Source organism: uncultured Parvibaculum sp. (genome assembly GCF_963975745.1).
Taxonomy (GTDB): Bacteria; Pseudomonadota; Alphaproteobacteria; order Parvibaculales; family Parvibaculaceae; genus Parvibaculum.
Genome location: NZ_CAXBIB010000005.1, coordinates 109369 through 166289, shown reverse-complemented (window position 1 = coordinate 166289; position 56921 = coordinate 109369). Strand labels below are relative to the sequence as shown.

At 65.7% G+C, this 56921-nt stretch carries 50 protein-coding genes and 2 pseudogenes (2 of these 52 only partly in view); 16 read left to right on the top strand and 36 right to left on the bottom strand.

What is annotated here, in order from left to right:
• The 13 genes from ybeY to AAC071_RS05995 all read right to left on the bottom strand — a co-directional run.
• Positions 1–297: the 5' portion of an rRNA maturation RNase YbeY gene (ybeY, locus tag AAC071_RS06055; RefSeq protein WP_339830970.1), read on the bottom strand. 168 nt of this gene lie to the left of the window's left edge; only the first 297 of its 465 coding nucleotides appear in the window; the start codon lies at positions 295–297; its stop codon lies off the left edge, out of view.
• A gap of 65 nt (positions 298–362) precedes the next feature.
• A complete protein-coding gene (locus AAC071_RS06050) occupies positions 363–1376 on the bottom strand; it encodes a PhoH family protein (protein ID WP_339830918.1) in 1014 nt (337 codons plus the stop codon).
• A 49-nt stretch (positions 1377–1425) separates the two neighbouring features.
• Positions 1426–2817: a tRNA (N6-isopentenyl adenosine(37)-C2)-methylthiotransferase MiaB gene (gene miaB, locus AAC071_RS06045; RefSeq protein WP_339830916.1), complete on the bottom strand. Its 1392-nt coding sequence runs from the start codon at positions 2815–2817 to the stop codon at positions 1426–1428.
• Positions 2818–2974: 157 nt separating this feature from the next.
• Positions 2975–3847: a lysophospholipid acyltransferase family protein gene (locus tag AAC071_RS06040; protein ID WP_339830915.1), complete on the bottom strand. Its 873-nt coding sequence runs from the start codon at positions 3845–3847 to the stop codon at positions 2975–2977.
• A 35-nt stretch (positions 3848–3882) separates the two neighbouring features.
• A complete protein-coding gene (locus AAC071_RS06035) occupies positions 3883–4362 on the bottom strand; it encodes a Fur family transcriptional regulator (RefSeq protein ID WP_339830968.1) in 480 nt (159 codons plus the stop codon).
• Positions 4363–4477: 115 nt separating this feature from the next.
• Positions 4478–4942: a GNAT family N-acetyltransferase gene (locus AAC071_RS06030; RefSeq protein ID WP_339830914.1), complete on the bottom strand. Its 465-nt coding sequence runs from the start codon at positions 4940–4942 to the stop codon at positions 4478–4480.
• Entirely contained in the window at positions 4939–5631 is a 693-nt protein-coding gene (gene tsaB / locus AAC071_RS06025; protein WP_339830912.1) for a tRNA (adenosine(37)-N6)-threonylcarbamoyltransferase complex dimerization subunit type 1 TsaB, read from the bottom strand. Before tsaB ends, AAC071_RS06030 begins: the two co-directional genes overlap by 4 nt.
• Positions 5632–5644: 13 nt before the next feature.
• The gene (locus tag AAC071_RS06020) at positions 5645–6235 is read right to left on the bottom strand and encodes a malonic semialdehyde reductase (protein WP_339830911.1); all 591 of its coding nucleotides are present in this window, start codon (positions 6233–6235) and stop codon (positions 5645–5647) included.
• Between the two features lie 109 nt (positions 6236–6344).
• Positions 6345–6899: a NifU family protein gene (locus AAC071_RS06015; protein WP_339830910.1), complete on the bottom strand. Its 555-nt coding sequence runs from the start codon at positions 6897–6899 to the stop codon at positions 6345–6347.
• A gap of 78 nt (positions 6900–6977) precedes the next feature.
• Positions 6978–7484 (bottom strand): universal stress protein, encoded by a 507-nt coding sequence (locus tag AAC071_RS06010; RefSeq protein ID WP_339830908.1) that lies wholly within the window; start codon positions 7482–7484, stop codon positions 6978–6980.
• 53 nt (positions 7485–7537) lie between these two features.
• Positions 7538–8608, bottom strand: a complete 1071-nt coding sequence (locus tag AAC071_RS06005; protein WP_339830906.1) for a DUF2333 family protein — start codon at positions 8606–8608, stop codon at positions 7538–7540.
• A gap of 84 nt (positions 8609–8692) precedes the next feature.
• Positions 8693–9700: a tryptophan--tRNA ligase gene (gene trpS / locus AAC071_RS06000; protein WP_339830904.1), complete on the bottom strand. Its 1008-nt coding sequence runs from the start codon at positions 9698–9700 to the stop codon at positions 8693–8695.
• A 283-nt stretch (positions 9701–9983) separates the two neighbouring features.
• The gene (locus tag AAC071_RS05995) at positions 9984–13016 is read right to left on the bottom strand and encodes an autotransporter domain-containing protein (protein ID WP_339830902.1); all 3033 of its coding nucleotides are present in this window, start codon (positions 13014–13016) and stop codon (positions 9984–9986) included.
• A 122-nt stretch (positions 13017–13138) separates the two neighbouring features.
• Between AAC071_RS05995 and AAC071_RS05990 the strand changes: the two genes are divergently transcribed.
• Positions 13139–14071, top strand: coding sequence for a LysR substrate-binding domain-containing protein (locus AAC071_RS05990; RefSeq protein WP_339830900.1), 933 nt, complete (start codon positions 13139–13141; stop codon positions 14069–14071).
• 29 nt (positions 14072–14100) lie between these two features.
• On the opposite strand, the gene AAC071_RS05985 is transcribed toward AAC071_RS05990, so the two are convergent.
• A complete protein-coding gene (locus AAC071_RS05985; RefSeq protein ID WP_339830898.1) occupies positions 14101–17595 on the bottom strand; it encodes an autotransporter domain-containing protein in 3495 nt (1164 codons plus the stop codon).
• 143 nt (positions 17596–17738) lie between these two features.
• Here AAC071_RS05985 and AAC071_RS05980 point away from each other — a divergent pair, with 143 nt between their 5' ends.
• Positions 17739–18368 carry a response regulator transcription factor gene (locus AAC071_RS05980; RefSeq protein ID WP_339830896.1) on the top strand — a complete coding sequence of 210 codons (630 nt, stop codon included), beginning with the start codon at positions 17739–17741 and terminating at the stop codon, positions 18366–18368.
• Between the two features lie 9 nt (positions 18369–18377).
• Here AAC071_RS05980 and AAC071_RS05975 read toward each other — a convergent pair whose 3' ends face one another.
• Together AAC071_RS05975 and murJ are read right to left on the bottom strand one after the other, a co-directional pair.
• The gene (locus AAC071_RS05975) at positions 18378–20156 is read right to left on the bottom strand and encodes a hybrid sensor histidine kinase/response regulator (protein ID WP_339830895.1); all 1779 of its coding nucleotides are present in this window, start codon (positions 20154–20156) and stop codon (positions 18378–18380) included.
• A gap of 77 nt (positions 20157–20233) precedes the next feature.
• A complete protein-coding gene (gene murJ / locus AAC071_RS05970; RefSeq protein ID WP_339830893.1) occupies positions 20234–21799 on the bottom strand; it encodes a murein biosynthesis integral membrane protein MurJ in 1566 nt (521 codons plus the stop codon).
• An 88-nt stretch (positions 21800–21887) separates the two neighbouring features.
• On the opposite strand from murJ, the gene AAC071_RS05965 reads away from it, so the two are divergent.
• Entirely contained in the window at positions 21888–22193 is a 306-nt protein-coding gene (locus AAC071_RS05965) for a type II toxin-antitoxin system Phd/YefM family antitoxin (protein WP_339830891.1), read from the top strand.
• Between the two features lie 131 nt (positions 22194–22324).
• Here the strand turns inward: AAC071_RS05965 and AAC071_RS05960 are convergent, their stop codons facing one another.
• Positions 22325–25120: a [protein-PII] uridylyltransferase gene (locus AAC071_RS05960; protein ID WP_339830889.1), complete on the bottom strand. Its 2796-nt coding sequence runs from the start codon at positions 25118–25120 to the stop codon at positions 22325–22327.
• 209 nt (positions 25121–25329) lie between these two features.
• Here AAC071_RS05960 and AAC071_RS05955 point away from each other — a divergent pair, with 209 nt between their 5' ends.
• From AAC071_RS05955 to AAC071_RS05945, 3 genes are all read left to right on the top strand, one after another.
• Positions 25330–25638, top strand: a complete 309-nt coding sequence (locus AAC071_RS05955) for a hypothetical protein (RefSeq protein ID WP_339830888.1) — start codon at positions 25330–25332, stop codon at positions 25636–25638.
• A gap of 90 nt (positions 25639–25728) precedes the next feature.
• Positions 25729–26016, top strand: coding sequence for a hypothetical protein (locus AAC071_RS05950; RefSeq protein WP_339830887.1), 288 nt, complete (start codon positions 25729–25731; stop codon positions 26014–26016).
• A 99-nt stretch (positions 26017–26115) separates the two neighbouring features.
• A complete protein-coding gene (locus AAC071_RS05945; protein WP_339830885.1) occupies positions 26116–26847 on the top strand; it encodes a methyltransferase domain-containing protein in 732 nt (243 codons plus the stop codon).
• A 130-nt stretch (positions 26848–26977) separates the two neighbouring features.
• Here the strand turns inward: AAC071_RS05945 and mutS are convergent, their stop codons facing one another.
• Complete coding sequence (gene mutS / locus AAC071_RS05940; protein WP_339830884.1) at positions 26978–29701, bottom strand: DNA mismatch repair protein MutS; 2724 nt, start codon at positions 29699–29701, stop codon at positions 26978–26980.
• A gap of 200 nt (positions 29702–29901) precedes the next feature.
• On the opposite strand from mutS, the gene AAC071_RS05935 reads away from it, so the two are divergent.
• Positions 29902–32166 carry an NADP-dependent malic enzyme gene (locus AAC071_RS05935; RefSeq protein WP_339830882.1) on the top strand — a complete coding sequence of 755 codons (2265 nt, stop codon included), beginning with the start codon at positions 29902–29904 and terminating at the stop codon, positions 32164–32166.
• Between the two features lie 109 nt (positions 32167–32275).
• On the opposite strand, the gene AAC071_RS05930 is transcribed toward AAC071_RS05935, so the two are convergent.
• The 4 genes and pseudogenes from AAC071_RS05930 to AAC071_RS05915 all read right to left on the bottom strand — a co-directional run.
• Complete coding sequence (locus tag AAC071_RS05930; RefSeq protein ID WP_339830880.1) at positions 32276–33181, bottom strand: GNAT family N-acyltransferase; 906 nt, start codon at positions 33179–33181, stop codon at positions 32276–32278.
• A gap of 198 nt (positions 33182–33379) precedes the next feature.
• Positions 33380–34807 (bottom strand): MFS transporter, encoded by a 1428-nt coding sequence (locus AAC071_RS05925; protein ID WP_339830878.1) that lies wholly within the window; start codon positions 34805–34807, stop codon positions 33380–33382.
• Positions 34808–34866: 59 nt separating this feature from the next.
• Positions 34867–37077: a response regulator gene (locus AAC071_RS05920; RefSeq protein WP_339830876.1), complete on the bottom strand. Its 2211-nt coding sequence runs from the start codon at positions 37075–37077 to the stop codon at positions 34867–34869.
• A gap of 117 nt (positions 37078–37194) precedes the next feature.
• Positions 37195–37827: pseudogene (locus tag AAC071_RS05915) on the bottom strand (ATP-binding protein); the annotation flags it as partial.
• Between the two features lie 94 nt (positions 37828–37921).
• Between AAC071_RS05915 and AAC071_RS05910 the strand changes: the two are divergent.
• Complete coding sequence (locus AAC071_RS05910) at positions 37922–38854, top strand: hypothetical protein (RefSeq protein WP_339830874.1); 933 nt, start codon at positions 37922–37924, stop codon at positions 38852–38854.
• Here AAC071_RS05910 and AAC071_RS05905 read toward each other — a convergent pair.
• Positions 38831–39058 (bottom strand): DUF6471 domain-containing protein, encoded by a 228-nt coding sequence (locus AAC071_RS05905; RefSeq protein WP_339830872.1) that lies wholly within the window; start codon positions 39056–39058, stop codon positions 38831–38833. The two genes, AAC071_RS05910 and AAC071_RS05905, sit on opposite strands and share 24 nt — an antisense overlap.
• A gap of 114 nt (positions 39059–39172) precedes the next feature.
• Between AAC071_RS05905 and AAC071_RS05900 the strand changes: the two genes are divergently transcribed.
• Together AAC071_RS05900 and AAC071_RS05895 are read left to right on the top strand one after the other, a co-directional pair.
• Positions 39173–40135, top strand: coding sequence for an IS1595 family transposase (locus AAC071_RS05900; RefSeq protein ID WP_339830871.1), 963 nt, complete (start codon positions 39173–39175; stop codon positions 40133–40135).
• Positions 40136–40548: 413 nt separating this feature from the next.
• A complete protein-coding gene (locus AAC071_RS05895) occupies positions 40549–40719 on the top strand; it encodes a DUF1508 domain-containing protein (RefSeq protein ID WP_339830869.1) in 171 nt (56 codons plus the stop codon).
• Between the two features lie 86 nt (positions 40720–40805).
• Here AAC071_RS05895 and AAC071_RS05890 read toward each other — a convergent pair whose 3' ends face one another.
• The 9 genes and pseudogenes from AAC071_RS05890 to rsmI all read right to left on the bottom strand — a co-directional run bounded on the left by AAC071_RS05890 (position 40806) and on the right by rsmI (position 47921).
• On the bottom strand, positions 40806–41258 hold the full coding sequence (locus AAC071_RS05890; RefSeq protein WP_339830867.1) for a hypothetical protein: 453 nt from the start codon (positions 41256–41258) through the stop codon (positions 40806–40808).
• Entirely contained in the window at positions 41243–41674 is a 432-nt protein-coding gene (locus AAC071_RS05885; protein WP_339830865.1) for a hypothetical protein, read from the bottom strand. The genes AAC071_RS05890 and AAC071_RS05885 overlap by 16 nt, the downstream gene beginning before the upstream one ends.
• Before the next feature lie 70 nt (positions 41675–41744).
• Positions 41745–42674: pseudogene (locus AAC071_RS05880) on the bottom strand (ATP-binding protein); the annotation flags it as partial.
• 78 nt (positions 42675–42752) lie between these two features.
• Entirely contained in the window at positions 42753–44045 is a 1293-nt protein-coding gene (locus AAC071_RS05875; RefSeq protein ID WP_339830863.1) for a dipeptidase, read from the bottom strand.
• A gap of 16 nt (positions 44046–44061) precedes the next feature.
• A complete protein-coding gene (gene gshB / locus AAC071_RS05870) occupies positions 44062–45006 on the bottom strand; it encodes a glutathione synthase (RefSeq protein WP_339830862.1) in 945 nt (314 codons plus the stop codon).
• A 100-nt stretch (positions 45007–45106) separates the two neighbouring features.
• A complete protein-coding gene (locus AAC071_RS05865) occupies positions 45107–45958 on the bottom strand; it encodes a transglutaminase-like domain-containing protein (protein ID WP_339830860.1) in 852 nt (283 codons plus the stop codon).
• Positions 45959–46014: 56 nt separating this feature from the next.
• Positions 46015–46587, bottom strand: a complete 573-nt coding sequence (locus tag AAC071_RS05860; RefSeq protein ID WP_339830858.1) for a BON domain-containing protein — start codon at positions 46585–46587, stop codon at positions 46015–46017.
• A gap of 64 nt (positions 46588–46651) precedes the next feature.
• Complete coding sequence (locus AAC071_RS05855) at positions 46652–47056, bottom strand: YraN family protein (protein WP_339830857.1); 405 nt, start codon at positions 47054–47056, stop codon at positions 46652–46654.
• The gene (gene rsmI / locus AAC071_RS05850) at positions 47043–47921 is read right to left on the bottom strand and encodes a 16S rRNA (cytidine(1402)-2'-O)-methyltransferase (protein ID WP_339830855.1); all 879 of its coding nucleotides are present in this window, start codon (positions 47919–47921) and stop codon (positions 47043–47045) included. The genes AAC071_RS05855 and rsmI overlap by 14 nt, the downstream gene beginning before the upstream one ends.
• A 138-nt stretch (positions 47922–48059) precedes the next feature.
• Here rsmI and AAC071_RS05845 point away from each other — a divergent pair, with 138 nt between their 5' ends.
• Positions 48060–49340 (top strand): penicillin-binding protein activator, encoded by a 1281-nt coding sequence (locus AAC071_RS05845; protein ID WP_339830853.1) that lies wholly within the window; start codon positions 48060–48062, stop codon positions 49338–49340.
• On the opposite strand, the gene hemW is transcribed toward AAC071_RS05845, so the two are convergent.
• Genes hemW through rph form a run of 3 tightly spaced genes read right to left on the bottom strand, consistent with a single transcriptional unit; the run spans position 49337 to position 51820 of the window.
• Entirely contained in the window at positions 49337–50521 is a 1185-nt protein-coding gene (gene hemW / locus AAC071_RS05840; protein WP_339830967.1) for a radical SAM family heme chaperone HemW, read from the bottom strand. The two genes, AAC071_RS05845 and hemW, sit on opposite strands and share 4 nt — an antisense overlap.
• Positions 50499–51107, bottom strand: a complete 609-nt coding sequence (gene rdgB / locus AAC071_RS05835; protein ID WP_339830851.1) for an RdgB/HAM1 family non-canonical purine NTP pyrophosphatase — start codon at positions 51105–51107, stop codon at positions 50499–50501. The genes hemW and rdgB overlap by 23 nt, the downstream gene beginning before the upstream one ends.
• Positions 51104–51820 carry a ribonuclease PH gene (rph, locus tag AAC071_RS05830; protein ID WP_339830849.1) on the bottom strand — a complete coding sequence of 239 codons (717 nt, stop codon included), beginning with the start codon at positions 51818–51820 and terminating at the stop codon, positions 51104–51106. Before rph ends, rdgB begins: the two co-directional genes overlap by 4 nt.
• 170 nt (positions 51821–51990) lie before the next feature.
• Between rph and hrcA the strand changes: the two genes are divergently transcribed.
• The 3 genes from hrcA (at position 51991) to AAC071_RS05815 (ending at position 54582) form a co-directional block, all read left to right on the top strand.
• Positions 51991–53046 carry a heat-inducible transcriptional repressor HrcA gene (gene hrcA, locus AAC071_RS05825; protein WP_339830847.1) on the top strand — a complete coding sequence of 352 codons (1056 nt, stop codon included), beginning with the start codon at positions 51991–51993 and terminating at the stop codon, positions 53044–53046.
• A gap of 105 nt (positions 53047–53151) precedes the next feature.
• A complete protein-coding gene (gene grpE, locus AAC071_RS05820) occupies positions 53152–53793 on the top strand; it encodes a nucleotide exchange factor GrpE (RefSeq protein WP_339830845.1) in 642 nt (213 codons plus the stop codon).
• A gap of 84 nt (positions 53794–53877) precedes the next feature.
• The gene (locus AAC071_RS05815; protein ID WP_339830844.1) at positions 53878–54582 is read left to right on the top strand and encodes an NnrU family protein; all 705 of its coding nucleotides are present in this window, start codon (positions 53878–53880) and stop codon (positions 54580–54582) included.
• Positions 54583–54588: 6 nt separating this feature from the next.
• Here the strand turns inward: AAC071_RS05815 and AAC071_RS05810 are convergent, their stop codons facing one another.
• Positions 54589–55215 carry an alpha-ketoglutarate-dependent dioxygenase AlkB gene (locus AAC071_RS05810; protein WP_339830843.1) on the bottom strand — a complete coding sequence of 209 codons (627 nt, stop codon included), beginning with the start codon at positions 55213–55215 and terminating at the stop codon, positions 54589–54591.
• Between the two features lie 113 nt (positions 55216–55328).
• Between AAC071_RS05810 and AAC071_RS05805 the strand changes: the two genes are divergently transcribed.
• Together AAC071_RS05805 and dnaK are read left to right on the top strand one after the other, a co-directional pair.
• Positions 55329–55871: a hypothetical protein gene (locus tag AAC071_RS05805; protein WP_339830841.1), complete on the top strand. Its 543-nt coding sequence runs from the start codon at positions 55329–55331 to the stop codon at positions 55869–55871.
• 385 nt (positions 55872–56256) lie between these two features.
• Positions 56257–56921, top strand: partial view of a molecular chaperone DnaK gene (gene dnaK, locus AAC071_RS05800; protein ID WP_339830839.1) — the beginning only. It continues 1264 nt past the right edge of the window; only the first 665 of its 1929 coding nucleotides appear in the window; it begins with the start codon at positions 56257–56259; its stop codon lies off the right edge, out of view.

The following is a 56921-nucleotide window of genomic DNA, read 5'->3' as shown; positions in this document are numbered from 1 at the left end:
CTTTCCCTGAGCTTCGGCCTCACGGACAATCGTGTCGCGCGCCAGCACGACATCGCCCAGAAGCGCGGCTTCCGCAGCCGGCATTTCGGCGGCCGGAAAGGAGAGCACATTGGTCGGTCCGCTCCTGCCCCGCCAGGCCTTGTTCAGATCGGCAATCTGCGCGTCGTCCGTCAGCACCACAGAGAGTTCGGCCGGCGCCCTTCCCCGCAGCGTGCCATAGGCCTGCGCCGCTGCCTGGCGGACGCATTCCTCGTCGGTCGCGCTCCAGTCACCGGCCTCGCGCAGAATGTCGATCATCAGGCCGGTGCCCGAATCCGGGTGCGCGACGGCATGGCCGGTATGACCCGATGCTCTGGCCACCGTCATTTGGACCCGTCGCCGATCAGGCCGCGGTCGCGGCTGTTATAGGCCTTGACGACGCGCGTCACCAGCGGATGGCGTACCACATCCGCATCGGTGAAATGCACGGTTGCAACGCCCTCGACCCCGTCCAGAACCTCGAGCGCATCCCTCAGACCCGATTTCGCACCAAGTGGCAGATCGACCTGGCTTGGATCGCCGGTAATCGCCATGCGGCTGTTCTCGCCGAGCCGTGTCAGAAACATCTTCATCTGGACCGGCGTACAGTTCTGGGCCTCGTCGAGAATGACGAAAGCGTTGGCCAGCGTGCGGCCGCGCATGAAGGCAAGCGGCGCCACTTCGATTTCGCCGGATTCGATGCCCTTCATCGCCTGCTCGCCGGGCAGGGTGTCGTAGAGCGCGTCGTAAAGCGGACGCAGATAGGGATCGATCTTCTCTTTCAGATCGCCCGGCAAAAAGCCGAGACGCTCGCCGGCCTCGACGGCCGGGCGCGACAGGATGATGCGATCGACGCGTTTCTGCAGCAGCATCGAGACCGCGACGGCAACAGCGAGATAGGTCTTGCCGGTGCCGGCCGGGCCGATGCCGAAAACGAGTTCATGGTTCATCAGCGCATCGATATAGGCACCCTGCGTCTGCGAACGCGGCCCGATGACGCGGCGCTTGGTCTGGATGCGGTGACCGCTTGTGCCGCCTTGCGGCTTCGCCAGGTCCGCGTCGGGTGCGGTTGCCATGCGGATCGCCCCGTCGACCTCGCCGGCATTGACTTCCTCGCCCGATTTCAAACGGGCATAGAGATCCTTGAACACGCGATCGGCCTGATTGCGCGCATGCGCGGTACCGGTAATGACCAGCTTGTTGCCGCGCGACGTCGCCAGCACGCCAAGACCCTGCTCGATCCGCGCCAGATGCCGGTCATTGGCGCCGAACAGTTCGGTCAACAGCCGGTTGTCGTCGAAGGCAATCACGAGGCTGTCGGCACTCTCCACCGTCTTGCTCCCATCCGCTGCACTCAACTGCACCCTGTCCTTTCACCGTATCGACCTTGCGACAGCGACGTTGCGGTCATGCCGGGACCGTTTCGTGCGCGCGGAGATGCCCGCGCAGGCTGTTGCGATAGCCCTCTTCGATCTCGACATCGACGAGCTTCCCGAAGAGATGGGCCGGCGCGTTCTCGATATGGACCGACTGAAGATAGGGGCTCCGCCCGACGAGCTGCGTTTCTTCCCGGCCGCGGCGGTCGAACAGCACCGGCATGATGCGGCCCGCACAGGATGCATTGAAGGCAAGCTGCTGTTCACCGAGAAGTGCCTGAAGGCGCTGCAGACGCTCGCTCTTCACCTCGTCGGAAAGCTGATCTTCCTCGCTTGCCGCCGGCGTGCCGGGACGGGCGCTGTACTTGAAGCTGTAGGCTTGCGCATAACCGACCGCCCGGACCAGCGACAGCGTTGCCTCAAAATCGCTTTCGGACTCGCCGGGAAAGCCGACGATGAAGTCCGACGACAATGCGATATCGGGACGGGCGGCGCGAATACGGTCGATCAGCCGCAAATAATCTTCCGCCGTATGGCGGCGATTCATCGCCGCAAGGATGCGATCCGAGCCCGATTGCACAGGCAGATGCAGATAGGGCATCAATGCCGGTACGTCGGCATGCGCTGCGATCAATTCGTCATCCATGTCGCGCGGATGACTTGTCGTGTAACGCAACCGCGCCAGCCCGTCGATCTCCGCAAGCGCGCGAACGAGACGGCCGAGGGTCGCCGGACGGCCATGCGCGTCCTCACCATGCCAGGCATTCACATTCTGACCGAGCAGCGTGATTTCGCGAACGCCGGCACCGACCAGGGCGCGCGCCTCGTCGACTATGCGGGCGAGGGGACGGGAAAACTCCGAACCGCGCGTATAGGGCACGACACAGAAGGTGCAGAACTTGTCACAACCCTCCTGAATGGTCAGGAATGCGGTTGCCCCGCGCGCCAGGGTCTTCTTGCGCTCGGGGGCCGGCAGGCTTTCGAACTTGTCGTCGGCGGGAAACTCGGTTTCGACGATCGCCGGTCCGCCATTGGCAAGGCGCGCGACATATTCGGGCAGGCGATGATAGGTCTGCGGTCCGACGATCAGATCGACCATGGGTGCGCGACGCCGCATCTCTTCGCCTTCGGCCTGGGCCACGCAGCCGGCGACGCCGATCAGCAGGCTTTCGCCGCGATCGGATTTTTCCTTTTTCAGCGCGCGCAGGCGGCCAAGCTCCGAATAGACCTTCTCGGCTGCCTTTTCGCGAATATGGCAGGTGTTCAGAAGGATGATGTCGGCGTCGTCGGGCGTGGCGGACTCGACATAGCCTTCAGGCGCCATGACGTCGACCATGCGCGCCGAGTCATAGACGTTCATCTGGCAGCCATAGGTCTTGACGAAGATTTTCTTGCGCGGCGCGCGGGGTTGCGCTTCGGTCATCGAAGCCTGACCCGGCGCGGCAGGACGGGGTGGCACTGTGTCATTGGGCAATATGTGCGCTCGTCTCCTTCGGACGCTCTCTCGTTTCGATCACACGGCCGGACGGCCGGGCTCAGGCGAACCCTATCATGGAATGGGCGGCGGCAGGGAGGGACATCTAGCCGCCCGCCCCGGCAAGTCGCCGGACCGCGCCCTCCGCGGCGGCAAGTGCGGCACCGTCGGCGGCGGGCTCGGCCAGACGCCCTGTCAGGGCCCGGGTCTGGCCCTCCCGGCAGCAGCTCTCGCAATAGGCGGCCAGCGCCTTGCGATTGCCGATTTCGCGGATCGTCACCGGCTTGTGGTATTCGACGACCACCTCGATGGGGCCGAGCGAAAAGGCCTCCCAGAGATGCGGGAACAGCTCCATGTCGCCGTACCAGGCAAAAAACGGCCGGAAATAGCGTCCCATCGGCAGTCCATGCAGGCGCACATAGGTGACCGACATCGGCTGGACGACAAGATCGGCCTCGCGATCCTCGTCGCCGTTAACGATAGTCAGCTGGGCCACGCTCATCAGCGCGCTCTTGAAGGTCAGCACGCGATTGCCGTCCGACGAGGTCCCTTCCGGGAACAGCACCAGCCGGTCGCCGGCCGCGATGCGGGCATGAATCTCGTTGCGCGAATGGACGGTACGGGTGCGCCGCTCGCGCTCGACAAATACCGTCCGCTGCAACCGGGCCAGGGTCCCGAAGAACGGCCAACCGGCCACTTCGCTCTTGGCAACAAAGGAGCAGGGCTCGAGCGAAGCGATGACCGGAATGTCGAGCCAGGAGGTGTGATTGGCGGCAATCAGGCAGGCACTGCCCTGATGCGGCACGCCGCGGCGGGTCACCCGGATGCCGATCATGCGGCAGAGAAAACGGTGATAGCGATTGGGCAGCGTGCTGGCATAGGACAGACCGAATTTCAGCCCGAGCCATTGCAGCGGCATCAACAGAATCGCCGAGGAAATGAAGCCTGCCAGAAGAATGGCGGCGCGAGCGGTTGCCATATGCGTCTCCCTGCCCGCTCAGCGACGGCGGCGCCTTACGCCTTGTTGCCCTTGCTGTCCGGTTTCCGGCCGCGGTTGAGCGGAACGCCATAGAGTTCGAGGCGATGATCGACCAGTTCGAAGCCAAGTTCGCGCGCAATGATCTGTTGCAGGCGCTCGATCTCGTCATTGTGGAATTCGATCACCGCGCCCGACTGAAGATCGATCAGATGATCGTGATGATCTTCCGTCACCTGCTCGTAGCGCGAGCGGCCGTCCCGGAAATCGTGGCGCTCCAGAATACCGGCCTCTTCGAAGAGGCGCACGGTACGGTAGACGGTCGCAATCGAAATCTTGCTGTCGACATCGGATGCGCGCCGATAGACCTCTTCGACATCGGGATGGTCGTGCGCAACCGAAAGCACGCGCGCGATAACGCGGCGCTGATCGGTCATGCGCATGCCTTTCTCGACGCAGAGATTCTCGATCCGGTCGGGATCGCTGGGCACATCTTCCGGGCGCAAGGCCGCGGTCATGGTTGTCTTGTCGCTCATTGGAAGCATCATAGGCCAACAGGCGCCTTGTTGTCATCTCCGTGCGGCAGACCGGCCGGCTCCGCCCGCCCGATATGACCCCTCAAAGATCAAGGATTTACGACGGTGCGGCGGCGGCCAGATCGAGCCGCAGAACGAGTGCCGCCACGCGTGCATCTGGCCGCGCATAATAGGCCGGACGCCGGCCGACTTCATCAAAGCCGAGGCGGCCGTAGAGAGCACGCGCCGCGTCATTGTCCTCGGCCACTTCGAGAAAGAGCGCCGTCGCGCCGCCCGCAAGCGCTGACGCGGCGACAGCCTCCATCAGGCGGCGGCCGAGACCCCGGCCGCGGGACGCCGGATCGACCGCCAATGTCAGGATCTCCGCCTCGCCCGCCGCGATCCGGGCAAGGACGAAACCCGCAAGCGGGTTTTCACCAACACCAAGCGCGAATGTGCCCGGCGCCGCAACCAGCCGGGTCAGCGCCGGTTCATCCCAGGCTTCGTCGAAACAACGCGCATGAAGCGCGGCCGCGGCGGTCATTTCGCCGGCGTCGAGGGTGCGGATCGCGGTCGCGTTCACGCTGCCGCGTCCGGATCGCGGCCGCCCGGCAGTTTCGCGTCGGGCGCGCGGATATAGAGCGGCGCCGGGGCGCGGCGGAACGCCTCGTGCCCTTCGGCTTCGAGACGGCGGCCAGCCAGCCACGCCACCGTCTCGGCACGGGGTTGAGCCGGCGCATCGGCAAGGCGCCGCACAAAGCCGTGCAGCGCCTCGTCGAGCAGCGTGGCGCCGGTTCCGACCAGCAGCAGCTTGCGGTGCGGCGGCAGGTGGCGCGATGCTTCCGCAACAGCCACCAGCATGGGTTCGGTCAAGGGCACAAGTGCCGCGTCGAAGGCCTGGAGATAGATTTCGCCGCGGCGCGCGTCGAAAGCCGCGACGATGGCCTCGTCCGGCTCGGCGGCCACGTCGCCCGCGACCGCCTCGAGCGTCGTGATGCCGACAAGCGGCAGCCCCTGCGCCAGCGCGATCCCGCGCGCCGCCGCAAGGCCGACGCGAAGCCCGGTAAAGGTGCCCGGCCCGATGGTCACGGCCAGCGCATCGAGATCGCCGAAACCCAGCGCGGATTCGGCCAGCACCGTCTCGATCATCGGCAGGAGTTCCTCGGCATGACCGCGCGCCCGCAATTCGAACGCCGAGGCAAGTACTCCCTCGCCGTCATGGATGGCGGCCGAAAGCGCGCCTTGCGCGGTGTCGAATGCGAGAACGATCAAGGGCGCTCCGTGGTCAGATGATCTTGCAGGCGTCGTCGAAGGGCAGACGCGGGCTGCGCGGAAAGAGCGCCGAGGGATCGCCATGGCCGAGATTGCAGAGGAAATTCGACTTGACCGTGGTACCGTTGAAAAATGCCTCGTCGACCTTCTTCATGTCGAAGCCCGACATCGGCCCGCAGTCGAGGCCGAGCGCACGCGCCGCAATCATGAAATAGGCGCCTTGCAGCGAACCATTGCGAAAGGCCGTCATTTCCGCCCATTCGGCCGACCAGTTGAACCAGGTCTTCGCATTCGGCTCGTGCGGAAACAATTCGGGCAGGCGTTCGTAAAACTCGACATCATAGCCGATGATGGCGGTAACGGGCGCCGCCATGGTCTTCTTCAGGTTGCCTTCCGAGAGTGCCGGTGCGAGCTTCTCCTTCGCTTCCTTCGATTTCACGAAGACGATGCGGGCGGGCGAACAATTGGCGCTGGTCGGGCCCCATTTCATCAGATCGTAAAGCTCTTTCAGCCTGGCGTCGGAAACGGGCTCGTCCTTCCACGCATTGTGGGTGCGCGCATTGCGGAAGATCGTGTCGAGCGCGTCGTCGCCGATCATGGTCATGGCCGTGGGTCCTCCGGATGAGATGACTGGGATGCGGCAGACACGATAGCGCGTTCGCCGGGACGCGCCAGCCCCGAAGCCGCGAAGTGACCACGCGTCAGGCGCGGTGTCAGACCTGGCGGACTTCGACGATCTCGGGGATGTAATGCTTCAACATGTTCTCGACGCCACGCTTCAGCGTTACCGTGGACGAGGGACAGCCTGCGCAGGCGCCCTGCATGTTGAGGAACACGATACCGTCCTCATATCCCTGAAAGGTGATGTCGCCACCGTCCTGCGCCACGGCGGGGCGGACACGGGTATCGAGAATTTCCTTGATCTCGCGGACGATCTCGCCGTTCTCGCCATTGCCATCCGCATGCGCACTTTCCTCTGCGGAGGCAAAGAGGATCGGCGCGCCGCCGGTGAAGTGTTCCATGATCGCGCCAAGCAATGCCGGCTTCAGATGCTGCCACTCGCCGCCCGATTTGGTGACGGTGATGAAATCCGAACCGAAGAAGACGCCGGCGACATTCTCGACCGCGAAAAGACGCATGGCGAGCGGCGAGCGTTCCGCCGCCTCGCGGGTCGGGAAATCGGCAGCGCGACCTTCGCCCAGAACCTCGCGGCCCGGAAGAAATTTCAAGGTCGCCGGATTCGGCGTCGCCTCGGTCTGGATAAACATGACAAGACCCTGTTGAGATCGTGGGTTTGCGGCGCATCGCCGCTCTCGGGCTATAGATGGACTGCCCGGTCCGCAGAATCAAGCCAGAGCGCGGATCGCCTCTTCGGTCAGGTTGCCTGGCACGACCGTCACCGGAATCGGAAAGGCCTTGTCGCTGGTTCCGGCAACCATCGTGACCAGCGGCCCCGGTCCCTCCTTGCCGGTGCCGGCGGCCAGCACCAGGATCGCGATGTCGCGATCCTCCTCGATCAGCTGCTTGACTTCCTCCAGCCGGCGGCCCTCGCGGATCACCAGTTCCGGGACGATGCCCGCATACTCGTTGACATGCGCGGCAAGACGATGAAGCAGTTCCTCGGCTTCGGCCCGTGCTTCCTCGCGCATGATGTTCTGGACGCCGAGCCATTGCTGCGAGGCCTCGCCGGGCTCGATCACAGCCAGCAGCGTGACGACGCCATTGGTATGCGTCGCGCGCAGGCTGGCGAAATGAATGGCGACTTCCGATTCCGGCGTGCCGTCGACGACGACGAGAAACTTGCGCCGCTTGGTGGTCGCCTTGCCGGTCCGGTCTGTCTTCTGATCGTTCATGGGCGCGATGCTGCCACCGCCGACGGCGCGGAGCAAGCGCCAGAACGAAGCCCCTATTTCAGCAGGATATTGCTGATCTCGCGCAGCTGCGTGCGCGCGCGCAACAGGTAGAAGCCCTGGGTTGCCAGGTGGTTCGGCTGAAACTGGGCGTCGGGTCTGCCGTTCATGATCACCAGCGGATCGAGAAGTGCTGCCTTGCGGAAGGTTGCGATCATCTCGTCCCAGGGCTTCTGCAGATTGCGCTCCTTGATGACCGGCGCGAAATCGCTGCCGAGCGCATTCAGGATCATGTAGTAGCCGTAGAGCTTGCCCTTGGTCGTGTAGAAGACATCGTCGGCGCCGGTATCGATCCAGCCGCCCGCATTCTCCGCGATGTGCCTGTCGATCATGGCCGATGACGAACCGATATCGGCCGCAAAACGGTCTATGGTCGCCAGCAGATTGTCGGAACGAATGTCGAAATTGGCGGTGCCGCGGGCAAGGCGGTTGTTGTAGCCGAGCAGATGCGCGCGCGCGTCGCGATATTGCGACTCGGAACTGGCGCGCGGCACCAGCGAAACGGTCGGGTTCCAGATCCAGACATTGCCCGGATATTGCAGAAGACCGGCGGCGCGCTGCAGATCGGGATCGGCCTCCGAGGATCCGCGCGAACGGCCAAGCTGATCGGTCAGTTCGAAACCGAAGCGCGCCAGCGCCGACATGATGCCCTGCTGATAGTTGGGCATGTTGTCGAGCAGCGTGCCCGGCATGAAGAAGGGATCGTTGGCAACCCAGCTGTGGCGATTGACCTCGCGATCGATCAGGGCCGCGGCCATCGCGACCGCCGCACTGCCTTCGGGCACGAAGTCGGCGGCATCGGGCACGAAGTCCGGATCGTCGTCGACCGCATGAACCCAGATCATGCCGATCGGATAGTAGAGCAGGATGAAAACCACGAGCGCGGCCGCCGTGCGGCGCAGAATGCCGCCCATGCCGGGCCGGTCGAGCGCGGCGGAGAGGCCGGCAAGCGAAGGGCCTTTTGTGCCGGACGCGGCTGCGGGCGACGCCGTGCCGTCGCCGCGCCGATACATCCAGCGGTGACGCAGCCTGTCCCACAGGGCGGCAAGGCGTTCGCGGAAGGGCATGGGCAAAGCTCCGTCGGGCACGGGTTGCGGGCGCGGTCCAGTCTAGATGGGGCCGGCGCCCCGCGGGATCAAGTTGTTCGGCCTCTAGATGAAACCGACGATCTCCTTGACGCGGTTCATGATCGGATCGGCGATGGCGCGGGCGCGCACCGCGCCGTCGGCCAGCACCTTGTCGATATAGGCCGGATCGGCCATCAGCCGCTTCATTTCATCGGTGATCGGCGACAGTTTCTCGACCGCGAGATCGGCCAGCGCCGGCTTGAAGACCGAGAATTGCGCGCCCGGAAAGCGTTCGAGCACCTCGGTCTTCGAGAGACCGGCCAGCGCCGCATAGATGCCGACCAGATTGTCGGCGCCGGCGCGGCCCTTGAGGCCTTCGACCGTTTCGGGCAGCGGATCGGGATCGGTCTGGGCCTTGCGAATCTTCTTCGCGATGTCGTCGGCGCTGTCGCGCATGGTGATGCGCGAGAGATCGGAGGGATCCGACTTCGACATTTTCTTCGTGCCGTCGCGCAAGCTCATCACCCGCGTCGCCGGACCCATGATCAACGGTTCGGGCAGCGGGAAGAAATCGGGCGCGGCGAAATCATTGTTGAATTTCTGCGCCGTGTCGCGGGCCAGTTCCAGATGCTGTTTCTGGTCTTCGCCGACCGGCACATGGGTGGCGCGATAGGCCAGAATGTCCGCTGCCATCAGCACCGGATAGGCATAAAGACCCACGCTCGCCTTCTCGCGATCCTTGCCGGCCTTGTCCTTGAACTGGGTCATGCGGTTGAGCCAGCCGATGCGGGCGACGCAGTTCAGGACCCAGGCGAGCTCGGCATGGGCCGAGACCTTCGACTGGTTGAAAATAATGTTCGTGGACGGATCGATGCCCGATGCGATATAGGCCGCAACAACCTCGCGCGTGTTCGCGGCCAGTTCCTGCGGTTCCTGCCAGACCGTGATCGCATGCATGTCGACCACGCAATAGATGCATTCATGCGTTTCCTGCAGCGGCACGAAATTGCGGATCGCGCCGAGATAATTGCCGAGATGCAGGTTGCCGGTGGGCTGCACGCCTGAAAAGACGCGGTTCTGGGGCTGTTCCATCAATCGAATCCGTGAGCTCCGCACACCCCTGAAGCGGGCGCGCGGGGGGTTTATGCGGCGGACGGGAAGTGAAGGCAATCCCCCCGACAGACAGCAGGGATTCACAGAAAACCCCCCCTCTGTCACGGAACTGTCACAAAACTGTCATAAAGGGCCCGGGCAGCGATTTGTCCCCGGGTTTATCCCCGGGCGCAGACCGGGGACAAGTCCGACTTGTCCCCGCTTCGGGGCAGCATGACTGCCCTAAATAAAGTAATCCCCGGTCTGGCGCGCCGCGCCTTGCTCAGAAGGCGATTCGCAGTTCCGCCCGCAGGCCATGGTCGCGGGCGTCGGAGGCGAGTTCGCCGGTGTAGCCGAAGGTGAAGGTCGTCTGCGCATCGAGCCTCGCGTCGATGGCGGCCTCGAGGGCCAGCGCGTTTCTGGCGATCGGCACACCCCGGACCGCGAAGGTGGTGGCCGGCGCCGAAGCGAAGGCCATGCGCGAGGCGGTATCGATGTCGCCGAAGGCGTGGCGCCAGGCGAGCGAACCCGAAAGCCCGAGATGACCCGCTTCGCGCCGCGCGCGCAGGCCGAGCGTCGAGACGCCGACGGTGTCGCTGGCGCCGGCAACCGTCAGTGCGGCAGCGCCGCCGGTTTCGGTGAAGCCGTCGGTCGCGGCATGGATGACGGCGAGGCCGGCAAAGGGCGTCAGCATGACGGGACCGGCATCGAGAGCGAGGCCGGCCTCAATGGCGGCCTCGAAAAGCGATGCGTCGTAATCCGCCGTCAGCCGGTTCGTCAGTCCACCGACGGTTGCGGTGCGCCCGGTCTCGACCGCGCCATGGCTCCAGGCGACGACGCCCTTCAGCGCGAGCGCGCCGCGCTTCGTGCCGGCATAGCCGGCGATGTGGAAATTCTCGCTGTCGCCCGACGACATACGCGCATCGACATCGAAACCCGAACGGCTGTAGCCGAGCGCGATGCCGGCGCGGCTTGCGGCGCCGAATTCGCGGTCGATGCCGGCAATGAAACCCGCCCCGTCGCGATCGACCGCGGCATGATTGCCGTCGCTGTCGGCCGAGCCCCAGGCACCGAAGACATGAGCCCAGACGCCGATGCCGAGCGGCGCAATGGCGCTGGCCGTCGCTGCGCCAGACGCTTTGCCCGGCAGCGCCGAACGCAGCCGCATCAGGACCGCTTCGCGAATCTGGCGCATGACATGGAAGGCGTTGAGCCGCGCCGTCGCATGGACCTCGCCCGAGAGCGCATCGAAAGCGGCACGCGCATCGGCTTCGGTCATCGGCACGATCGCGTCATAGAGCGGATTGCCCGCGCCGAGGGCATCAGCCGCGCCGGCCGTGTTGAACTGGTTCGGTGTGCGCGCCGCATCCTGGAAGGCCGCCGAGGAGAGGAGCGTCAGATAGACGTTCAGCGCGTCATAGGAGAGCGCGGCATCCAGAAAGGCAAAGCTGTCGGTGACGCCGCCGAAGGTGCCGGCGACGCCGCCATCGGCGGTCAGGATCGTGTAGACGGTGCCGGGCGTGTAGGTCGATCCGTCATCGGTGCCGTTTTCGGGCCGCACCGTCACCATGGCGGCGCTGTCGATGGTGGCGATGCCGGTTGCGTGGATCCGATCATTGTTGACGCCGGGCGTGTTGCCGCCATCATCGACCTCGACTTCGTAGGTCGCGCCGGCGGCAAAATCGAGATTGCCGACAACGCTCAGTGTGCCGATCGAATTGCCGGGCGCGATGGTGGCGCCATTGCCGAGCACGGTCTGGCCGACCGTGCCCGAACCGCCAAGCCGCGCATTGCCAACGCTCAACGCGCCGCCGAGCTGGCCGTTGACAATCAGCGTTCCGGCATCAACCGAAGTGGCGCCGGCAAAGGCGATGCTGTTGCCGGTGAAAGTCGTCGTGCCGGTGCCGAGATGGTTGAAATCGCCATTGCCCGTCATCACGCCGCTGTAGGTGTGGTCGTTCGAACGGTCGATTGCGAAGATGCCGTTGTTGAGGAGATCGCCTGAAAGCGCGCCCGTGGTGCCGCCATTGCCGGCCTGCAGCGTGCCGCCCGAGATTGTCGTGCCGCCGGTGTGGCCGGCCGACGCGGTCAACACGGTGACGCCGTTCTCGACCGTGACGGCGCCGGCGCCGGAAATGCCGGTGCCGAAAGCGAGGCCGAGGCCGGTGTGATTGAACACGAGTTCGCCGGTACCGGCGCCGAAGACGATGGAGGCGGCATCGAGCGTGCCGGCGGCCGCCGCCGCAGCGCCCGAGGCGGCACCGATATTGAGCGTGCCGGTCGACCCGCCGGCGCCGGCAACCGTCACCGTGCCGGCACCGCCATCGACCGTGACCGTTGCGCCATCGGCGACGGTCAACTCACCCGATCCGGCCTGACCGACCGCGAGATTGCCGCCGAGGGTCCATGCGGAACCCGCGCCCGCGACCGTGGCGGTGCCGGCCCCGGCCGCAAAGGTGCCGATGCTGCCGCCGGTGCTGGTGACGACGCCGCCCGCCGTGACATCGAGCGTGCCGATGCCGCTGCGGCCGACATGGAGGTCGCCATTGTTCGTCCAGAGCGAGCCGGCGCCATCGACGGTCGCGGCGCCGGTGCTGCCGGGGCCGAAGGCGATGAAGCCGCTGGAATTGCCGGCCGTGCCGCCATCGGCGATGGTGAGCGCGCCGTCGCCCTCCTCGCCGACATAGATGAAATTCACGCCCGTCCAGCTCGAGCCCGCGCCATCGATGTTGACGATGCCGGTGCTGCCGGCCACGAGACCGAGATAAGCAATGCCGCCACTCGCCGAACCACCATCGAGAATATCGACCGTGCCATGGCCGAAGACGCCGGCAATCAGATCGCCGGTGTTGGCGAGCGTTGCGCCGGTGCCATCGACGGTGAGGGTGCCGATGCCGGTGGCGGCCTGTCCGAGACGGGTCGAGAAGGAATTGACGGTGGCGCCGGCATCGACGGTCAGCGCGCCGGTGCCGGCATTGCCGATATGGATGATGCTGCCATTGGTCCAGGTGCCCGCACCGCTGACGGCGAGGGCGCCGCTATTGCCGACGGTCAGGCCGATTTCAGCTTCGTTCGATACCGCGCCCGGCGCGGCGATCGTCGCGGTTCCGGCATTGTCGATATTGACGGTGTCGCCGGCGCCCGGCACGCCCACGGGATCCCAGTTACCGCCGACAAACCAGTCGGCCGGACCGGGCACATCCCAATCGGCGGCGGCGGCGGGCGCTGCCGACCACAGCATCGGCAGGGAGGCCAGCGCGACAGCGGCCCGGCGCGATCGGCGGCGTGGCCGTGTGCAGACGGTTTTCGACGACATGCGGCGCCCCCCCAAGCTCCGTCGCGCCGGATTTCCAGCGCGCGCACCAAATCACGGGCTGGACGCTAAGTGGCCGCCTTCCTATTGCGAACTTCATATTCATCATGGAAGCTATTCGCGACATGAATATACGCAATCTCGACCTCAATCTGCTTCGGGTCTTCGACGCGGTCTATGCAGCACGCAATATCAGCCGCGCGGCCGAGCATCTGGGGCTCAGCCAGCCGGCGACCAGCCATGCGCTGAAGCGGCTGCGCGAACATCTGGGCGATCCGCTGTTCGTGCGCTCGGGCAGCGGGCTCGCGGCGACGACACGGGCCGAACAGCTGATCGGGCCGGTGCGCGAGGCGCTGGATGCGATCCGGGTGGCGGTCGAGGGGGTGCGCTTCGACCCGGCCTCGCTCCAACGCAAATTCCGCATCGTGATGCACGACCCGCTGGAGCCGGTGCTGATGCCGCCGCTGATCGCCAGGCTGATGCGCGAGGCGCCGGGTGCCTCGCTGGAGCTGCTGCCGATCTACGGCCTCGATGCGATGGACGAACTCAACAACCGGCGCATCGATCTCGCCTTTCCGCTTTATGTCGCCGAACATCCGCAAATATGCAGCGCCCAGTTCGGCACCATCGAATTCGTCTGCATCGCGCGGCACGGCCATCCCGAAATCGGCGCGACACTGGAACGGTCGGATTTCGACCGGCTGGGCCATGTCGTGCTGATCCCCTCGCTGCGGGCCAAGTCCGGGATCGAGGAAATCCTGGTTTCGCAGGGATGCCAGCGGCGGACCGTCGTCGAGGTTTCCAAATTGTGGTCGGTGCTGACGCTGGTGGCGGCGTCCGATCTGATCTCGATCGTGCCGCGCATGATGGCCATGTCGATGCAGGAGAAGCTCGGCCTCGACATCTTCCCCATGCCCTATGACATGCCGCGCGTCTCGCTCAGCATGTCGTGGCATATCAGCGACGAAGCCGATCCGGGACATGCCTGGCTGCGCCGCGTCATCGGCGAAACGATCGCGGCCGGGATGCCGGGGGACGCGACCTCCGACGCCGGGTGACAGCGGGGCGTCAGGCCGGCTATCGCTTCTCAGAACTCGAAACGGAGTTCCGCCCTGAGCCCGTGGTCGCGGGCATCAGACGCGTATTCGCCGGCATAGCCGAAGGTGAGGGTTGTGCGATCGGCCAGTCTGAGGTCGACAGCGGTTTCGAGGGCCAGCGTGTTCTCCGCGATCGGCGCGCCGCGCACGGTGAAGGGGTTGGCAGGCGCCGAGGCGAAGGCGGCGCGCGAGGCGGGTTCGACATCGCCGAAGGCATGGCGCCAGGCGAGCGACCCTGTCATGCCGACGCTGCCGGCCTGGCGGCGGGCCCGCAGGCCGAGGGTCGAGACGCCGGTGGTGTTGCCCTGCGCGGCGAAGGTCAGCGCGGCGGGACCGCCGGTCTCGGTGAAGCCTTCGGTTTCGACATGGATGGCGGCGAGACCGGCAAACGGCGTCAGTACGACGGGGCCGAGATCGAGATCGTACCCCGCGTCGATCGATGCCTGGAAGGTATGCGCGCCATAGCTGGCGGACAGATCGCTCGTGACGCCACCCACCACGACGTTTCGTTGCGCTTCGGTGTGGCCGTAGCTGTAGGACAGCGCGCCTTTGACATGCGCCTGTCCAAATTGCCTGCCGGCATAACCGGCGATGTGAAAATTGTCGCTGTCGCCCGAGGATGCGAGGCCGCGCACGTCGTAGGAGCCGCGGCTGTAACCGAAAGCGACGCCTGCCTGAAGACCATCGCCGATCTCGCGGTCGATGCCGCCGACGAATCCGTAACTGTTGCGGGCGAGCGCGGCGTTGTTGACATTGCCATCGGTCCGGCCCCACGACCCGAAGAGCTGACCCCAGACGGACGCGGCACCGGGAACCGCATCGCCCGCAGCCGGCGCACCGGCCAGCACCACGCCGCCGGTGCCGCCTGAACCGAAGTTGCCGCCGAAGAGATTGGCAAGCCGCGCAAGAATCTGCTGCCTGATCTGCTGCGCGCCGAGAAAGGCGGTCGCCGGCGAATTGGCGTGGGACTCACCCGACAGCGCCCGGAAGGCCGCGCGGGCCTGCGTATCCGTCATGCCCAGGATGACGTCGTAGAGCAGATTGCCGGCACCCAGCATCTGCAGCGCCTGGGCGACGCCCTTCTGGTTCGGGGTCTGCGCGACATCCTCGAAATCGGCGGCATGAAGCAGGCTCAGATAGACGGTGTTGACGTCGTAAGAGAGTTCCGGGCTCAGAAAGGCCATGTCGGTGCCGACCGAGCCGAAAGTGCCCGTGATGCCGCCATTTGCCTCGATGATGGCGTAGACGAGACCGGGCGTGTAGGTCGAGCCGTCATCGGTACCGTTCCGGGGCGTAACCCAGACGGAAGCACCGCTGTCGATCGTCAGCGAGCCGCCGATGTCGATGAAGTCGTTGTTGACGCCGGACGTGTCGCCGCCGTCATTCACCTCGACTTCATAGATCGAGAGCGCGTCGAAGGCGAAGTCGCCGGAGACGTTCAGTGTACCGATGGAATTGCCAGGCGCGACGGTGGCGCCGGCGCCGAGCGTCGTCGCACCGACCGTGCCGGAACCGCCGAGCAGGGCACCGGTGACGTTCAGCGTGCCGCCGAGAATGCCGTTGACGATCAGCATGCCGGCCTCGACGAAGATCGAGCCGGCGAAAGCCGAACTGTCGCCGGTGAGCGTCGTCGCGCCTGTGCCCGTCTGGCGGAAGTCGCCCGACCCGGACATCACGCCGGCATAAGTGTAGGCATTGGAACGGTCGATGGCGAAGGTGCCGTCATTGACCAGGTCGCCCGCGAGCGCGCCCGCGGTGCCGCCATTGCCGAGTTGCAGCGTGCCGCCCGAGATCGCCGTGCCGCCGGTATGCGTGGCGGCGGCGGTGAGGATCGTCTCGCCGCTTTCGACCCGCACTTCGCCGGCGCCGGAAATGGCGGCGCCGAAGAGGTAATCGGTGCCGGTGTGGTTGAAGACCAGTGTGCCCGTGCCCGCGCCGAAGGCGAGGGAGGCCGCGTCGAGCGTGCCCGCGCCTGCCGCCGCATCACCCGCCGCCGCACCGATGTTCAGCGTGCCGGTGGAGGAGGCGTTGCTGGCGATGGTGACGGTGCCTGCCTCGACCGCGCCGCCCGCGGCAAGCGTCAACGTGCCGGTGCCGGAATCGCCGACATAGAGGGTGCTTGAGCTGGTCCAGGTCGATCCCGCGCCCGAGACCGTGACTTCGCCGTCGCCGGTCGCGTGGCGGCCGATATAGCCGGTGGTGTTCGAGACCGCGCCGCCATCGGCGATGTCGAGCGTGGCGCCGCCCCAGACGCCGATGGTGAGTTCGCCGGAATTGCTCCAGATCGCGCCCGCACCATCGACCGTGACCGCGCTGCTGCCGGCCGCGAAATAGCCGACCAGCGCGTCGACATTCGAGACCGCGCCGCCGCCCGAAATGGCGAGCGTCGCATCGCCGGAATTGCCGACGGCCAGATTGCCGCTCAGGTTCCATTCCGAGCCCGCGCCATCGACCGCGACGTCGCCGGAGCTTCCCGCCTGATTGGCGATATAGCCATTGGTATTCGAGACCACGCCGCCGTCGAGGATGTCGAGCGCGCCGGAGCCGCGGTCGCCGATATAGAGTTCGCCGCTGTTGGTCCAGATCGAATTCGCGCCATCGACCGTGGCGCTGCCAGTGCTGCCGCCTTGTCTGCCGATATATCCGGCCGTACCCGAAACCGATCCGCCATCCGAAATGTCGAGTGTCGCCGTCCCGAACCATCCGATAACCAGGCTATGCCCGCTATTGATCCAGGACGATCCCGAACCGCCGACCGCGACGGTTCCTTCACCTGCGGCGAGGTCTCCAACATAGCCGCTTGCATTGGAAACCGTTCCTCCGCCCGTGATGTTCAATCCGGCCGTGCCAGACGAACCGACGACGAGATCCCCGCTATTGGTCCACTGCGAGTCCGCGCCATCGACCGTGACTTCGCCGATGCCGCCAGCATTGCTGCCGATCGTGCCCGCGGTGTTCGAGACCGCGCCGCCACCGGAGATTTCGAGCGTGCCTTCGCCAGCGCCGCCTATCGTGAGCTGGCCGCCGTTCGTCCATGTCGAGCCCACGCCGTCGATCGTTGCCGTGCCGCTGCCGGTCGCGGTGTTGCCGAGGGCGCCATTGTGGTTGGAGACCGCGCCGCCATCGGTGACGTCGAGCGTGCCGGTGCCGGAGTTGCCGACATAGAGCGTGTTGCCGATGGTCCAGGTGGAGCCCGCGCCGTCGATCGCGACGGCGCCGCTGTTGCCCGCCGTTTCGCCGGCCGAACCGATGCCGGAGACGGCGCCCGCCGCGCCGATCTGTGCGGTGCCGCCATTGTTGACGATGGCGGTGTCGCCGGCATCGGGGACGCCCGCCGTCCAGTTGCCGGGGTCGAACCAGTCGCCCGCGCCACCACTCCAGAAGGATTGGGCATGGGCGGCATCCACGACCGACAGGGCGCAAAGGGCGGTGCCGGCCAACAAGGCCGCCTTGCGGCGGGCGGCCGTACGGTTGCGCGCGAACATGGGTCCCCCTCTTCGTGCGGACACGGAGTCGAGCCGATTTTCGGGGGGCGGCGGGGCGCGCGACAGATGTACAGATGTACAGGTGCCATTAACCACGGCCATGGATAGGATCGTCCGAAGGTGGCATCAGGGGGCAGACGCGCTTGACCGCAGAACGCATCATCGTGGCCGACGACCATCCGGTGTTCCGGATGGGGATGCGGCATATCCTGGCGCGCATTTCGCCCGGCGCGACGATCGAGGAGGCCGGCACTTTCGAGGAGGTGCTGGCCCTGGCGGAGAGCGGCGCGGCGCCCGAGATGTTCGTGCTCGACCTGGTCTTTCCGGGCTTTGCCGCCGAGAGTTCGATCGCGACGCTGCGGCGGCGGTTCCCCCGCGCGACGCTCGCCGTTGTTTCGATGGCGGACGATGCCGAGACGGTCGATCTCGCGATGGCGGCCGGCGCCGACGGCTTTGTCGGCAAGTCGATCCCGCCCGACGAAATCGCCGTGGCGCTGTCGGCGATCCGCGACGGCGAGATCGTGGTGCGAACGGCGGCGCCCGATCTGCCCTCGGCGCCGGAACGGGCTTCGGCGCCCGGCGACGACGTGCAGCTTTCGCCGCGCCAGCGCGAGGTGCTGAAGCTCGTCGCCACCGGCATGACCAACAAGGAGATCGGGCGGCAGCTCGGCATCTCGCCGGTGACGGCACGGATGCATGTGTCGGCGCTGCTCCGGACACTCGGCGTCGGCAGCCGCGCGGCGGCGGCGGCGGTGGCCGACAGACTGCTCTGAAGCCGGCAGCTAGAACGCGGTTTCGTCCAAGGCCACGCCGCCGGCGCCGAGCGCAAGACCGGTCAGCATCGCGCGCAGCTCCGCCGGATGCACGGGCTTGCGCAACAGCGGCACGCCGGCCTGCGCAAGGCGCGTCAATGTTTCCGGCTCGGAGCGGCCGGACAGAATGACCGCCGGCACCTCCCAGCCTTCAAGTGCGCGAACGGATGCAATCGCATCGAGGCCGTCGCCGGCCGGACCGAGATCGAAATCCGAAACGATGGCGTCGCAGCCGAGCGGGCTTGCGGGCGGGTGCGAAAAGGCCGCGACCTCGCAGCCCCAGCGGCGCAGCAGCATGGTGCTGGCGGAGAGCACGGCGGCGTCGTCGTCGATCAGGCAGACGGTGAGGCCGGTCAGCGGATGCTGGCGGCGCGCGCGCGAAACGGTGGCGGCGACCGGCGCGACCGGGCGCAGGCCCGAAATGCGCAACCGCGTGCCGCGGCCGGGCACGGAGGCGATCGACACGTCGAGGCTCATCAAGGCGCCGAGGCGGCGCACGATCGCAAGGCCGAGACCGAGACCCTCCGAGGCGCGAACGGCCGGGGTGCCGGCACGGTAGAACTCGTCGAAGATGCGGGCGAGGTCGGCTTCGGGAATGCCGGGGCCTGTGTCGGCAATTTCGACCGCCAGGGTTTCGCCGGCGCGGCGGATGCCGAGCACGACGCGCGCGCCCGGCGCATATTTGAGCGCGTTCGACAGAAGGTTCTGCACCATGGAGGAAAGCAGCGCCGGATCGGCCTCGACCCAGTGCGACGAGGAAACGACGCGCACCTCGCAGCCGCTTTCCGCCGCAAGCTCGGCGTTCTGCCGCACGATGCCCCGGAGCAACTCGCCGAGCGCAACCGGCTCGGGCTGGGGCACGATCCCGCCGACATCGAGACGCGATATGTCGAGCAGCGAGCCCAGGAGACCGCTGACCGAACGGGCCGCACCGTCGACGCTGCCGACAAGCTGTGCCGCCTCGGGCCCGAGATCGAGATCGCGCAGGCAAGCGGCAAAGAGTCCGATGGCGTGGATCGGCTGGCGCAGGTCGTGGCTCGCATGGGCGAGAAAACGCGACTTCGAGAGATTGGCCTCGACGGCCTCGGCGCGGGCCTGTTCAAGTTCATTCGCCATCTGCGTCAGTTCGGCGAGGCGCGCATCAAGCGAACGGGTGAGGGTGACGTTCATGCGCATGAAGCGCAACATGCGAACGGCGAGGATCGAGAGGATGGCGGCGTAGAGCAGCACCATCGCCATGACGACGACACCGAAATAGGCCGGGTCGTGGAAGAGATGCGCGGCGCCCAGCAAGGGCACCGAGGTCCAGAGGCTGACGAAGCAGGAGCGCGGCAGCACATGCTGCGAGGAAACCGCGCCCAGCGCCGTACCGCCAAGCGCCAGAGAATAGATCAGCAGGCTTTCGAAATCGCCCGTCGCCGCGCCGAAGGCACCGAGACCCCAAGCCATGCCGACAAGGAAAGTGAGGCTTGTGTGCGCGACGCCGAAACGCCGCGCCGCATCGTCGTCCGCCGGCGGACGGCGCACATAGAAACGCGCCAGCAGCGAAAGCGAGAGGGACAGCAGGACCATCGCACCGCCCCAGATGAGCGGCCAGGCGGCATCGGGATGAACCCGGATCAGCACAACCACCGTCGCTGCGACGACGCCGATATGGACCAGCCAGGCCTGAAAGCCAAGGTCGAAAAGACGATCGAGCTGCCAGCGCTCGGCACGAAAATAGACCCGGACCCGCTCAAGTGCTCCCACACACCCCTCCCCGGCTGCCGGCCGCACACCCGGTGGCTATCACGATGTGGCAGCGGCGCGATGTCAAGAGCGGATGCCTAGCGGCGCAGCGCACGGCGCAGGTCGGAGAGGCGTGCGGCGCCGGTCACCTGGCAGAGGAAGAAATAGACCAGCATGCCGCCGACAATCAGTCCAAGGAGGGTTGCGAGCGCGCCCGGCAGCGGCAGGGCGAGGAAGGACGCCAGTGCCTGCAGGCCGAACCAGAGCGCCGCGCCCATGCCGATGGCGGCGAGGACGACGAGGGGCAGGGTGCGGGCAAGCTGCGCATCGGCGGCGAAGTCGCCGCGTTGCCAGAGCCGCAGCACCAGCTGGCCGACATTCACCCAGGCGGCCAGCACCGTGCCGACCGCGATGCCGACATAGCCGATGAACTGGAAGAGGATAATACTCGTCACGATGTTGACGACGATCGAGATGGCGGCGAAGCGCAAGGGCGTCTTCGTGTCCTCGCGGGCGAAATAGGCGGGCTGGAATATCTTGATCAGCACGAAGGCCGGCAGGCCCGCCGCATAGACGATCAGGGCGAGCGCGGTCGCCTGCGTGTCGGCGGCGGTGAAGGCGCCGCGCTCGAAGAGGATGCGGATGATCTCGAAGGCCAGCACGCCGATGCCGATGGCGGCCGGCACGGTCAGCAGCATGCCGAATTCGATGGCGCGGTTCTGCGCGGCCATGACGCCCGGCCCGTCGCCGGCGCGCAAGCGGCGCGAGAGATCGGGCAGCAGCACGACGCCGATGGCGATGCCGATGACGGCCAGCGGCAGCTGGTAGATGCGGTCGGCATAGTAAAGCCAGGAGACGGCGCCGGCCTGCAGCGAGGCGATGATGGTGCCGATGGTCAGGTTGACTTGCGTGATGCCGCCGGCGACGACACCCGGCACGCCGAGGCGGAAGAGGCGGCGCACATCGGGCGTCAGTTTCGGCAGGCGCAGGCGCAGCACGAAGCCGGCGCGCCAGAGCGAGACGGCCAGCCAGAGGAACTGCACGACGCCCGCCGCCGCGACGCCCCAGGACAGCGCGACGCCCGGATTGTCCGTCAACGGGATCAGAAAGAGGATCGCCAGGATCAGCGTCACGTTGAGCATCACCGGGGCGGCGGCGCCGGGAAAGAAGCGCCCGAGCGAATTCAGGATCGCCGATTGCAGGGCGGTCAGCGAAATGAACAGCAGATAGGGAAAGGCGATGCGGGTGAACTGCACCGCCCAGTCGAATTTCTGCGGGTCCGCGGTGAAGCCCGGCGCGAAGGCGCGCATGATCCAGGGCATGGCGAGTTCGGCCGCAACGGTCAGCAGCAGCAGCCCGACAAGCAGCACCGACATCGCATCCTCGGCGAAGCGGCGCGCCGCCGCCCTGCCCTCGCCTTCGAGGCGCTTGGCAAAGAGCGGCACGAAGGCCGCGTTGAAGGCGCCCTCGGCAAAGATCGAACGGAACATGTTGGGAAAGCGGAAGGCGACGAAGAAGGCGTCGGCGATCGGGCCGGTGCCCAGCGCCGCCGCCATCATCACGTCGCGCAGGAAGCCCAGGAGACGGCTTGCCATGGTGGTGCCGCCGATGGTGGCGGCGGAACGGGCGATGCTGGCGGGTTTCGGGGCCGGGTTCTGGGTCATGGGAGGCGGCAGCTCGCCGGTTGGGGTTGATGAGAATCTCTAGCCTTGTTCGCGGGAAATGGCGACCGGGGAAAGGGCTTCCGCAATCATGGCCTCGGAAAATCGTGAAAAGCTACTATTCCTGCTTCGTTCAGCAACGCCGGAAGACATGACCATGAGCCACCGGATCTATACCGACTGCGCCGCCACCATCGGCGAACTCAGAGCCAATCCGGCCCGTCCCATCAGGGAAGCAGGCGGCCCGGTCGTGATTCTCAACCACAACAGACCGGCGTTCTATTGCGTCCCTGCCGAAGACTACGAAGTGATGATGAAGCGGCTTGAGGATTTCGAGCTCGCCGAGATTGCGCGGGCACGGCTCGCCGATGGCGAGGCGGCGGAAAGACGTGCTTGATTGTCCGTGTGAGACGGGCGCGCCGGAAAAGGACAGAGCGAAGAGTCTTTGCGAAGGAAGACGCCGCGTGCCGCGGCTTCCGGATTGCCGGGTCAAGCCCGGCAAAGACGCGTTTGGGACAGGACCATCCCTTATTCCGCCGCCGCCATTTCGTCGCGTTTGGCGCGTTTGGCGGGTCTTGCCTTTTTCATCGGGTCGGTCAGCGCTTCGAGCAGGTGGCGCTCGACCGCCTTCTTCTTGTTGGCGTTGGTCACCTTGTGGCCGATCACGTCCTTGACATAGAAGACGTCGACCGCGCGTTCGCCATAGGTCGCGATATGGGCCGAGCCGATGGTGAGGCCGAGATGAAAGAGCGCGCGGGTCAGCGCATGGACCAGGCCCGGCCGGTCGAGACCGTTGACCTCGATCACCGTGTAGTGGTCGGAGGCGTCATTGTCGATGAAGACCTGGGGCGCGACCGAGAAGGCCTCGGCGCGGCGTTCGCGGCGGCTGCGGCTCTCGATCGCGTCGGGCGGCAGGATCTCGCCGGCCAGCACCTTGCGGATGGTTTCCTCCAGGCGTTGCAGGCGGCGCGGTTCGGCGATGGCGCCGCCAGCCGCGTCCTGGACCCAGAGCATGTCGAGGGCCATGCCGTCGCGGGTGGTGAAGATCTTGGCATCGACGATGTTCATGCCCAGCACCGCACAGGCGCCGGCGAAGCGCGCGAAGAGACCCGGATGGTCCTGGGTGTAGAGCGTCAGTTGCGTCACGTCGCGGTCGGGCTCGGGATCGGCGGCGATGGTCAGCGGCGCGTCCTTCGCGCCCTCGATCAGGCGGGCATGGCGTTCCAGCGTCTCGACATCGAGCGAAAGCCAGTAGCCGCCCGCATGGCGGGTGAAATAGCGTTCGCGCGCGGCCTTCGACCAGTCGGCGAGGCGATGGCCGAGCGCTGCCTTGGCTTCGGCGATGCGCTGCTGGCGGTTCAGCGCGCTGTTGCCGCCCTGCAGCACGGCCTCGGTCTCGAAATAGAGCTGGCGCAGGAGCTGCGCCTTCCAGCCGTTCCAGACGCCCGGGCCAACCGCCTTGATGTCGACAACCGTCAGCACAAAGAGCATCTTCAGACGTTCGGGGCTCTGCACCAGATCGGCGAAATCGCGCACGGTGCGCGGATCGGCGATGTCGCGGCGCTGGGCGACATCGGACATCACGAGATGGTTCTTCACCAGCCAGGCGACCGATTCCGTGTCGCCGGGGCCCATGCCGAGACGCGGGCAGAGACGGCGGGCGATGGCGGCGCCGGCATCGGAATGGTCCTCGTCGCGGCCCTTGGCGATGTCGTGCAGGAAGACCGCCATGTAGACGACGTGGCGGCCCTTGATCTTGCCCATCAGCTCATGGGCCTTGGGATATTCCTCGGCATTCACGCCGCGTTCGACTTCCGACAGGATGCCGATGGCGCGCAGCAGATGCTCGTCGGCGGTGTAGTGGTGATACATGTTGAACTGCATCAGCGCGACGATGCGGCCGAAATCGGGCACGAAGCGGCCGAGCACGCCGGCCTCGTTCATCAGGCGCAGCGTGCCTTCCGGGTCCTTGCGCGAGGTCAGGATCTCGAGGAAGAGGCGGTTGGCCTCCTCGCTCTTGCGCAGGCCCGCATCGACCAGCTTCAGCGAGCGCGTCAGCAGCTTCAGCGCATCGGGGTGAATGTCGAGTCCGTGCTGGTCGGCGACGTGGAAGAGGCGGATGATGTTGACCGGGTCCTTCTCGAAGAAGTTTTCCCGCGTGACCGCGAGGCGGCCGGCCTCGACCGTGAAGCCGCGAATGACCTTCTTGCGGCGCAGGGCCTGCATGAAGCGGCCGATCGAGGGCCGCTTCTTCTTTTCCTCTTCCTCGAGCACGGCACAGAAGATGCGCGTCAGATCGCCGACATCCTTGGCGATCAGGAAATAGTGCTTCATGAAGCGTTCGACCGCCTTCAGGCCGCGATGGGTGTGGTAGCCGAGGCGGCGGGCCATCTCGGATTGCAGGTCGAAGGTGATGCGCTCCTCGGCGCGGCCGGTCAGGAAGTGCAGCTCGCAGCGCACCGCCCAGAGAAAATTCTCGGCCTTGCGGAAGGTCTGGTATTCCTCCCTGGTGAAGACGCCTTCCTTGACCAGATCGGAAGGCTGCTTGACGCGGTAGACATATTTGGCGATCCAGAACAGCGTGTTGAGATCGCGCAAGCCCCCCTTGCCTTCCTTGACATTGGGTTCGACCAGATAGCGGCTTTCGCCGGCACGCGTGTGGCGCTGGTCGCGCTCGGCCAGTTTCGCCTCGACGAATTCATTGGCCGTGCCCTTGACCACTTCGGCATCGAAACGCTTTTCGAGGTCGTCGTAAAGGGCGCGGTCGCCATAGATGTAGCGGGCCTCCAGCAGCGCGGTGCGGATGGTGAAATCGGCGCGGGCCAGACGCAGGCAATCGTCGACCGAGCGCGTCGCGTGGCCGACCTTGAGGCCCAGATCCCAGAGCACATAGAGCATGTATTCGACCACGCTCTCGCCCCAGGGGGTCTGCTTGTAGGGCAGCAGGAACAGCAGGTCGACATCGGAGCCCGGCGCCAGCGTGCCGCGGCCATAACCGCCGACCGCGGCAATGGCGATGCGCTCGGCTTCGCTCGGGTTCGAGGCCGTGAAGACATGGGTGGTCGCGAAGCGATAGAGCTCCTCGATGATCCGGTCCTGCAGATAGGAGAGGCTTTCGGCGCAGGCGCGGCCGCGATGGGCGCCCTGCTCCAGCCGTTCGCGCGCCTTGGCGCGGCCGGATGCCAGTACCGTCTTCAGCAACTCGACAACGGCGCGCTGCTGCGCCACGCCGTCGATGCCGATGCGGGCGGCGACCGCGTCGAGATCGCCGCGGATACGCTCCGGATCGGCGATTTCCAGCAGGCTCGGCATCGTGCGGCCCATGGGGCGGCTCCTCGTTCGGCTTGGCAGCAAACTTCCCGGCGGGAAACGGGCAAGGCTTATCACATCATCCCATGGCAGCTAAATCATTACGAAGTTTTCAGATTTCCGGATTTCGCCGCCAGATTTTCGCCATTTTTCATTTCCATCTCGGTGCCAGGCGCGGATGCCCGCTGCGTCCGCGCAGCCACCGCGAAGAAGAGGAGGAAATCATGCGCAAATCCGTTCCCGATCCCGCCATTGCCGGGCTTGCGGCGGCGCTTGCGATCGTCGCCGCCCTGGCTTTCGCACCGGCCGCCCAGGCCCAGCCGGCGCCGGGCGACCTCGACAATGCCACCTGTGCGCGGCTCGACCAGCAATTCAACTTCGTGGCGCGCTTCAAGGACGGCCTGCCCTATACCGAGGATGCGCGCGAGATTCGCGCTGCGGCGCGGGCCGAATGCCGCACCGGCGACACAGAGGCGGGCGCGGCGCAGTTCCGCGAAGCGCTGCGCACACTGCTGGTCGAACCGGCCGCCTGAGTTTTCGCCACTGCTGAGCGCATGGGGCGGCGGCTCGGCCGCCCCGTGCGCCCCGGCGGGCAATCCACCCTGCAGACCGGGGAGACCCCCATGCGAGCGATCATGACCGTTCTTGCCGCCGCAGCAGCGACCGGCCTTGCGGCGCTGCCGGCGCCGGCGGACGAGGCAACGACAGACAAGGCGACGGCCCTTTGCACGCAGCGCGATCTCCAGTTCCAGTTCGCCTTCAAGTTCCGCGCGAGTTTTCCGCAGGCCAAGGCCGCACAGGCGCTGCATCGCGACGGCGTGGCGCAATGCGACAGCGGCAATCCCGAAGCCGGCGCGGCGGCGCTGGCCGAAGCGCTGCGCAAGATCAATGTCGAACCCGCCGGGCCGTGAGGCGGCCGCGCCGGGCCCGGCAAACTTGACAAGCATTTCCGGAGGCCGACATTGTGGCCCGCGACGGGGCCGGCCCGTCCCCAGCAGCGGACGGACAGCTTGACGCCAGAGACAAAAATCGACCGACGCAAGGTCATCAGCCGCATGATCCAGGGCTGGTGGAAGGATCGCGGCCAGTTTTCGCGCAAGAAGATCAAGCGGGACTGCCCGGTTTGCGGCTATCACGGCATCTTCCTGTCGGTCGGGCGGCCGTCGCGCTGGGACACGCGCTGCCCCAATTGCGGCTCGCGCGAGCGGCACCGGCTGATCCAGCTCTATCTCGACCAGCACGGCATCGACCTGACGACCAAGAAGATCCTGCAGTTCGGCCCCGAGAAATGGCTGATGCGGGCGATGAAGAACAATCCGGATTACGAGCCGGCCGATCTCTATGCGCCGATCGCCAAGTTCCGGCTCGACATCACCGAAATCGACCGGCCCGACAATTTCTTCGACGTGGTGATCGCCAATCACGTGTTCGAGCATGTCGACGACGACAAGGCGGCGATGCGCGAAATGTTCCGTGTACTGAAGCCCGGCGGCTATGGCTTCTTTTCGGTGCCGATCAATCTCAGCCGCGACGAAACCTACGAGAACCCGGCGATCACCGACCCGGATGAGCGCTTTGCGCATTTCGGCGGCACCGACCACAAGCGCTATTACGGACGCGATTTCGCCAAGAAGCTCGAGGCGGCCGGCTTCGTGTCGGTCGAAGCCTATCGGCGCCAGCCGGAGGAAGAAGTGAAGTGGGGATTGCTGCGCGACGAATGCATTTACGTGGCGCGGAAGTAGCGTCGTTTCCGTTACCCTATTCGTCATGACCCGCTTCATGCGGGTCATCCACGTCTTCCTTTTTCAATTGCGCCAAGACGTGGATGGCCCGGACAAGCCGGGCCATGACGTTCTAGACGAGAGCGGAAGATTACTCACCGTCCTTCACCAGACCCTTCAACGCGTAAACCAGATCGAGCGCTTCCTTCGGCGTCAATGCGTCGGGGTTGACCGCTTTCAATTCCTCTTCGACGGCGCTTGTCTTGACGACGGGCGCGGGCCTGGCGCTGGCGCTGAAGAGCGGCAGGTCGTCGATCAGCCTTGCGGTCTTCGTACCCTCGCCGCTTTTTTCGAGCGCGGCGAGAACGGCCTGCGCGCGGGCGATGACGGGCGCCGGCAGGCCCGCCAGTTTCGCCACCTGGATGCCGTAGGAGCGGTCGGCGGCGCCGGGACCGACCTCATGCAGGAAGACGACATCGCCCTGCCATTCGCGGACGCGCATGGTGGCGTTGGCCAGATGCGGCAGCTTTGCGGTGAGCGCGGTCAGCTCGTGGTAATGCGTCGCGAAGAGGGCGCGCGAACGGTTGACCTCGTGCAGATGTTCGACCGCGGCCCAGGCGATCGAGAGGCCGTCATAGGTCGCGGTGCCGCGGCCGATCTCGTCGAGGATCACCAGCGCTTGCGGGCCCGCCTGGTTGAGGATCGCCGCCGTCTCGACCATTTCGACCATGAAGGTCGAGCGGCCGCGGGCCAGATCGTCGGCGGCGCCGACGCGCGAAAAGAGCCGGTCGACGACGCCGATATGGGCTTCTTCCGCCGGCACGAAGCTGCCCATCTGCGCCATGACCGCGATCAATGCGTTCTGCCTGAGAAAGGTCGATTTGCCGGCCATGTTGGGGCCGGTCAGCAACCAGATGTGCTTGTTGTCCTTCTCTCCCGCCGAGAGATCGCAGTCGTTGGGCACGAATTGCTGGCCGCTCTGCGCCAGCGCGGCCTCGACGACCGGGTGACGGCCGCCCCTGATGTCGAAGGCGAGGCTCGCATCGACGCAGGGACGCGCATAGCGGCGCTCGACCGCCAGTTCGGCCAGGGCGGCGGCGACGTCGAGCGCGGCCAGCGCCGATGCGGCCGCCGCAATCGTTCCGGCCTCGGCCATGACGGCGGCGGCGAGTTCGTCGAACAATTGCAGTTCGATTTCGAGCGCGCGGCCGGCCGCCTCGGCAATGCGGCTTGCGAGGCCCGCCAGTTCCGGCGTGGTGAAGCGCATCGCGTTGGCCATGGTCTGGCGATGAATGAAGCTTCCGGAGAAGGGCGGCGCGGTGAGCTTTTCGCCGTGGCGCGGCGGCACCTCGATGTAATAGCCGAGCACATTGTTGTGGCGGATCTTCAGCGCCGCGATGCCGGTTTCGTCGGCATATTTCGCCTGCAGGCCGGCGATCAGGCGGCGCGCGTCGTCGCGCAGGCTGCGGGTTTCGTCGAGCGCCGGGTCATGACCCTTGGCGATGAAGCCGCCATCGCGGGCCTGCAGCGGCAGTTCCGCGGCCAGGGCGGCCGCGAGCCGTGCCTTGAGCGGGGCGGCGGCGCCGCGCAGGGCATCCGCCGCCGCGGCGATCTCGTCCGGCGGCGGCAGCAGCGCCGGCGGCGCCGCGTCGAGGGCCGCGGCCAGCGCATGGGCGGCGGCAAGCCCGCCTGCCACCGCGGCCAGATCGCGCGGGCCGCCGCGGCCGAGCGAGAGGCGCGACAGCGCACGCGCCATGTCGGGTGCCGATTTGAGGCTGCGGCGCGCCTCGTGGCGGAGATCGCGGCTTTCGACGAACCATTCGACCGCGTCGAGACGGGCGGCGATGGCGGCGGGGTCGGTCAGCGGCGCGGCGAGGCGGGCGGCCAGTTCGCGCGCGCCGGCGCCCGTCACCGTGCGGTCGATCACGCAGAGCAGCGCGCCTTCGGTTTCGCCCTGCAGGGTCTTCACCAGTTCGAGATTGGTGCGGGTCGCCGCATCGATCGACATGGCGTCGGTGGCGGCGACGCGGCGCGGCGGCTGCAGCGCCGGCAGGCGGCCGACCTGGGTCAGTTCGACATAGTCGAGCAGCGCGCCCATGGCGCCCTGTTCGGCACGGCTGAAGGCGCCGAAGGCGTCGAGCGCGGCGACGCCGAGATGCGCCTTCAACCGGCGTTCGGCGGCGGTGCTGTCGAAACGCGCCGGCGGCAGCAGGGTCAGCACGGTGCCGGCGCGGGCGATGGCAGGGTCGGCCTCCATGCCCTCGGCGACCAGCAATTCGCCGGGGGCGAGGCGGGCCAGCTCGGCGGCCAGGGACGCCGGTTCGAGCGCCATGGTCTCGAAGCGGCCGGTCGAGACGTCGAGCCAGGCCAGACCCAGCGTTGCCTCGGCGCCGGTGCGGGCCAGCGCAGCCAGATAATTATGAGCGCGGGCATCGAGCAGCGTGTCCTCGGTCAGCGTGCCCGGGGTCACCAGCCTTGTGACGGCGCGGGCGACGACCGATCTGGCGCCGCGCTTCTTCGCCTCGGCCGGGTCCTCGACCTGCTCGCAGACCGCGACCTTGAAGCCCTTGCGGATCAGCCTTTCGAGATAGGCCTCGTGGCTGTGGACCGGCACGCCGCACATCGGGATGTCGGCGCCGGCATGCTTGCCGCGCTTCGTCAGCGCGATGTCGAGGGCGGCGGCGGCGGCGACAGCGTCGTCGAAGAAGAGCTCGTAGAAATCGCCCATGCGATAGAAGAGCAGCGCGCCGGGGTGGCCCGCCTTGATCGCCAGATATTGCGCCATCATGGGGGTCGCGTCCGGCGCGGGGGGCGGCCCCGCCAGCGCAGGCGCGGCGGCTTCCGGCTCGGGAGCATGGGCGGCGGGTTCGGACATGGGGGCCGAGACTAGAGCGCGGACCACCCGCAGGAAAGGGGCGGCGCGGCCGAAAATCGGGCCGAATCAACGGTGGCGGCTTGTTATTGGCGGGTCGCCAGCCTACAAAGCGGGCTTCCGGGGCAGGCCCCCCGGGGGGGCGCGCTCCCCGGCGCGGCCTTCCGCGCCTGCCCTGCCCGACATTCCGGATGTTCGATCGCATGAGCAAAAAGCGGCGCCAGTTTACCGACGAGGAAGCGCTCCTCTTCCATTCCCAGGGCAAGCCCGGGAAACTCGAAATCAACGCGACCAAGCCGATGGCGACGCAGCGGGACCTCTCGCTGGCCTACAGCCCCGGCGTGGCGGCGCCGGTGCGCGCCATCGCCGAAAACCCGGATGCCGCCTATGACTACACCTCGAAGGGCAATTTCGTCGCCGTGATCTCCAACGGCACGGCGATCCTCGGCCTCGGCGATCTGGGCGCGCTGGCCTCCAAGCCGGTGATGGAGGGCAAGGCGGTGCTGTTCAAGCGCTTTGCCGATGTCGACTCGATCGATCTCGAGGTCGACACCAAGGATGTCGATGCCTTCGTCAATTCGGTGCGCTATCTCGGCCCCTCCTTCGGCGGCATCAACCTGGAAGACATCTCGGCGCCGGACTGCTTCGTCATCGAAAGCCGGCTGCGCGAGATGATGGACATTCCGGTTTTCCATGACGACCAGCACGGCACCGCGATCATCACCGCGGCCGGCCTGATCAACGCTCTGTTCCTGACCGGACGCGACATCAAGGACATCAAGGTCGTGGTCAATGGCGCGGGCTCGGCCGGCATCGCCTGCCTCGAACTCATCAAGGCGATGGGGCTGCCGCATGACAATGCGATCCTCTGCGACACCAAGGGCGTCATCTACAAGGGCCGCACCGAAGGCATGAACCAGTGGAAGTCGGCGCATGCGGCGGTGACCGATGCGCGCACGCTGGAAGAGGCAATGGTCGGCTGCGACGTCTTTCTCGGCCTTTCGGCCAAGGGCGCGATCAACCAGAAGATGGTCGCCTCGATGGCGCCGAAGCCGATCATCTTCGCGATGGCCAATCCCGATCCCGAGATCACACCCGAAGAAGTGCTGCAGGTGCGCGACGATGCGATCATCGCCACCGGGCGTTCGGACTATCCGAACCAGGTCAACAATGTGCTCGGCTTCCCCTACATCTTCCGCGGGGCGCTCGACGTGCGCGCCAGCGCCATCAACGAGGAGATGAAGATCGCCTGCGCGCAGGCGCTGGCCAAGCTGGCGCGGGAAGACGTGCCGGACGAAGTGGCCGCCGCCTATCAAGACGAGCGCCCGCGCTTCGGGCCCGGCTATATCATTCCGGTGCCGTTCGATCCGCGCCTGATCCGCGAGATCCCGCCGGCCGTCGCCAAGGCGGCGATGGATTCAGGCGTCGCGCGGCTGCCGATCGTCGACATGGAAGCCTACAAGAACCGGCTTTCGGCGCGGCTCAACCCGACGGCCGGCACGCTGCAGGTCATCATGGACAAGGTGCGGCGCGACCCCAAGCGCGTCGTCTTTGCCGAGGGCGAGGAAGAGCGCGTCATCCGCGCCGCGCTGGCCTTTCGCGACAACGGGCTCGGCCTGCCGATCCTGGTCGGGCGCGAGGAGCAGATCCGTCAGACGCTGGCCAATATGGGCCTCGACCCGAAGACCGATCTCGAAATCCGCAATGCGCGGACCTCGGCGAAAGTCGATGAATATGCCGATTTTCTCTACAACAAGCTGCAGCGGCAGGGCTTTCTCTATCGCGACTGTCACCGGCTGACCAGCAACGACCGCAACATCTTTTCGGCGCTGATGCTGGAGCGGGGCGATGCCGATGCGATGGTGACCGGTGTCACGCGCACCTATTCGGTGGCGCTGGAAGATGTGCGGCGCGTCATCGATGCGGTGGACGGGCGCAAGCCGATCGGCGTGACGCTGGTGGTGGCGGGCGGCCGCACGGTGCTGGTCGCCGACACCAATGTCCATGAAATGCCGACGGCGCACGAGCTGGCCGACATCGCGACGCAGGCCGCCGAAGTCGCGCGCCGTCTCGGCTACGAGCCGCGCGTGGCGATGCTCGCCAATTCGAGCTTCGGCACGCATACGCATGAGCGGCCGGCGACCGTGCGCGACGCGGTGCGCATTCTCGACGCGCGGAACGTCAATTTCGAGTATGACGGCGAGATGGCGGCCGATGTCGCGCTCAATCGCGAGACGATGTCGCTCTATCCGTTCTGCCGCCTCAGCGACGCGGCCAATGTGCTGATCATGCCGGCGATCCATGCCGCGTCGATCTCGACCAAGCTGCTCAGGGTGCTGGGCGGGTCGACGCTGATCGGGCCGCTGCTGGTCGGCCTCGAAAAGCCGGTGCAGATCGTGCCGATGACGGCGAATGTCTCCGATCTCGTCAACATGGCGGCGCTGGCGGCCTACAATCTCGACCGCTAGAGTCGTTCACCGTTTCATAGAAACGATGAACGACTCTAAATCATTGTTTTGGCGCGTTTTCGAACCGCAAAACCGGTAGCCACTTTTGCTGAAAACGCTCCAGGTCGCGTCAGGCACCGCCGCGGGGCGTGCCGTATTTGGCGCCGAATTTCGTCAGATAGCGGTCGGAGATCTGCGCGACCGGAAAGAGGATCAGCACATCGGTGGTGCCGAACTGGCGGTCGACCACCGCGCCTTCGCCGATGTAGCAGCCGGCCCGGAGATAGCCCTTGATCATGGGCGGCAGGGCGCGCAGCGCCTCGCGCGGATCGACATCTTCTTTCGGAATAAGGTTCATTTCCTCGTAGCATCCGGGAAGGGCGCGCACGTGCCAGTCGGGCGGCGCGGCATGGAAATGATGCAGATAGGAAAGCGGCATGGCCAGCGCTTCCGGATCGGTGCCTTCGAAACTGGCGCAGCCGAACATCACATCGAGATTGTGCGCCGTCACATAATGCATGATGCCGTGCCAGAGCAGCTCGACGGTCGGCCTGGTGCGATAGGGCTTCAACACGCAGGAGCGGCCGAGCTCCAGAAAATCGAGATCGGCGTGGCGCGCCAGCAGCGGCGCAATGTCGTATTCGCCGGCGGTGTAGAAACCGCCATGGCGCTCGGCCACGTCCTGACGCAACAGGCGGTAGCAACCGACGACCTTCTTCAGGCTTTCGGACTCGCCCTTCTGCTCCCCCTCTTCGCCCGGGACCAGCGCGTGATCGAGCACCAGCAGATGGTCGCAGATCGCATCGAAGCGGTCGGCGTCGCGGCGGCGCGCGCGCGTCTCGGCATCGGGGATCGCCGACATTTCCTCGTAGAAGACCCGATAGCGAATGGCCTGGGCCGCATCGATCTCGCGCGGCGAACGGGCCAGACGCACCTCGAGATCGCCGCGGCGGCCGTAGCTCAGTCCCGCAGCCGCCGAGCGGGCAGCCGTCGTACCGGGCGAGCCGCCGCCTTCGTCCGTTTTTGTCGTCGGCATCACTCCGGACCCCACACCCAGATATTCTACTTCACCGCGGCCCCCCGCAGGCATGACGCCACGACACCACATGCCGCCGTGCGCCGGGCGTCCTGCGATCACGTCATCATCCTTTCATTATAGACAGCCGCTCACAAGGCAAGCCGCATTTGCCGACGGCTTCTTGTCGCGGTTTTGTGCGACACAAAAATGTCGGGGCTACGCCGTTGTTTTTGCTTCTGTTTTTCTCCGGTGCGCCATCACCAGCAAAATCAGCAGAATGGCGGGCACGCCCATCAGCGCGGTCGAGATGAAGAAGGGGACATAGCCGACCGTGGCGGGCGTCAGACCGGGCGCGGCGCCGACCAGAAACTCCGCAATGCCGGGGCGCAGCGCATACCAGTCGACCATGACGCCTGACATGCCGCCCAAAAGCTTGCCCGGCAGCGCGAAGGCGGAACTGAACAGCGCATATTGCGTTGCCGCGAACTGGTGGTTCACCAGGCTCGACATGTAGGCGATCAGACAGGTGCCGGCGAAACCGCCGGAAAAATTCTCGGCACTGATCGTGATCGCAAGTGCCGTGACATCGGCGCCGCGCATCGCCAGCCAGACAAAGACCAGATTGGTCAGCGTCGCGACCAGTGCGCCGACCAGCAGGGTGCGCAGGATACCGAAACGGGCCACCGCCAGACCGCCGACAATGGCGCCGGCGATCGTCATCCAGACGCCATAGACCTTGACCACGGTGGCAATGGTGGAGAGCGAGAAGCCGATGTCGATATAGAGCGGATTGGCCATCACCCCCATTACGAAATCGGGCACCCGGTAGAGCCCGATCAGGGCCAGCATCGCCAGCGACCACCAGCCATAGCGGCCGAAGAAGTCGACAAAGGGCGCGGCGACCGCGCGGTACAGCCAGGCAAAGATCCCCTCGAGCGGACCGCGCATGTGGAAGCGATGCACGATTTCGGCCATCGCTTCGGCGCCGATGATCGGCGCCTCGATCTCGGGCAGCCGCGGCGCCAGCAGCGCCGCGCCGATGCCGACCAGCATCAGCGCCGCCATTGCGAGATAGGCCGCCTGCCAGGACACGAAGTCGGCGATGTAGAGCGCGCCGGCGCCCGAGCCGATCAGCGCGAAACGGTAGCCGAGCTGATAGACGGCGGCCATCGCGCCCTGCTTTTCCTCGGATGCCGCCTCGATGCGCCAGGCGTCGATCGCAATGTCCTGGGTCGCCGAGGCGAAGGCAAGCACCAGCGCACCGAAGACGACCGGGAGCAGAGAGGCTGCCGGATCACTCATCGAGATGACAACCAGCGCGCCGGCGGCCACGGCCTGCGCGAAGATCATCCAGGCGCGGCGCTTGCCCAGCAGCCGGTCGAGCAGGGGCAGACGAATGCGGTCGAGCAGCGGCGCCCAGAGAAACTTGATCGTGTAGGCAAGGCCGACATAGCTCAGCAGGCCGATTTCGGTGCGGGTGATGCCGACCTCGCGCAGCCAGGCCGACAGCGTCGAAAAGACCAGCAGATAGGGCAGGCCGGCCGAGAAGCCCAGCAGCAGCATGATCAGGATGCGCGGCTCGGCATAGACCTTCCACAATTCGGCGAAGCTCATCCGGCCATCGCCCCTGCCCGCCAGCGCCATCGCTCCGCTCCCGCCCGGTTGCCGCGGCGCCGGCTCATCCGGCGCAAACGCGCTTCACTTTAGGCAAGATTCGTCTTTTCGCCAGCACGCGTTCCGTGCACCGAGCGACGGCCGGCCCAGGCGGCCAGGGCCTTGTTGAGCGCATCGGCGGCAACGGGCTTCGACAGGTAATCGTCCATCGCCGCGTCGAGACAGGCCTGGCGGTCCTCGGCCATGGCATTGGCCGTCAGGGCGATGACGGGCAGGCTTGCATGATGGCTGTCAAAGGCGCGGATGCGCGCCGTTGCCTCGAAGCCGTCCATGCCCGGCATGTGGAGATCCATCAGCACGAGATCGATTTCGTCATCTGCATCGGCCTCGAGCGCGGCCACGGCTTCGACGCCGTTGCGGGCCAGCCGCACGCTGTGGCCGGTATGTTCGAGCAGCGTGCGCGTCAGCAGCGCATTGATCTCGTTGTCTTCGGCCACCAGCACACAAAGCGAGAGAGCCGGCGCGACGGCGGCCTCGCGCGGTGCGGGTTCGGCCGGCGCTTCTTCCCCGGTCGCGAAATCGGGTGCATAGGGTGCGCCGACATTGCCGGCCCAGCCGCGCACCCGCAGACTGCGCAGACGATCGAGCAGCGAGGCGGCGCGCACCGGACGGACCAGATAGCCGTCAAAGGGTGCGTCAGCGCCCCCGGTCAGACGATCGAGGCGGTCGCGATCCTGCGGGCGCAGCAGGACCAGCGTGCCGATGCCGGGCTGCAGGCGGCGCGCCTCGCCGGCAAGCGATGCGCCGTCGCCGGCCGGTCCGTCGGACGGACAGATGAAGACATCGGCGGGCGCCGCGCCGAGCGCTTCGAGCAGCGCTGCCCGGTCGGCGACAAGTTGCGTTTCGGCGCCGGCGGCGGCCGCCGCACGGGCCAGTGCCGATGGCAGCAGCGGGCGATCGTTGAGGATCAGCACCCGCAAACCCTCGAGTGCCGACAGCGTCGCCACGCCCGGTGCGGCTTCGGCAATGCGCAGCGGCAGGTGGACGCGGAAGATCGAACCCCGTCCGCGCGTGCTCTCGACCTCGATGCGGCCGCCCATGGCGAGTACCAGGCGGCGCGTGATGGCGAGACCGAGACCCGTGCCTTCATATTGCCGCGCATGCGTCTGATCGGCCTGGGCGAAATCGTCGAAGATGCGCTCAAGGCTCGCCTGATCCATGCCGATGCCGGTGTCCTCGATCTCGAGCCGCAACGCGGCCTGGTCGCCGACATGCGGATCGACGCGCGACAGCCGCAGCGCGACGCCGCCCGCACCGGTGAACTTGATCGCATTGCCGAGCAGATTGATCAGGATCTGGCGGATACGCGCCTCATCGCCGATGAGACGGCGCGGCACGGCGACCGCGATGTCGGTGACGATCTCGAGGCCCTTGTCGATGGCGCGCGGCGCCAGCAGCTCGGCCACGCTTTCGAGCACATGGCGCGGATCGAAGGGGGCCTCGTCGAGCGTGACCTTGCCCGCCTCGATCTTCGAATAGTCGAGAATGTCGTTGATGATGTTGAGCAGCGCCTCGCCGGAGGCGCGCACCGCTTCGGCATAGGAGCGCTGCGACGGCGACAGGCTGGTGTCGAGAAGCAGCTGCGTCATGCCGATGACGCCGTTCATCGGCGTACGGATTTCATGGCTCATCGTGGCGAGGAAGAGGCTCTTGGCCCGGTTGGCCGCTTCCGCCTGCTGCAGTGCCTCGGCCAGCCTTTCCTCGGCCTGCTTGCGGTCGGTGACGTCGCGGCCCACCGACTGGATCTCGATCAGCTTGCCATCATCGTCGCGAATGGCGAATTCTTCCCAGGCGATCCAGCGGGGGCCGCGCGTCGTGACGACGCGCTCGTCGAAACGAATGCGCCAGGGCGGCGTCGCAAGGCCGGCGAAACTCGCCAGCATGCGGGGCGCATCGCCTTCGGGGACTTCCGGCAGGAATGGACGGCCGATCACTTCCGCGCGGGTCTTGCCGAAAGTGTCGCAGAAGACATCGTTGACCCAGGTCAGGCGGGCCTGCAGATCCTTGCGGATGATGACGTCGCCTTGCGCGCGCAGGAGATCGGCCAGTCGCGTTTCGCGTTCGGCGATTTCCCATTTCTCGTCGCGCAGCGTCTCGATGCGCGCCTGCAGTATCTCGATTTCGACGAGATGCGCGGCGGCGCGCGCCGAGGCACGGCGCCAGGCCTCGACGCCCAGAAACAGGACGGCGGCAAGCCCGAGCAGAAAGAGGGGCATCTGGTCGAAGGCAAAAACGGGCATGCGGGTTCCGCGGCTGCCGGCCATACGGCCGGACATGTCGACAAGATCCGACTTTGCCTGCCCCTCACTTGAGAAAGCGCTAAGGCTTATGGTTAGCGAAAGGTAAAGAGGCCCGCATCATGCCGCAGCGCCGAGCCGTCCCGCAACCGTCTCGCGATAGGCAAGCGCCTCGGCGACATGGATGCGCCGGACGCCCTCCTCGCCTTCGAGATCGGCCAGCGTGCGGGCGACGCGCAGGACGCGGTGATAGCCGCGCGCGGTCAGGCCCATGCGCTCCGACGCCTCGACCAGCAGGCGCTTGCCCGGATCGTCCGGCGTTGCGATGCGGTCGAGCCGTTCGCCCTCGACATGGGCGTTCAGCAGCATGGATTGCGGACCGACCAGTTCGGTGAAGCGCTGTTCCTGGATTTCGCGGGCGGCAGCGACGCGGGCGGCAACCTCGGCCGAGCCTTCGGCGGGCGGCGGCAGCGCCAGATCGACATGGGCGACGGGCGGCACCTCGATATGGATGTCGATGCGGTCGAGCATCGGACCCGAGAGTTTCGCCTGATAGTCGGCCATGCAGCGGGGCACGCGCGGACAGGCGCGCGCCGCATCGCCGGCATGGCCGCAGCGGCAGGGGTTCATCGCTGCGACCAGCTGAAAGCGGGCCGGGAAGGTCACATGCGCATTGGCGCGGGCGACGACGGCCTCGCCCGATTCCAGCGGCTGGCGCAGACTGTCGAGCACCTGACGCGGAAACTCCGGCATTATGTATTAAATGGGACTAGGATTCGCTGGCTGCGGGCGCGTTGCCAGAAAATCCGTGGCCAGATAAGTTCCCCTATTACGTTTGGGGGGACTTATGGAAGTCACGCTTTGGCATGGCCTCGAGTATGAGGTCGAAGAGCCCGTTGCGATTGAAGATCTGATTAAGTCACTTGAGGCGAATGCGCGCCTACTGAGACAGACTTCAACGCTGCTGTCCGATCTCGTGCCGGGCATTTCGCTTGAGCCAAAACGGATATCTGTCAGCAGACTGTCTCAAGAAAGCCCCCTCAGGGAGCTATTGGCGTATACAGTCGTTCTCGCATTCCAAAAGGACTTGGAAAAGGAAGTGCCCCCGTTAATAGAGCAAATTACAGGTGTCGAAGTGGGGGGCGATTACGACACGCTTGTAACCGTGCTAGTTATGATTATCGCGATCTACGGCATATCTAAAGCATTTGATCGCGTTTTCCCGGGGCGAGATAAAGCGCCCCTAGAGGCCACTCAGAAGACGCTGCTTGAGCAAGCCGCGCGCCTGCTAGGTGTTGCTGTCCAGCGCATTCTAGATGCGGTTTCGGTCCTTTTTACAGGGAAGCAAACGCGCTCGCTCATCACCGCTTCCCAGAGAGTGTTCGCCCCCACTCGCGGCCAGTCGCGGCCCAGCATACGTGCACGAGATGGGGCAGTTCTCATGCCACATGAGGCCGTTTCTTTGGCACAGGCGGCATCCGGCATCCCTTATGAGACCGAAGAAGACGAGAGCGCGCCCAAGATCGAGTCCGAGTTCCACTATGGCGTACGCATAATCCTTCATGCGATGGACCGGGATCGAAAGAGGGTTGGCTGGGCAGGCCATGTGCCCAGTCTGTTCGATGATCGCATACCGATGCACCTAGAGAAGTCGATGAAACCGGAGGCAATCTTCGGCAAAAGCGAAATCACGGGCGACATTCTTTTGACGAAAGAAGAAGACGAGAACGGGGACCTGCAGCCCAAAGAGTTCTTGCTAGTCAGAGGCAATCTGGGCTGATTTTGCCCCTATCGCCACGAGGCATTGAACGAAAAAGACAGCCGTGAAACCGCCGCGGCTGATCTTGTTTTTGATGTTCAATTCGGTCTCTTGGACGCCGATTTCCTCAAGTTTTTCAGCTAGTTGCTTGTAACTCAGGTTTCGCCGCTTGAGTTCCGATTTCAGGATGCCCTTAACGCGATCCTGCCATTCCTTATCCGCCATGCCGTAGCCTCCGATTTAGCGTCGAAAGTCATCATATTCGATGCTTTTGGCATTGACAATAGCTACTATGGTATCCATATTTAGGTGCATAAGCATCGAATATGGATACCTCAGATGGCACAGCACTTTCTCCTCTCCAAAGAAGCCCGCACTCTCTCGCTCGCCAAGGTCATGCGCCTTTCGGACGCTGAGGCTTTCGAGACGTTCAAGCGCATCCGCTGGGCCGACAACGGCGGGGAAGCCTATTGCCCCAAGTGCGGCGGCACCCGCGTTTACAGCCTGACCGACAACGGCCGGTTCAAGTGCGCCGCCTGCCTGCACAAGTTTTCGGTCACGTCCGGGACGATCTTTGCCAGCCGGAAAATGAGCATCCGCAACCTGCTCGCCGCCATTGCGATCTTCGTCAACGGCGCGAAGGGCATGAGCGCCCTGCAACTGAGCCGCGACCTTGATTGCCAGTACAAGACGGCTTTCGTGCTGGCCCACAAGCTTCGTGAAGCGATGGGCGCTGAATTGAAGGACCGCAAGCTGTCCGGCCATGTGGAAGTGGATGGCGCTTACTTCGGCGGCTATGTGAAGCCGGAGAACCGGAAGGAAGATCGGAAGGACCGCCGCCTGAAAGAGAACCAGACCGGCAAGCGCCGCGTCGTCGTCATCGTCCGGGAGCGCGGCGGCAAGTCCTACCCCGAGGTTTTCCGTTCCGAAGACCAGTCGGTTGAAATGATCCGCTCGCGCGTCGAGGCCGGAACCACGGTGTACGCGGACGAGGCCTCAAGCTGGGACGCGCTGCACGGCTCCTATGACACGAAGCGCGTCAATCACTCGATCAACTTCAAGGACGAAGACGCCTGCACGAACCAAGCGGAAAGCTATTTCTCGCGCCTGCGTCGTGCCGAGATTGGAACGCATCACCTGATTTCGGGCCGCTACCTTGTCGCCTATGCCCGCGAAATGGCGTGGCGCGAAGACAACCGCCGCGTCTCCAATGGCGAGCAATTCCTGATGGCCGCCGGTGCCGCGCTGGCCCACCCCGTTAGCCGCCAGTGGAAGGGCTATTGGCAGCGCCGGGCGGCATGACGTTGATAGCCAATCCCGGGTTGTTGCTTTGTTAATCGCCGATTCGGGCGCCGATCCCACCAGATATCGCGGCCATGAATGCCTGTCCCGCCTACATCTTGTGACGAGTGCTTGACGTAGGGGCGTGGGATGTGTCGAATCCGGACGCGGACCGATTCTCTCAATTATGGGGGTTGGTCAGCTTCACTATGGCGTTCCGGCAAGCTGTCGCAATCGAGGCGAGCGGGCCGGTGGAGGCAGGCAGCGTTAGCACCAGCTCGCCGTCTATGGAGCCAAACGTCAGGGCTGACAGCCTTGCTCGCGCGTCTTCATAGTCTCTTGCTGGGAGCTTAAAGCCCCACTCCGCTCCGTCATAGCGGTAGCGAACTAGGAACGTCTTGTTCTCATCGTCAAACATGAAAGGTACCAAGACGATGTATTACGAGATGTACAAGGACGTGAGTGGTTACTGGCGGTGGCGTCTTATTGCCGCCAATGGCCGTATCGTCGCCGATTCCGGCGAAGGTTATCACAACAGGGCGGACTGCCTTCATGGCATCAGCCTTGTGAAGTCGGCGTACAACGCCCCGGTACGGGAACGCTGACGCCTTCTTCAAGTCTACCCAACTTGGCGGTCCCTTCGGGGGCCGCTTTTTTTATGGCCACATCTTGTGATTTCCAGCAAAGGGCGTCAAGCATCTTGTGTCTGCCAATTGACCGACAAATGGCCGTCTTTCGGCGGGCGAAAACCGGGTAAGATGTATTTATGGCCAACAAAAAGCTGGAAGTCCGGCTTCCGCGGATCATGCATGCCTACCTTCAAGACTTGGCCGATGTCGGATACGGCAACGGAAAAACCGGTGTTGCCCGGCGGTTCATTGAAAATGCAGTCACAAAGGCGCTGGAAACCGGGATCATTGAAAAGCGAAAGGCGCAAGACTTCGAAGGTGCTGACGATGAGGAGTAGGCGCTTTTGGTGCCGATGATTTTTGTAGGCCTTGGCTTCCTGACCGTCGCCGCCGGTGCGCTGTTCATGCGCTCCCGTGACCGTCCGGGACGGATCGTCATGGTAGCCGGGGCAACGCTCATGCTGGCCGGAATGATATGGCAGACGTTCGGGTGGCTGTTCTAGGCCAGCGTCCAAGCCTTGTAATCCCCGCCGGTCACGGTCCCTATCACCTTCCCGTCTAGCTTGAGCCCGTTAAGACAGGCCCCTATGCGCTTACGGATCAGGACAAAGGTTGCATCGTCGGCGCGAAGGCCCCGGTCCTTGACCCATGCTTCGGTTATGTCGCGGGACGTGACCGGCCCCTTGGCGTCCCGAAGGAACGTCAGGACGAAGCGCCTCACATGGCCGTGGCGGGCGCGGTGCTTGGTGGCGTAACGCTGTATGGCTTCCGGGGTGTTGGCCGGATCGAATAGCGCAATGCAGGCGTCCAGATGGTCTATGTCGCATGTGACCTTGCGGTTCTCAGCGTCCAGATGCTTCCGGAGTTTCAGCAGTTCATCGCGCTTGGCCATAAGGCCAGCGACCGTGTTGGGGCGTTCGGTTTCAGTCATTCCCGGAAAATACCGGCAAAACCCGCCAAATCCCGCTATTCTCTAGTCCCGTTTGCTACCTAATGCCGGGAAACTCGGGCAATTCGTCGAGAAACAGCACACCGCGATGGGCCAGCGAAATCTCGCCCGGCTTGACGCGCAGGCCGCCGCCGACCAGCGCCGGCATCGAGGCCGAGTGATGCGGCGCGCGATAGGGACGGCGGCGGCCGAGGCCGGTCTTCAGCAGTTCGCCGGCCAGCGACGAGACCATCGAGACCTCGAGCATCTCGCGTGGGGCGAGCGGGGGCAGGATGCCGGGCAGGCGTGCGGCCAGCATCGACTTGCCGGAGCCGGGCGGACCGACCATCAGCATGTTGTGGCCGCCGGCCGCGGCGATCTCGAGCGCGCGCTTGGCCGATTCCTGTCCCTTGATGTCGCGCAGATCGGGCACGGGCCCCGCTTCGACCGCCTTCATCGGCGCCGGTTCGGAGAGGACCTGGCTGCCGCGGAAATGATTGACCAGCGCGATGATCGAACGCGGCGCCAGCACGCCGCCGGGATTTGCCGCATCCATGCCGGCCCATGCGGCTTCGGGTCCGCAGGCTTCCGGACAGATCAGCCCCTTGCCGCGCGCATTGGCGGCAACCGCCGCCGGCAGCGCGCCGGCGACCGGGTTGATGGTGCCGTCAAGCGACAATTCGCCGATGGCGACGAAGCGCTCGAGCTCCTGCGCCGGCAGCACGCCCATGACGACCAGCAGGCCGAGCGCGATGGGGAGATCGTAATGGCTGCCTTCCTTGGGCAGATCGGCGGGGGCGAGATTGACCGTGATGCGTTTGGCGGGGAGACCGAGACCGATGGCGTGGAGGGCGGCGCGAACCCGCTCGCGGCTTTCGGCCACCGCCTTGTCGCCAAGGCCGACCACCGAAAACATCACCGTGCCGCTGCCAAGATGGACCTGCACATCGACGGGCCGCGCCTCGACGCCCTGAAAGGCTACCGTCTCGATATGCGCGACCATGCTGCCCCGCCCTGCCCGGTTATCGGGAAAGGCTAGCGCAATGGCACATCAGGTCAAGAACAAATTGAGAACATATGCTTATTTGCGCGCTGCCTCGGCCGCGTCCATGACGCGCATCAGGTTTTCGCCCCAGAGCTTGCCGATCTCTTCTTCGGTGTAGCCGCGGCGGACCAGTTCGGCGGTCACGTTCAGGGTTTCGCCGGCATGCGACCAGCCTTCGATGCCGCCGCCGCCCTGAAAATCCGACGAAATGCCGACATGGTCGATGCCGATCAGATTCACCGCATGGTCGATATGGTCGGCCAGCGTCGCGACTGTCGCACGGGGCCATTTGACGTCGAGGGCGGCAACGCCTTCGGCGAATTTGCGCTTCGTCTCCTCGCTCGCGCCGAAGAAGGCGTCAAGCGATGTCAGACCGAGCGAAGCAGCCAGTTCGCGCCGCGCCGTGACCTTTTCCTCCGGCACCTCGTGCAGATAGGCATCGAAGGCGACGATCTGGATGACGCCGCCTTTTGCGGCCAGCGCCTTCAGTTCCTCATCCGTCATGTTGCGCGGATGGGCGGCCAGCGCATGAACCGCCGAATGCGAGGCGATGACCGGCGCGCGCGACAGTTCGATCGCCTCAAGCGCGGCGGCCTTCGAGGCGTGGCTGACATCGACCATCAGGCCGTGATCATTGGCGCGGGCGATCATGGCGCGGCCGAGCGCCGACAGGCCGCCATGTTCGCCGCCTTCCGCGTCGGTGCGGTCGCCGAACTTCTCCTGCGGCAGGGCGCTGTCGGCGATATCGTTGTGGCCGTTGTGAACGAGGCCGAGATAGCGCGCGCCCAGACCGTAATAGACATCGAGCAATTCGGGCGAACGGCCGGCGACATAGGCATTCTCGATGCCGATCAGTGCGACGCGCTTGCCCTCGCCATGGAGACGGCGAATGTCGGCCGAGGAGCGGGCGAGGCCGATTTCATCCGGATACAGATTATCCGTCATACGGCGAATGGCGGCGAATTTTGCAAAGGCCTCGGCGGCGGCCCCTGCATGACCCGCATCGTCGCGCGCGCCCTGCCCCGCATAGACGACGAAGAAGACCGCGTCGAGCCCGCCTTCGCGCATGCGCGGCAGATCGACCTGCACCGGGTATGCGCCCGGCTTGCCGGGATCATAGATTTCGGTCGCGAAGGTCGAGGGGATATCGACATGTGTGTCGATGGTAATGACGCTTGCATGGATGCGCGCCGCCGTTTCCGCCAGCGTCGGCGGCGGTGTCTCGGCGACGAAGACCGGGCGCAACGTCCAGATGGCGCCGATGATCAGCGCCAGGGCGGTGGCCAGAATGCCGTATCGCACCCATTTCATCTTCACCTTGCCCGGCATTTTCAGGCCTCCCCTTTCAAGCGCCGCGGCGCGCCTCGATCGCGTCCCAGACAAGGCCTGCCAGATTGGCGTTGTCGAAACGGTCGATCTCCTGGATGCCAGTCGGCGAGGTGACGTTGATCTCGGTCAGGAAGTCGCCGATGACGTCGATGCCGACGAAGATCAGGCCGCGCTTCTTCAGCTCCGGTCCGATCATCTCGCAGATTTCGCGTTCGCGCTTCGTCAGCGACCATTTTTCGGGGCGGCCGCCGACATGCATGTTGGAGCGCGACTCGCCCTCGGCCGGCACGCGGTTGATGGCGCCGACGGGGCGCCCCTCGACCAGGATGATGCGCTTGTCGCCCTGCCGCACTTCGGGGAGATATTTCTGCACGATCACCGGCTCGCGATTCATCTGGCCGAAGATTTCCAGGAGCGAATTGAGGTTTTCATCGCCTTCGCGGATGCGGAAGACGCCGATGCCGCCATTGCCGAACAGCGGCTTGACGATGATGTCACCGAATTCACGGCGAAAGGCGCGGATCTCCTCCGGATCGCGGCTGATCAGCGTCGGCGGCAGCAGACCCTTGAAGCGCACCGCAAAAAGCTTTTCCGGCGCGTTCCTGACCTCGGCCGGATCGTTCACGACCAGCGTTTTCGGATGCACGGTCTCGAGAATATGCGTCGCCGTGATGTAGCTCATGTCGAAAGGCGGGTCCTGGCGCATCAACACCACGTCGAGATCCTCGAGGAAGGTCCTTTCGAGGCTGCCCAAGGTCGAATGATTGCCGATCTCGCGGCGCAGCGTCATCGGCCGCATGCGCGCATAGGCGCGGCCGTCGCGCATCGAGAGATCCTTAGGCTCGTAGTAAAAGAGGCGGTGGCCGCGACGCTGCGCCTCCAGCCCCAGCGCAAAGGTCGAGTCGGCATTGATGTTGATCTGATGGACCGGATCCATCTGGATGGCGACGGCAAGGCTCATGCTCATTTCTCGCATTCATTCGCTGGCAGGCATTCGCAGGCAGGGCCCGCGCGGGCTCGGGGAAAGATGGGGGGAGCGCTCCGGCTTTGCGAGAAAAAAATCAGTTGAGGCGGGTCTTGAGGCGACGCAGGGCCTCTTCGGCCATGCCGGCAATGCGAATTTCGCCGAGATCGGCCGCCATGTCGCGGCAGGCTTCGAAGGCATGGGCGGCGGCACCCATGTGGCCGGCATGCACCTCGAGGCGGCCGAGTTCGAAACGCAGGCCGGCCCGCTGCGGCGCCAGCCAGATCATGCGCAGCACGATCTCGCGGGCCCGGACAAAGTCGCCGGCCTTGACGGCGCGGCCCAGAATGTTGTTTTCGAGCCTGAGCAGAATGTCGCGTGGGCCGACCGGCTCGCAGGCCTCGGGCGTCAGCCGCGCATCGGGCCCCTCGACACCGCGCAGCAGCGTCAGCAGGTCGGCGGCGGTCAGGGCGCGGCCGCCATTGAACGGATCGAGTACCGTTGCCTCGCCGGCACTGCGCAGCCTGAGCACGAAATGGCCCGGGAAATTCAGGCCGCTCAGATCGAGACCCAGCTTCGTGCCGACATGAAGATAGAGAATGCCCAGCGTGACCGGCAGACCCTTGCGGCGATCGATCACGTCGGCGAGGTTGGCATTGCGCGGATCGTCATAGGTTTCGGTATCGCCGAGATAGCGATAACGGCCGGCAACAACGCCGGCCAGTGCGCCCGCGACGATGCCGGGCGGCGCATCCCGCACGTCGCCCGAAAGGGTGTCGGCGGCCACCGCGGCCAGTTCGTCGAGATGCGCGAGATAGGGAGCGGGTTCGAATTCGGGCCGATCGAGCGCCGCCAGCGTCAGCGCCAGTCGTGCAAGGTCGAGTTTGTCGTCGGGCATCGCGCCCGCCCGCTGCAACTCGCCTTCCATGCTGCCCATCGTTCCGTCCATGCGCCGATCATGACGCGGGACGGGCCGGGGATGCAAGTGCGCGCAGGCCCACGCCCTCAGCGCCTGCCGACCTCGACATAGGAAACGACGTTCCGGACGCCCGAAACGCTGCGCGCATGAGCGATGACGCGATCGAGCTCGGCGCGGTCGCGCGCCGTGCCCATCAGATAGACGGTCCCGCGCACGGTCTCGATCGAATAGTTGATGCCGCTGACATTGCTGTCGCCGGTCAGGCGCGCCCGCAGCTTGGTCGTGATTGCCGTGTCGCTCATCGCCTGCATGAAGCCGGCGCTCTCGCCAACCTGCAATTCGTTGATGACCTCCCTGACGCCACCGATCGTCCAGACGATGCGCGTCACCGTCACGCGATCTTCGGGCTTCGGCACGATGCCCGACAACAACACGCGGCCGTTGCGAACCTGGGTGGCGACGCCCTTGTAGAGATTGCCGTCTTCGGCCAGAAGCTTGCGGTTGATTTCAAAGGATATTTCATTGTCGTCGAGCGCCTGTTCGAGGCCGCGATCCTGGGCCGCACCGACCGCCGCCGCACCGCCCGCGCCGACGACCAGCGGCACACAACCGCCCAGGGTCAGCAGGGCCAGAACCAGAGCCGCCAAAGACATTCGCATATCAAACCTCCAGATCGGGTGCCCCGGACTCGCGGCTGCAGATGGCCTGACCGCTGCGGCAAGATTAAGGCCGCCATGCATCCACGAGATGACGCGGCAGCCGGCGTGGCGCAACCAGAACCAGATCGAAACGGATATCGAGCCCGGCCAGGACCGGACGCATGGCCAGCAGGTGATCGGCCGCGCGCACCAGGCGCTGCTGCTGACGCGGCAACAGCGCTTCGACCGCGCGCTCGCCGGCCATCCCGTTTCTTGCGCTGGCCTTGACCTCGACAATGACCAGTGTCCGGCCGCGACGGGCGACCATGTCGATCTCCCCGGCCCGGGTTTTCAGGCGGCGCTCCAGAATGTGGTAGCCCTTGAGGCGCAGCCAGAAGGCGGCCAGGGTTTCGGCGCGCAAGCCGAGGCTGTGGGCGGCGCGGCCACGCGCGGAATTGCCCTTTCTTGTCCCGCCTTCAATCCTTCGCATCCGCAATTTCCAGGGCGCGGGCATAGATCTCGCGGCGCGGCAGTCCGGTCATCGAGACGACTTCGGCGACCGCATCCTTGAGACTTGCACGGCGCAGGGCGTTTTCAAGCATTGCGTCGATCTCGTGCGCGCAAAGCGCGGCGCGCTTTTCCGGCGGTCCGACCACGATGACGATCTCACCCCGGGGCGGGCCCGCATCCACATAATGGGCCGCCAGTTCGCTCAGCGTTCCGCGCCGCACTTCCTCGAATTTCTTGGTCAGTTCGCGGGCCACCGCCGCTGCGCGGGGACCGAGCGCCGCCGCCATGTCATCGAGCGAGGCCGCCAGACGGTTGGCGCTTTCAAGAAAGACCAGCGTTGCCGGGATGGCCGCCAGTTCGGTCAGCTCCTTGCGCCGCGCTTCCTGTTTCGCGCTCAGGAAGCCGCCGAAGAAAAAGCGGTCGGTCGGCAGGCCCGCCAGGGTCAACGCCGCCAGCACCGAGGAGGCACCCGGCAGCGTCGTCACCGCGTGCCCGGCCGCCACCGCCTCGCGCACCAGCTTGAGACCCGGATCGGAGACCAGCGGCGTGCCTGCATCCGAGACCAGCGCAATCGCCTCGCCGGCCTCCAGCCGCTTCAGGATGCGCGGACGCATCTCGGCCGCGTTGTGGTCGTGATAGGGCGCGGTGCGCGCCTCGATATGGTGAATGGCAAAGAGCTTGGCGGTGACCCGTGTGTCCTCGCACAGAACCAGATCGGCGCGGGCCAGCACATCGAGCGCGCGCAGCGTGATGTCACCGGCATTGCCGATCGGCGTCGCCGTGACATAGAGACCGGGCGCAAGGCGGCCGGCGGCGGATACAGGTCTTGCGGGTTTTTCATTCATCGCGGGCGACCTTGCGCCCGGAAGGGACTTTTTGGCAAGACGGGGCGCCGGCGCCGCGGCGCGCCCGGTTTACTTGGCGGGGCGCGGACAGTACCCTTTGCCGACGCCACCCTTTTGTTCGTTCAAGGAAAATTCCCGGTGACAGACGCCCGCCCCTTGTGTTCCGGCCATTTGCGTTCCGGCCTTCGGGCGTTGGCTGTTCTCGGTCTCGGCCTGATGCTGGCCGGCTGCAACGGCCTTGGCGGCCGAACGGCACCCCCCGTGGTGGTCGCGCCGCCGCCCACCGTCCAGGTCCAGCCGCCGCCGCGCGTCGATGTGCCGGCCATGCGCGATCCCGCACGCTTCTACACGCCGGCGCATATGGCCGGCGCGCAGCCGATCCGGGTCGCGCTGCTGCTGCCCTTCAATTCGCCGCGCGACAATGTGCGGACGCTTTCCAATGCAATCTACAATGCGGCGCAGCTGGCGTTGTTCGAGTTCGACAACCGGCAGATCATGCTGATCCCCAAGGCGACCGGCGGTACGTCCGGCGGTGCACAGCGCGCCGCTCAGGAAGCGCTGGGTGCCGGCGCCGACCTCATTCTCGGTCCGCTCTTTGCCGAAGAGGTGACTGCCGTCGCGCCGCTTGCCGCCGGCGCCCGCGTGCCGGTCGTCGCCTTCTCCTCCGACAGTTCGGTCGCCGGCAACGGCGTCTACCTGCTCTCCTTCCCGCTCGACCAGGACATCGAGCGGATCGTCGAATTCGCAACCCTGCAGGGCCTGCAGCGCTTCGGTGCGCTGTACCCGCAAGGCACCTATGGCGACCGGGCGCGGAGCGCGTTCGAACAGGCCGTTGCCGCAAGGGCCGGCCTGGTCGTCGCCGCGACTTCCTATCCGGCGGATTCGGACGGCATGTACGAGCCGGCCCGGCGCATTGCCGCCAGCTATGGCGAGGGAAGCTTCCAGGCCCTGTTCCTTCCCGAAGGCGGCGCGCAGCTCAAAACGATTTCTCCGCTGCTCCCCTATTACGATCTCGACCCGCGGCAGGTGAAGTTTCTCGGCACCGGGCTCTGGGACGATCCGTCGCTGGCGCTTGAGCCGCCGCTTCACGGCGCGTGGTTTCCGGCACCGCCACCCGAAGGCCATGCGCAGTTCCTGACCCGCTACAAGCGCGCCTATGGCAGCACCACACCGCCGCGCATCGCCAGTCTCGGCTATGACGCGGCAAGCCTTGCGGTTGCGCTGGCAACGCGGCCGGCCGGCGAGCGCTTCAGCGCCGAAGCGTTGACCGACCCGGACGGCTTTGCAGGCGTCGATGGCATTTTCCGGTTCATGCCGGACGGGCGGACCGAACGCGGTCTTGCAGTGATGGAAATCCGGGCTGGCGGTGCGGTGGTCGTCGATCCGGCACCGACCAGTTTCCGTCCCCCGCTCTTCTAGGCCAGCAGGCGCGCCAGCAACGCATCGAGGACGAGGCGACCTTCGGCGCTGGCGCGGATATGGTCGCCGTCGCGGATCAGCAAGCCGTCCGCCGCGAGGCTTTCAATGCGGGCAGCATCGAGCGGACGGCCGGCGAGGCGTTCATAGCGCGCGCAGGAGACGCCCTCCTCGAGACGCAGTCCCATCAGCATCAGTTCGTCGCCCTGCTCGGCCGGCGAAATCTCTTCGGCCGCCTCGAGGCCATGACCCGATCGTTCGGCCGCCTCGATCCACGCCCCGGGCGTACGCAACGTTCGGGTCGCCAGATGGCGCGCACCGGACCGGATGCGGCCATGCGCACCGGGACCGACACCGGCATAATCGCCATATCGCCAATAGACGAGATTGTGCCGGCATTCGGCGCCGCGCCGCGCATAGTTCGAAACCTCATAGGCCGTCATCCCGGCCTCGGCGCAGATTGCGCCGGTCAATTCGTAAAGTGCGGCCGCGTCTTCCTCGGCCGGCAACGCGAATGCACCCTTCTCGTAAAGACGCGCAAAGGCCGTTTCGGGCTCGATGGTCAGTTGATAGAGCGAGAGGTGGTCGGCGGCATGCGCCAGCGCCCCGCGCAGTTCCCTTTCCCAGGCCGCGCGTGTCTGGCCGGGGCGCGCATAGATCAGATCGAAGGAAAGGCGCGGGAAGGTTTCGCGGGCCAGCGCGATGGCGCGGAGCGCCTCGTCGGCGGTGTGCAGGCGGCCGAGAAACCTCAGTTGCGCGTCATCAAGCGACTGCACGCCCAGCGAGAGACGATTGACGCCGGCCGATGCATAGCCGCGAAAACGTGTCGCCTCGACGCTGGTCGGATTGGCTTCAAGCGTGATCTCGAGATCGTCATCGACGGGCCAGAGCGCATGGATGCGCTGCAGCACAGCATCGACCGTCGGCACTTCCATCAGCGAGGGCGTGCCGCCGCCGAAGAAGATCGAACGGACGCGGCGGGGGCCCGTCAGCCCGCGCATGTGCTCGAGTTCGCGCGTCAGCGCGGCGGCCCAGCGCGCCTGATCGACCGAGGCGACAACATGGGAATTGAAGTCGCAATAGGGGCATTTCGACTGACAGAAGGGCCAGTGCACGTAAATGCCGAAGCACGGCGCCGATTCCTGACCGTCCGCCGACGGATCAATTTGCGGTGAAGCAGGCATCGACAAGCTGACGGAAGGCATGGGCACGATGCGAGATCGCATGCTTCTTCTCCGGCTCCATTTCGCCGAAGGTGATGTCATGGCCGTCGGCGACGAATATCGGATCGTAGCCGAAGCCCTTTTCGCCGCGCGGCGGCCAGACGAGTTCGCCGTCCACCCTGCCCTCGAAATATTCGACATGCCCGTCGGGCCAGGCCAGCGCCAGGCCGCAGATGAAATGCGCCCGCGTGTCATGCGGGCCGGCTTCGACCATGCCGCGACGGAGCTTTTCCATCGCGAAGTCGAAATCCTTTGTCGGCCCCGCCCAGCGCGCCGAATGGATGCCGGGGGCGCCCGACAGGGCTTCGACGCAAAGGCCGGAATCGTCGGCCAGCGCCGGCAGGTTGGCGGCACGGGCCGCAGCCAGCGCCTTCAGTTCGGCATTCTCGCGAAAGCTGGCGCCGGTTTCTTCGGGTTCGGGCAGTCCGAGTTCGCCGGCCGAGACGGTTTCGACCGCGAAAGGCGCCAGCAGATCGCCGATCTCGCGCACCTTGCCCGGATTGTGGCTTGCGACCACCAGGCGGCCGCCCCCGAAGCGGCGCGTCATCCCGCGACCGCCGCCTTCTGCCGGATCACGAGATCGGCGATGGCCGATTTCGCCAGCCCGAGAAGCTTCGAGAGTTCGTCCTCGCTGAAAGGCTCGCCTTCGGCCGTGCCCTGCACTTCGCAGATGCCGCCCTTGCCGGTAATGACGAAATTGGCGTCGGTATCGGCTTCGGAATCCTCGGCATAGTCGAGATCGACCACCGGCACGCCGTTGTAGATGCCGCAGGAGATCGCTGCGACATGGTCCTTCAGCACCGGGCCCGACAGCATCGAGCGGGCGCGCATCCACTCGATGCATTGATGGAGCGCCACCCAGGCACCGGTGATCGAGGCGGTGCGGGTGCCGCCATCGGCCTGCAGCACGTCGCAATCGACCGAAATCTGACGCTCGCCCAGCGCACGGAGATCGACGATGGTGCGCAGCGAGCGGCCGATCAGGCGCTGGATTTCCTGCGTGCGGCCCGATTGCTTGCCGGTCGAGGCCTCGCGGCGCATCCGTTCATGGGTCGAGCGCGGCAGCATGCCGTATTCGGCCGTCACCCAGCCCTTGCCGCCGCCCTTGAGGAAAGGCGGGACGCGCTCTTCGAGGCTGGCCGTGCACAGCACATGGGTGTCGCCGAAGCGGACCAGGCAGGAGCCCTCGGCGTGCTTGGCGACGCCCGGTTCGAAGGTGACCTGACGCATTTCATGGGGCTGACGGCCGGAAGGGCGCATTGTCGGGATTCCGATCTCTGTCTCGAATGGTTGGCGGCTGTTTTCGGGGGCCTTAGTACCCCGGCGCGGGCGAAGCGTAAAGGAAACCGGTCCATCAATTGACGCGGCGCCCCGCGCTACCTAGATTTGTCACCGCTTTCAGACACTTACGGAAAGGACAGGGACAGCACATGGTGGCCGTCAAGGATCTCAACGAGCGTTCGCGCGAGATCCTGCGTCGCGTGGTGGAGAGCTATCTCGAAACCGGCGAGCCGGTCGGCTCGCGCATCCTGTCGCGGCAGCTTCCGATCTCGCTCTCTGCCGCCTCGATCCGCAATGTGATGTCGGATCTGGAGTCCCTGGGACTGATCTTTTCGCCACATACCAGCGCCGGCCGGCTGCCGACCGAGGCGGGCCTGCGGATGTTCGTCGACGGGTTGCTCGAGATCGGCGATCTCAGCGACGAGGAACGCAAGACGATCGAGCGGCAAGTGGCAGGCTCGCACAAGAATGTCGAGGATGTGCTGGACGAGGCGTCGAAGCTGTTGTCGGGCCTCAGCCATGCGGCCGGTTTCGTCGTCGCGCCGACCTATGACGCGGCGCTGAAACATCTCGAATTCGTGCCGATCGACGGAGAGCGGGCGCTGGTCGTCATCGTGACCGAGGGCGGCGCGGTCGAGAACCGGGTTATCGAGATCCCCAAGGGGCTGACGCCGTCGGCTCTGGCCGAGGCCACCAACTATCTCAATGCACAGTTGCGCGGCAAGACGCTGGACGAGGCCAAGACGCATCTTGCCCGCGACATGGAGACGCGCAAGGCCGAACTCAACGCGCTGACCGCCAAGGTCATCGAGGCCGGGCTTGCCACCTGGTCGGGCACGGGCGGCAGCAACGATCCGCTCAGCAAGTCGCTGATCGTGCGCGGACGCTCGCGGCTTCTCGAAGACGTGCATGCGATGGAGGATCTCGAGCGCATCCGGCTGCTTTTCGACGATCTCGAGAACAAGCGGGACCTGGTGCAGCTGCTGGGGCTGGCCGAGCAGGCCGACGGGGTGCGCATTTTCATCGGTTCCGAGAACAAGCTGTTCTCGCTGTCGGGTTCGTCGCTGATCGTCAGCCCCTATATGGATGCCCAGCAGCATGTGGTGGGGGTGCTGGGGGTGATCGGGCCGACGCGGCTCAATTACGCGCGCGTGATCCCGATGGTCGACTACACGGCGAAACTGGTCGGCCGGCTGATCAATTGACGCAGGCCGGCACCGGTCCGGACGGGTTGACATCTCGCGCCCCGGCGCGCACATGCACTCGCCGGAACAGCCCACAGAACTGACATGGACGCAAACGGTAGCCCCATGAGTGACGACAAGAACAAGAACGAAACTGAAACGCCGGAAACGGCCGAGAATCTGGCCGAGACGCTGGCGGCCGAGCCGGCCGGGCAGGGCGAGGCCCGTGACGCGGCAGGTCCCGATGCGGCGGCCGGACCGGATGCCGCCATGCTCGAGGCCGAGATTGCCGAACTCAAGGACCGGCTGCTGCGCGTTTCCGCCGAAATGGAAAACACCCGCAAACGCGCCGAGCGCGACAAGGCCGATGCGACACGCTATGCGGCCGCCAATTTCGCGCGCGACATGCTGCAGGTGGCCGACAATCTGCGCCGCGCCATCGGCACGCTGAAGGATGACGAGCGCGCAGCGGCGGCCGAGAGCGTCAAGGCGATGGTCGAGGGCGTCGAAATGACCGAACGCCAGCTGCTGTCGATTTTCGAGCGCCACGGCATCCGCGAAATCACGCCGCAGCCGGGCGAACGCTTCGATCCCAACCTGCATGAAGCGATGTTCGAAGTGCCGGGCACCGAGCATCCCGCCGGCACAGTGGTTCACGTGCTCGAGGGCGGCTACATGATTGGCGAACGCCTTCTGCGCGCGGCGCGGGTCGGTGTCGCCAAGGCCGAGGGTGCCGCGACCGGCGGCAATGTCGACACGACGGCCTGAGCACACTTGCCCCTTGTGCCGGGCGCCGCATCACGCCATGATCATAACGCTGTTATAACGCAGCGGCAGGCGGAGGAGGATGCGATGCTCGAACTTTGGGCGGCGGCGGCTTTTTTTCTGGCAATTCATCTGGTTGTGGCCGGCTCGGGCCTGCGCGACCGGATTGTCGGCACGATCGGCGAGAAACCTTATCTCGGCCTCTTCTCGCTGGTCTCGATTGGCGGCATCGTCTGGCTTTCCATGGCCTATAACGGGGCGCTCACCGGCCCCAATCCGCTCTACTGGGTCGCCCCGCTCTGGGCGCTGCATCTCTCGCCATTGATCATCCTTGTCGCCGCGCTCTTTGCCGTGATCGGCGTCACGACGGCCAACCCGACGGCGGTCGGCGCCGAAGCGCTCGCGACCAACCCCGACACGGTGCGGGGCATGCTGCGCATCACGCGGCATCCGTTTCTGTGGGGCGTTGCGATCTGGGCACTGTGGCATCTGCTGATCAATGGCGATCAGGCTTCGATCATCTTCTTCGGCACCTTCGCGCTGCTGGCCCTACTCGGCACTTTCTCGATCGACGACAAGCGCGAGCGAAAGATGGGAGAGGCCTGGCGCGACTTCGCCTCGAAGACCTCCAATCCGCCTTTTCTCGCCATTGTCGCCGGCCGCAACAGCCTGAAGCCCGGCGAACTTGGCTGGTGGCGAATCCTCGTCGCGCTGATTGTCTTCGGCGCCTTGTTTTACGGGCATTTGTGGGCTTTCGGCGTTTCGCCGGTGCCGGGCTGGTATCCGTACTGACGGATCTCAGCCGGGCCGGGTCACGCGGCGGAGCGTCAGGTTGATGCGGCCGCCGCCCGGGATCAGCCGCGAGGAACCGAAAACCAGCCGGTCGACGCCGTGAAAGCGCAGGCGCGACGGCCCGCCCATCACCAGCACATCGCCGGAAGAGAGTCTGAAGCTTTTCGATCTGTCGCTGCGGGCGAATCCGCCGACGCGGAAAATGCATGTGTCGCCCAGCGAGAGCGAGACCACCGGCGCATCAAGTGCCTGTTCATCCTCATCGCGGTGCAGACCCATGCGCGCGCCGGGATGGTCGTAGAGATTGACCAGGCAGCATTCGGGTGGCGCCGGATAGGCCGCGAGATCGTCCCAGAGCGCCAGTAGTGCTGCGGGTATGGCCGGCCAGGAGGCGTCGTTAACCTCGTTTTTCGGCGCATAGCCATAGCCGTCCGGCCGCGACACCCAGCCCAGCGGCCCGAAATTGGTCTGATGGATCGACCAGGGCTTGCCGGTGCGGGGCATGCGCGGGCGATAGGGCGGCGTCCCCTCGAAAGCCCGCATCAGCGCCGACACCAGCGCCTGCTGGGCGGCCTCGTCCAGCAGGCGCGGATAGAGCGCCAGACCTTCAAATCCCGTGTCGACCGGTTTCATGATTTTCAGTATAGCGGCAAAAGAGACTGCTCGATTTTTGACACTTGCAGTGTCATATTGCCCGCCGGCCGGACGAAAGGCGTCCGGCCTCATCCAGAGCGGAGGGGTGCGCGATGATGAGGGTGTTCGGGATATTTCTGGCTGCTGCCCTGCTTTCGGGCTGCGCAGCGGCCGTCATGCAGGGCGCAACGCGGGCGAGCGACAATGCCCGCATTCTCGCGAACGAGGATGCGGCCGCGGCAGGAGACGTCGAGGCTCAGATGAAGATGGGCGACAGCCATTGCTGCACCATCGCAGGCTCCACCGGCGTTCTCAACAACCAGAAGGCGACCGAATGGTACTGCAAGGCGGCGCGGCAGGGCGACCGGCGCGCCAAATACGAGCTCGGGCGCATCTATTCGGGCGATCTCGTGCGCGGCATGAATGCGCCAGCCAAGCTCGGCGCGCTGGTCACGACGCAGCGCGAGAACAAGCCGCTGGCGCTGATGTGGTTCAACCTCGCGGCCGAGGCCGGCGATGACGATGCGGCCCGGAAAGCGGCGCGGCTCAGCGAGGACATGACCGCGCCCGAGCGGTTGCAGGCCAGCGTTCGGCAGCAGGACTGGCGGAACCAGGCCTGCGAGTGGAATGCGGTCTATCCGGACAATCCGCTCTAGGCGTCCGGTCGGAACGGAAAGAGAGACGGACGGCGCTGGGGTACACGCCGTCCGTCTTGCATTCTGCTGCCGCCAGACGATCCGGGTTCCGAAAAGGAATGCGCTGTGATGGCCACTGAGTCCCAAATGCCGCGCTTCCTGTGGCCATATTGCCGCATCAACGCTTGCGGGGCGTGAAACCCAAACCTATATACAGCGCAACCGTTTCAACCCCCGTGCCGGGGATTTTGAGGGCCCGCCCCTGGGGAGCCCTTGAGCCCGCGGGACGGACAACCCCTTTTCAGGGGGCCGGTTTCGACCGGGAGCGTCCGCACGGGCGCCTCCTGGAACACCGCGGGCGCCAGATGTGGCCCGCCCGGCCCGCCGCAATGTGAGGACAAGGACAATGGCTAAAGTTATCGGTATCGACCTCGGCACGACCAATTCCTGCGTCGCCGTGATGGAAGGCAAGACCGCCAAGGTGATCGAGAACGCCGAAGGCGCCCGTACCACGCCCTCCATGGTCGCCTTTACCGCCGATGGCGAGCGCCTGGTCGGCCAGTCGGCCAAGCGGCAAGCCGTCACCAACCCGTCCAACACACTGTTCGCCATCAAGCGTCTTATCGGCCGCTCCTACGAAGACCCGACCACCCAGAAGGACAAGGGCATGGTGCCCTACAACATCGTCAAGGCGCCGAATGGCGACGCCTGGGTGGAAGCACATGGCGAGAAATATTCGCCTTCGCAGATTTCGGCCTTCATCCTGCAGAAGATGAAGGAAACAGCCGAAAGCTATCTCGGCGAAAAGGTCGAGAAGGCCGTCATCACGGTTCCCGCCTATTTCAACGACGCCCAGCGCCAGGCAACCAAGGACGCCGGCAAGATCGCGGGGCTTGAAGTGCTGCGCATCATCAACGAGCCGACGGCGGCCGCTCTCGCCTACGGGCTCGACAAGAAGGAAGGCGAGCTGATCGCGGTCTACGACCTTGGCGGCGGCACCTTCGACGTCTCGATCCTTGAAATCGGCGACGGCGTCTTCGAAGTCAAATCGACCAATGGCGACACGTTCCT

Excerpts from the sequence above, each read along its gene's own strand:
- AAC071_RS05995 (WP_339830902.1), bottom strand. The coding sequence starts at position 13,016 with ATGTCGTCGAAAACCGTCTGCACACGGCCACGCCGCCGATCGCGCCGG.
- AAC071_RS05935 (WP_339830882.1), top strand. The coding sequence starts at position 29,902 with ATGAGCAAAAAGCGGCGCCAGTTTACCGACGAGGAAGCGCTCCTCTTC.
- AAC071_RS05910 (WP_339830874.1), top strand. The coding sequence starts at position 37,922 with ATGGAAGTCACGCTTTGGCATGGCCTCGAGTATGAGGTCGAAGAGCCC.
- AAC071_RS06040 (WP_339830915.1), bottom strand. The coding sequence starts at position 3,847 with ATGGCAACCGCTCGCGCCGCCATTCTTCTGGCAGGCTTCATTTCCTCG.
- AAC071_RS05920 (WP_339830876.1), bottom strand. The coding sequence starts at position 37,077 with ATGCCCGTTTTTGCCTTCGACCAGATGCCCCTCTTTCTGCTCGGGCTT.
- hrcA (WP_339830847.1), top strand. The coding sequence starts at position 51,991 with ATGGTGGCCGTCAAGGATCTCAACGAGCGTTCGCGCGAGATCCTGCGT.
- AAC071_RS05965 (WP_339830891.1), top strand. The coding sequence starts at position 21,888 with ATGGCCTCGGAAAATCGTGAAAAGCTACTATTCCTGCTTCGTTCAGCA.
- AAC071_RS05985 (WP_339830898.1), bottom strand. The coding sequence starts at position 17,595 with ATGTTCGCGCGCAACCGTACGGCCGCCCGCCGCAAGGCGGCCTTGTTG.
- AAC071_RS05865 (WP_339830860.1), bottom strand. The coding sequence starts at position 45,958 with ATGGACGGAACGATGGGCAGCATGGAAGGCGAGTTGCAGCGGGCGGGC.
- gshB (WP_339830862.1), bottom strand. The coding sequence starts at position 45,006 with ATGAGCCTTGCCGTCGCCATCCAGATGGATCCGGTCCATCAGATCAAC.
- rph (WP_339830849.1), bottom strand. The coding sequence starts at position 51,820 with ATGCGCCCTTCCGGCCGTCAGCCCCATGAAATGCGTCAGGTCACCTTC.
- AAC071_RS05895 (WP_339830869.1), top strand. The coding sequence starts at position 40,549 with ATGTATTACGAGATGTACAAGGACGTGAGTGGTTACTGGCGGTGGCGT.
- AAC071_RS06015 (WP_339830910.1), bottom strand. The coding sequence starts at position 6,899 with ATGTTTATCCAGACCGAGGCGACGCCGAATCCGGCGACCTTGAAATTT.
- AAC071_RS05960 (WP_339830889.1), bottom strand. The coding sequence starts at position 25,120 with ATGGGCCGCACGATGCCGAGCCTGCTGGAAATCGCCGATCCGGAGCGT.
- AAC071_RS05855 (WP_339830857.1), bottom strand. The coding sequence starts at position 47,056 with ATGCGAAGGATTGAAGGCGGGACAAGAAAGGGCAATTCCGCGCGTGGC.
- AAC071_RS05810 (WP_339830843.1), bottom strand. The coding sequence starts at position 55,215 with ATGAAACCGGTCGACACGGGATTTGAAGGTCTGGCGCTCTATCCGCGC.
- AAC071_RS05875 (WP_339830863.1), bottom strand. The coding sequence starts at position 44,045 with ATGCCGGGCAAGGTGAAGATGAAATGGGTGCGATACGGCATTCTGGCC.
- AAC071_RS05955 (WP_339830888.1), top strand. The coding sequence starts at position 25,330 with ATGCGCAAATCCGTTCCCGATCCCGCCATTGCCGGGCTTGCGGCGGCG.
- AAC071_RS06020 (WP_339830911.1), bottom strand. The coding sequence starts at position 6,235 with ATGACCATGATCGGCGACGACGCGCTCGACACGATCTTCCGCAATGCG.
- AAC071_RS05815 (WP_339830844.1), top strand. The coding sequence starts at position 53,878 with ATGCTCGAACTTTGGGCGGCGGCGGCTTTTTTTCTGGCAATTCATCTG.
- rsmI (WP_339830855.1), bottom strand. The coding sequence starts at position 47,921 with ATGAATGAAAAACCCGCAAGACCTGTATCCGCCGCCGGCCGCCTTGCG.
- grpE (WP_339830845.1), top strand. The coding sequence starts at position 53,152 with ATGAGTGACGACAAGAACAAGAACGAAACTGAAACGCCGGAAACGGCC.
- mutS (WP_339830884.1), bottom strand. The coding sequence starts at position 29,701 with ATGTCCGAACCCGCCGCCCATGCTCCCGAGCCGGAAGCCGCCGCGCCT.
- murJ (WP_339830893.1), bottom strand. The coding sequence starts at position 21,799 with ATGACCCAGAACCCGGCCCCGAAACCCGCCAGCATCGCCCGTTCCGCC.
- AAC071_RS05990 (WP_339830900.1), top strand. The coding sequence starts at position 13,139 with ATGAATATACGCAATCTCGACCTCAATCTGCTTCGGGTCTTCGACGCG.
- AAC071_RS05930 (WP_339830880.1), bottom strand. The coding sequence starts at position 33,181 with ATGCCGACGACAAAAACGGACGAAGGCGGCGGCTCGCCCGGTACGACG.
- AAC071_RS06010 (WP_339830908.1), bottom strand. The coding sequence starts at position 7,484 with ATGAACGATCAGAAGACAGACCGGACCGGCAAGGCGACCACCAAGCGG.
- trpS (WP_339830904.1), bottom strand. The coding sequence starts at position 9,700 with ATGGAACAGCCCCAGAACCGCGTCTTTTCAGGCGTGCAGCCCACCGGC.
- AAC071_RS05900 (WP_339830871.1), top strand. The coding sequence starts at position 39,173 with ATGGCACAGCACTTTCTCCTCTCCAAAGAAGCCCGCACTCTCTCGCTC.
- AAC071_RS05885 (WP_339830865.1), bottom strand. The coding sequence starts at position 41,674 with ATGACTGAAACCGAACGCCCCAACACGGTCGCTGGCCTTATGGCCAAG.
- miaB (WP_339830916.1), bottom strand. The coding sequence starts at position 2,817 with ATGACCGAAGCGCAACCCCGCGCGCCGCGCAAGAAAATCTTCGTCAAG.
- AAC071_RS05860 (WP_339830858.1), bottom strand. The coding sequence starts at position 46,587 with ATGCGAATGTCTTTGGCGGCTCTGGTTCTGGCCCTGCTGACCCTGGGC.
- AAC071_RS05905 (WP_339830872.1), bottom strand. The coding sequence starts at position 39,058 with ATGGCGGATAAGGAATGGCAGGATCGCGTTAAGGGCATCCTGAAATCG.
- AAC071_RS05805 (WP_339830841.1), top strand. The coding sequence starts at position 55,329 with ATGATGAGGGTGTTCGGGATATTTCTGGCTGCTGCCCTGCTTTCGGGC.
- AAC071_RS05950 (WP_339830887.1), top strand. The coding sequence starts at position 25,729 with ATGCGAGCGATCATGACCGTTCTTGCCGCCGCAGCAGCGACCGGCCTT.
- AAC071_RS05925 (WP_339830878.1), bottom strand. The coding sequence starts at position 34,807 with ATGGCGCTGGCGGGCAGGGGCGATGGCCGGATGAGCTTCGCCGAATTG.
- AAC071_RS06035 (WP_339830968.1), bottom strand. The coding sequence starts at position 4,362 with ATGACCGCGGCCTTGCGCCCGGAAGATGTGCCCAGCGATCCCGACCGG.
- rdgB (WP_339830851.1), bottom strand. The coding sequence starts at position 51,107 with ATGACGCGCCGCTTCGGGGGCGGCCGCCTGGTGGTCGCAAGCCACAAT.
- AAC071_RS06005 (WP_339830906.1), bottom strand. The coding sequence starts at position 8,608 with ATGCCCTTCCGCGAACGCCTTGCCGCCCTGTGGGACAGGCTGCGTCAC.
- hemW (WP_339830967.1), bottom strand. The coding sequence starts at position 50,521 with ATGCCTGCTTCACCGCAAATTGATCCGTCGGCGGACGGTCAGGAATCG.